Genomic DNA, 57,671 nt, shown 5'->3' with positions numbered 1-57,671 from the left:
GCCCCCTACGAAAACTAAGAAAATATTACTTTTTGCTCGACGTAGCTGGCTTTTGCTTCGATCCCAGATCGCGCATCTGACGCCATTCATCTTCTAGACGCTGTGCAACATCATGGGGAATTGTCGATGTCATTGGCATTCCTCCTATTGGTCATGGCGGGGTGATGAACGTGAGGATTACTGTGATTGTTCCCGGCTTCAAGCAAAAAAATACTCCCGACCAGGCTTTGAGGCATTAAAATCGATTAAGATTTTTTCAAATCGATTAGCATTTGATGAACGGCAATAATTGGCGTGCCGCTGAAAGGTGACGCCCTGTGTCATTGCGGGTCTTTCGAGGCAGGCCGTCCTTTTTCAGGACAGACAATGCATTAAATCCTGAACTAAGAATCTGCCCCCAAATCCGCTGCGAGATTATTTCAGCCGAACCACGCGGATTGAACATACAACGCGCAGGTGATATCGCCGGGGCAGTTCAGAGGAATATAAAGCAAGGTGCAGCCGTGATCCGTCACATCGTTTTTTTCACAGCCACAAAAGCAAATCGCGAAGCGGTCAGGGCAGGTCTGTCGATCCTCACGGCGATCCCGCACGCGTCCAAGCTGGAGATCGGCGAGAATGTGAAAAACGATCAGTGGGACAATGAGGTTGATTTTGTCGTCTACGGTGAGTTCGAAGACGAAGCAGCTCTTGCCGCCTACAAGGCCCACCCGGAATACAATCGCTCGACCTCCACGGTAAAGCCGCTGCGCGAAATCCGCATCGCTGCCGACTATGATAACGCCAAGGCTGTGACCAGCCCGATCGTCGATTGAGCTTTTCGCCCTATAAAAATGACAGGATTTGCAAACCGCCCGATAGAGATTTCAGGGCGGTTTTTTGTACTCGCTGGCCATCATTCTAGGTGGCGGGATCGAAATCATCCATGAGGATGAAGGTACCTTCCTGCCGCCGGTGCTGATTGATCAGCGGCACCAGACGGGTGAAATGTTCGGTCGCACAATGGGCATCGAGTGCTGCTCGGTCTGGCCATTCCTCAATAAAAATGAAGTGGCCGGGATCTTTCTGACCAACAAAAAGATCATAGGCGATGCAGAGTTTTTCCTGTTTGGTTTTCTCAACCAGCTCGCGGTACAGCGGCATAACGATATCGACCGCCTCTGGCCTGATGAAATCCTGCGCAATGACTTTGAGCATAACCAATACCTCACGAAAACAAACCGCTACGACCTTTTGCGGAATCAAATTCCGCCAAAGTTGAATCAGTGTGTGAAGTACCGGACTCATTGTGTGAAGGACAGCGCGCAAGAGATTCAAATGAATCATCAAATCAGGTTTGATAAAGCGCAAAACACGGTCTTTCAGGCCAAGACTGGTGGTCCTGCCAGTAATGCCAATCTTAATTCGAAGAAATGAAATATGTCTGAACTTCCCGATCGAACCCGGCAACTGCAAGGGCGGCATCGATTGGTGGGATAGTAACAGTTTTCATCCGCAAAGGGGCTCGCCAACTCGCTCTTGTAGAATCACACTGTGGATATCCGCAGACAGCGTCTCCATGTACTTGGTAGTACGACTTCGTTTTACGGCAAAGTTTTTGCCATCAAGTCTTTGAAATGACAAAGCAGGGAAGGGCGCTGTAAACCTTGTTTTCTTGAATTATGGCGTCATTCATTTGCCATTCAGACGTATTGCGCTACATATTCTCTACCGTGTTTTGTATTTGGAAGTTTGTGGAATGGCATCACCTCTGATCATAGCGACGCTTGCAGCCGGACTATCCGGCTTCATAGCGCCGGAGGCTGATATGCAGGACCGGGTGATATTGGCCGCTGTAGATTGCAGTGCTGCCGTCTCCCGTGTCATCCGCGAAACCGGCGGCCAGCTTCTTTCCGCCCAGCCGTCGGGGGACGGCCAGAGTTGCGTTGTGACTGTGCTGGTGCAGGGCGGAGGTGAGCGACCAAGAAAAGTCACGATGAGAGTTCCCATGTAACTGGAGTTGCTGGCGGCGGGGGTATATCCTCGCCAGCAACCGGGCGGTGGGTGAATTAGAGGGTTAAGGGCGGACATGCGCATTCTTGTGGTCGAGGACGACACAAATCTCAACCGACAGCTGACAGACGCGTTGAAGGAAGCAGGATACGTGGTCGACCAAGCCTTTGATGGCGAGGAAGGGCACTACCTTGGCGATACCGAGCCCTATGATGCTGTCGTGCTGGATATCGGCCTGCCGCAGATGGATGGCATTACCGTTGTCGAAAAATGGCGTGGAAGTGGCAAGGGCATGCCGGTTTTGATGCTGACGGCGCGCGATCGCTGGAGCGACAAGGTGGCCGGTATTGATGCCGGTGCCGACGACTATGTCACCAAGCCATTCCATGTCGAGGAAGTTCTTGCCCGTGTGCGCGCACTTATTCGCCGCGCCGCTGGCCATGCCTCTTCTGAAATCATCTGTGGTCCGGTTCGCCTCGATACCAAGACCTCTAAGGCGACGGTTAACGGCATCACGCTCAAGCTGACCTCACACGAATTCCGCTTGCTGTCCTACCTCATGCATCACATGGGTGAGGTCGTGTCCCGCACCGAACTGGTCGAACATATGTATGACCAGGACTTCGACCGTGACTCCAACACGATCGAAGTGTTTGTCGGTCGCTTGCGAAAGAAGATCGGCATCGATCTTATCGAGACCATTCGCGGTCTGGGTTACCGCATGCAAGCGCCTGAAAATGCAAAATAGCTCGCTAACTGCCCGCGTTCTGCTGCTAGCCTCTTTATGGTCAGCACTGGCGCTGGTGGTGATTGCTGTGACAATTTCCACATTGTACCGGCAGGGTGCTGAGCGCAGCTTCAGCGACCTTCTGCGCGCCCAGCTTTACAACGTCATCAACTCGGTCTCGATCAGCAATGAAAATACGCTGACCGGCAGCCCGCAGTTGGGCGACCTGCGCTTTGCCCAGCCCGACACCGGTTGGTACTGGGTGGTGGAACCGCTTGGAAACTTTACCGCCGCTCCCTTGGTGTCGTCATCGCTCGGTGTGGCAAGCCTGCCAGTTCCCGGCATTCTCGACGCTCCGTTCGACAGCCGTTATGAGCGGTTTTATCCCGTGGTCGATGAGGCCGGAAATCGTGTGCTGGTTGCGGAAACGGAAGTGGTGCTGGATGGCGAGGGACGTGCAGCGCGGTTTCGCGTGACTGGCAACCTCGATGTCGTCGAAGATGATATCGCCAGCTTCTCCAACAGCCTTTACATCGCACTGGCCATTTTTGGTGTCGGTAGTCTTGCAGTGAATGGCTTTGCCATTCTGTTCGGTCTTCGTCCGCTTGATAGGGCAAAGGTTGCGCTTGGAAAAGTGCGCAGTGGTGATGCCGAGCGTCTGGAAGGAACCTTCCCGCGTGAAATTCAGCCGCTTGCCACGGAAATCAATGCGCTGATCGATAGCAACCGCAGACTTGTCGAGCGTGCACGTATGCAGGTGGGCAATCTGGCCCATTCGCTGAAAACCCCGATTGCCGTTCTGTTGAATGAGGCGCGGCTGCTTGATCATCAGCAAGGCGAACTTGTTCGCACGCAGGCCGAGGCGATGCAGGCGCAGGTTCAATCTTATCTCAGCCGGGCACGTATCGCCGCGCAGCGGGGTTCCATTCTGGCGCGTGTCGAGGCAGAGCCTGCACTGGAGCGGCTGGTACGTGTCATGCGGCGCCTTAACAGCGACAAGAATTTTACGCTGCAAGTGGCGCCAGCCGGTCTGGTTCTGGCTATGGAGCAGCAGGATCTCGAAGAGGTGGTTGGCAACCTGCTGGAAAATGCGGCACGGTTTGCCGCCTCTGACGTTAGTCTGACGCTGGAAGTTTCCACGCAGGCGCCGTCAGATCCCGAAGACGCCCGCCGAACCTGGGTGAACCTTGTTGTCGAGGATGATGGCCCGGGACTGGAGCCTGAGCAGATCAGTGAAGCGATGAAACGTGGCAAACGTCTGGATGAAAGCAAGCCCGGAACGGGGCTTGGGTTGTCCATCGTCAGCGAGGTTGCCTCGGAATATCATGGCACATTCAAGCTGTCGCGCAGTGCGTTGGGAGGCCTCAAAGCTGAGCTGTTGCTGCCGGGACTTTCGAAAGAACACGGATGACAGTGCAGGCTATTCAAAAAACGACACCGGGAAACCGTGCAACTTTCGTGGAGCGTAATGGAACGTCTGACGGCAAAGAGTCACTAAAACGCACCATGTCTTTGTTTTTACGTGTATCCCTAAGGAAAACTGCTTCACTCTTTTTCTGGAAGTGTTCTAGAATAGCGACAAGCGTATTCGTGGCCGGTGAAAACAGAAAAACAAGATTTGGTAAGATGATCAATCTCGCAATGCGTTCGGCAGTCGTATCGGCTGTATCCCTGTCTGTTTTGAGTGCCTGCACAACAACCAACCGTGCAGCGGGTACCGGTGGTTTGCTGTCGCGCAGCTCCGCCACCTCGACACCCTATATCGCCAGCCTGCAGGGGGGCATCATCGCGCGCAGCGGATTGAAGTTTGAACGCAATGACCTGCAGCGCGCATTGGAAGCCGAATACAAGGCACTTGAGGCAGCCCCCGGTGGCCAGCCCGTGACCTGGAGCGGCGACGACGGCAAGGGTCAGGTTGTGGCGGCAGCACCTTATCAGGTCGGCGGACAGAATTGCCGCCAGTATACCCACACCATCACCGCGGATAGCCGCGAGACGAAAGTGCGTGGAACGGCGTGCCGAAATGCGGACGGATCCTGGACGCCTTTGACATAAGTCATGGCAAGAGGGTGTTTTTAGCCCCATGAAAGATGCGCAAGGTTGCGGCACATTGCCTCAAATTTGCGTTATTGCGGGCCTGCTTGTTTCAAAAGGGACCGCCTTCGAGTAATGGGCATTATGTTCTGGATTATCGTCGCCATACTGACGGCAGCCGTGGCTGTTGTCCTCATGTACCCCCTGATGCGCAAGGCCGAAGTGCTGGAGGCAACAGAGAGCGGTGAAGTTGCCGTTTACAAGGACCAGATCGCGGAACTTGAACGCGAGCGTAAAGGCGGCCTGATAAGCGATTCCGAAGCGGAATATGCGCGTGCGGAAATCGGCCGGCGGCTTCTTGCTGCTGATGCAAAAAGTTCCACGAAATTGGACAAGCCTGCCCGCGTGCACAGTAGCCACAAGTTTGCGTCTGCATTTGTCACCGTGCTGCTGCCTGCCTTTGGTCTCTGTCTTTACTTGCTGACCGGCAGTCCGGAAAAACCGGACATGCCGCTAGAGGCGCGTCTTGCAAATCCTGGCAATAACATGTCGCTGCTGATCGCCAAGGCCGAACGTCATCTGGCGGAAAACCCTGAAGATGGCGCAGGTTGGGACATTCTGGCACCGATCTACTTCCGCACCATGCGTTTGGGTGATGCCGAGCTTGCCTACCGCAATGCGATCCGTATCCAGGGGCCAAGTTCTGATCGCCTGATTGGTCTTGGAGAAACGCTGGTGGCGGCAAATGACGGTATCGTCACGGAAGATGCACGCTCAGCCTTTGAAGAAGGCCTTCGCCTTGACGCCACCAATCCTCGCGCCCGTTTTTATGTTGGCCTTGCCTATGAGCAGGCCGGCAGAAAACAGGAGGCACTCGCTGCCTTTGAGGGACTGGTGAAGGATTCCAAATCGGATTCGCCGTGGCTACCACTGGTTAATGAGCATATCGCAGCATTGAAACAGGACAACGGACCGACTGTCGACAGGGCGCAAACCCAGACACAGGGTCAGGCACAATCACAGGACAGCGAGCCGCTTGGCAATCCGAGCGCTGAAGATATCGCCAATGCGCAAAGCATGAACACCGAAGACCGTCAGGCGATGATCCTCGGAATGGTCGAAAGCCTTGATGCACGCCTGCAGGAAAATCCTGACAATTTTGAGGGCTGGATGCGTCTGGTCCGTTCCTATGCCATGCTCAAGAACGAGACCAAGGCACAGGAAGCTCTGAAAACTGGCCTGAAATCATTCCCCGTACAGGGCGAACAGGGAAAACAGCTGGTTGCTTTGGCAAAAGAGCTAGGACTGTCGCTTGAAGGAGTTTCGCAATGACACGCAAGCAGAAACGCCTGACGATCATTGGCGGTGGGGTCAGTTTTATCATTGCCGCAGTTCTGCTGGTCATGTTTGCCTTCGGGCAGGCCGTTGCCTATTTTTACATGCCGTCTGATCTGGCCAAGACCACCGTTGAGCCTGGCACCCGCATTCGCCTCGGCGGGCTGGTGGGTGAAAACTCCGTCAAGCGCGGTGAGGGCACCACGATCAGTTTCAACGTTACCGATGGCTCGGCTACCGTTCCGGTAACCTATACCGGTATTCTGCCGGATCTTTTCCGTGAGGGACAAGGCGTCGTTACCGAAGGCTCATTTGACGCGGCAAGCCATATGTTCGTGGCCGATAGTGTTTTGGCCAAACATGATGAAAACTACATGCCAAAGGAAGTTGCCGACGGTCTGAAAAAACAGGGTCTGTGGCAGCATGGCGAGGAAGAAGCCACAAGTGGAGCAAAGCAATGATTACCGAGGTCGGTCACTATTCGCTGGTGCTAGCATTGGCTGTTGCCTTGATCGTGTCGATCCTGCCGGTGATTGGCGCGCGTCGTAACGACGTGGCACTGATGGATATCGGAAGCCTCGGCTCCATCATGTTGTTCCTGCTGGTTAGCCTTTCCTTTGCAGCGCTCACGAGAGCCTATGCGGTGTCCGACTTCTCGGTCGCCAATGTCTACCAGAACTCGCATTCGATGATGCCAATGCTCTACAAGCTCACTGGCGTTTGGGGCAACCATGAAGGCTCGATGATGTTGTGGTTGCTGATTATCACCTTCTTCAGCGCGCTGGTCGCCATTTACGGCCGCAATCTGCCGGATACGCTCAAGGCCAACGTGCTGGCAGTTCAGGCGTGGATTACTCTCGCTTTCCTGCTGTTCATTCTGCTGACTTCGAACCCGTTCGAACGGCTTGATCCGGCACCAGCCGAGGGACAGGACCTCAATCCGATCCTGCAGGATTTCGGTCTGGCGATCCATCCGCCGCTTCTCTATCTCGGTTATGTCGGCTTTTCCGTCTGTTTCTCCTTTGCTGTAGCTGCCTTGTTGGACGGTCGCATCGACGCCGCCTGGGCGCGCTGGGTGCGTCCATGGACGCTGGCCGCATGGACCTTTCTGACGGCAGGCATTTCCATGGGTTCTTACTGGGCCTATTACGAGCTCGGTTGGGGCGGCTGGTGGTTCTGGGACCCGGTTGAAAACGCGTCCTTCATGCCATGGCTTGCCGGTACGGCACTGCTTCATTCGGCAATCGTCATGGAAAAACGCGAAGCGCTGAAAATCTGGACGGTGCTTCTTGCCATCATGACCTTCTCGCTATCGCTGCTGGGGACATTCCTGGTGCGTTCCGGTGTGTTGACCTCCGTCCACGCCTTCGCGACCGATCCAAGCCGCGGAATCTTCATCTTGGGCATTCTGACCGTGTTTATCGGTGGTGCGTTTGCGCTGTTTGCATGGCGGGCACCGATGCTGAAGGCGGGCGGCATGTTCGCGCCGATTTCGCGTGAAGGTGCACTTGTCCTCAACAACCTTGTCCTGACGGTTGCCACCGCGACGGTTCTGACCGGCACGCTTTATCCGCTGGTTCTGGAAACCTTGACCGGCGAAAAGATTTCAGTCGGTGCGCCGTTCTTCAATCTGACCTTCGGCCTTCTGATGGTGCCGATCCTCATCATCACACCATTTGGGCCGTTGCTGGCCTGGAAACGTGGTGATGCGCTGGGTGCCCTGCAGCGGCTCTATGTTGCAGCCTCACTTGCTTTCTTGGCCGGTCTTGTTCTCTGGTACGTGGAAAATGGCGGCCCGGTCATGGCGGCGCTGGGTATTGCTGCCGGTTTCTTCCTGATCATCGGTGCCTTTACCGACCTCTGGTACCGGGCCAACTTTGGCAAGCTGGCCTTCGGCATTGCTTTCCGCCGTCTGAAAGGTCTGCCACGCTCCGCATTCGGTACGGCTCTTGCCCATATGGGCCTTGGCATCACGGTTCTCGGCATCGTCATCGTGACCACCTACGAAACTGAACATGTGCTGGAAATGAAACCGGGCATGGTCACCGAAGCGGGTGGGTACACGCTGGTATTTGATGGCATGCGCAGTGCTGCGGGCCCGAACTTTACCGAAGATCGTGGCCACTTCAACATTTTGAAGGGCGGTGTGATGGTTGCTGACGTTTGGTCGTCCAAGCGGCTTTACACCGCACGACGTATGCCAACCACTGAAGCGGGCATTCTGACCTTCGGCCTCAGCCAGCTTTACGTCTCGCTTGGTGATCTCACCGAAAATGGTGGCATTGTCGTGCGTGTCTGGTGGAAACCATTCATTCTGTGCATCTGGGGCGGTACGCTGTTCATGATGGCCGGCGGCTTCATGTCTCTGAGTGACCGCAGGCTGCGGGTGGGGGCGCCCACGCGCAAGGTCAAACCGGTCAAGACACCAGCACTGGAGGCGGCTGAATGATCCGCAGTCTTGTCGTCGCCGTGCTTCTGCTGTTTTCGACAGTCCCTGCCATGGCGGTTCTGCCGGATGAGATCTTGAGCGATCCTGTTCTGGAAGAGCGCGCAAGAAATCTTTCGGCGCAACTGCGCTGTATGGTGTGCCAGAATCAGTCCATCGATGATTCGAACGCAGAACTGGCCCGCGATCTGCGCGTGCTGGTGCGGGAACGTCTGGTCAGCGGCGACAGCGATCAGGACGTGATTGCTTATGTTGTGTCCCGTTACGGCGAATTCGTGCTTCTCAAGCCACGTTTCAGCGCTCGTACCGTGTTGTTGTGGGGCGCACCTATCCTGTTGACGCTGGCTGGCGTCACATCGCTGCTGGTTTTTGCCAGACGGCGTAATACACTGCCCACACAGCAGAAATTGTCTTCTGACGAGGAAGCGAAAATCCGCTCACTGCTGGAAAAACAGGACTGACCCTTTTCCTGAAAGACTGGCCAGCACCAACATTACCGATTTTTCATGCAGCAGACACCTGATTGTAAGGTGAGAGCTCCTATATCTTCATCATCCACCGCTTCCCGCTAACGGGCTCCAGTTTGAATGATGAAAGAAGGTACCTCCATGCTGAAGAATTTAACCGGACGCATTTCCGTAAACACCGCGCTCAAGACATCAACTGTTGCGGGTCTGGCTGCCGTCATGCTGGCCACCGGTCTCCCACTCCACGTTGGTCAGTCCTTGGCTGCCCCTGTCGAGGTTAACGCGCCGCAGGTTGCAAGCTTTGCAAACGTAGTTGATGCCGTTTCCCCGGCCGTTGTTTCGGTGCGTGTACAGACCAATGTCCAGCCAGCCTCTGACGACAACAGCAACTTTTCCTTCAACTTTGGCGGTCGTGGTCTCGACCAGCTTCCTGACGACCATCCGTTGAAGCGTTTCTTCCGTGAATTCGGCGGCCCAACACCCGGTGACCGCGATCATGCAGACCGCGCACCGAACCGCCGTGGACCTGGCAAGGGCGCACTTCGTCCAACCTCGCAGGGTTCCGGCTTCTTCATCTCTGAGGATGGTTACATCGTCACCAATAACCACGTTGTCGATGATGGCGCTGCCTTCACCGTCGTAATGAATGATGGCACCGAATATGATGCCAAGCTGGTCGGTAAGGACAGCCGGACCGATCTGGCCGTGCTGAAGGTCGATGTGAACCGCAAGTTCACCTATGTTCAGTTTGCCGACGACAGCAAGGTGCGCGTTGGTGACTGGGTTGTCGCCGTTGGTAACCCGTTCGGCCTCGGCGGTACGGTCACCTCGGGCATCATCTCCGCCCGCGGCCGTGACATCGGTTCTGGCCCATACGACGACTACCTGCAAATCGACGCTGCGGTTAACCGGGGTAACTCCGGTGGTCCTGCCTTTAACCTCAATGGTCAAGTTGTCGGTATCAACACCGCTATCTTTTCGCCATCCGGCGGTAACGTCGGTATTGCCTTCGCTATTCCGGCAGCCGTCGCCAAAGACGTCGTTGCTGACCTGATGAAGGACGGCAAGGTAGAGCGCGGTTGGCTCGGCGTTCAGATCCAGCCGGTCAGCAAGGACATTGCGGAATCGCTTGGTCTGTCCGAAGCAAGTGGTGCTCTGGTCGTTGCACCACAGGCCGGCTCGCCTGGCGACAAGGCTGGCATCAAGCAGGGTGACATCATCACTGCCGTCAATGGCGACACCATCAAGGACGCCCGCGATCTGTCCCGCAAGATTGGTGCATTGGCGCCAAACACCAAGGTTGAAATCTCCCTGTGGCGCGACGGCAAGTCTCAGCCCGTCACCGTAACACTGGGTGACCTTTCCAGCGATGAGGCTTCCCCGACAACGCCAAGCACCTCGCAGGGCAATGAACAGCAGCCATCCAGCGAAAAGGCGCTTGCAAGCCTTGGTGTAACGGTCGCTCCGGCTGAAGATGGCAAGGGACTGAGCATCACGGACGTTGATCCGGATTCCGATGCCGCAACCCGTGGCCTCAAGACCGGTGAAACGATCACCTCCGTCAACAACCAGCAGGTCAGCTCTGCGGCTGATGTGGAAAAAATCCTTGAACAGGCCAAAAAAGACGGCCGCTCCAAGGCTCTGTTCCAGATCCAGACCGAAAACGGCAGCCGTTTCGTCGCTCTCGATATCGATGCTGGCTAAGCCCGTTTGAACATGTGCCGGGGCGTTCATGCCCCGGCATTTCCTTTTCAGGAGGTTTCTTATGGATATCAAGCTTCAGGATGCCACTGCCTCAACTGTTTCCAGTTGTGCGGAAAAGGCGGACGGCGCTAATGTGCCGCACATGAAGATTCTTGTTATTGAAGACGACCTTGAAGCTGCGGCCTACATGACCAAGGCATTCCGAGAAGCCGGGATTGTGGCCGACCATGCCAGTGATGGCGAAAGCGGCCTGTTCATGGGCTGCGAGAATACCTACGACGTTATGGTCATTGACCGTATGTTGCCGCGCCGTGATGGCCTGTCGGTTATCAGCGAGCTGCGCCGTCGGGGCATTGAAACACCGGTTCTAATTCTCTCGGCTCTCGGCCAGGTCGATGACCGTGTCACGGGCCTGCGTGCCGGCGGCGACGATTACTTGCCGAAGCCGTATGCATTCAGCGAATTATTGGCCCGTATCGAAGTGCTTGGGCGCCGCAAGGGCAAGCCTGAACAGGATATGGTCTATCGTGTCGGCGATCTGGAACTGGATCGCCTGTCCCATGATGTACGCCGCAACGGCAAGGAAATCCTGTTGCAGCCCCGTGAATTCCGGTTGCTTGAATATCTGATGAAGAATGCCGGTCAGGTCGTCACCAGAACCATGCTTCTGGAAAACGTCTGGGACTATCATTTCGACCCGCAGACCAATGTGATCGATGTGCACGTATCCCGCCTGCGCTCCAAGATCGAAAAGGACTTCGAGAAGCCTTTGCTGAAAACCATCCGCGGCGCGGGTTACATGATTAAAGACGAAGGGTAAGCCCGCATTATGGCTGGTTTCTGGCTTCTTCAGAGATCGACGGCGGTTCGTCTTTCTGCGCTTTACATTCTTCTTGTTGCGCTCTGCGCGGCATTTCTTGTTTTCTACGTCACAGCCCTGTCCGAGCGTCTGCTGAACCAGCAGACGCGCGATTCACTGGTGCAGGAAGTGCTTGAGGTCCAGCGCGCCTATGAGCGCGGTGGCATAAACCCCATGCTGCGTATGCTGGAACGGCGTGCGCGCCAGCCGGGCGCCAACCTCTACGTGATCGCCGGCCCCAATGGCGAAATCCTCGCAGGCAACGTTGCCTCGGTACAGCCTGGTATCTTTGACAAGGAAGGCTGGACCGGATTTCCGTTCCGCTACCAGCGTTATTCGGAAACTGGCGACAGCGTAAAACATCTGGCCGCTGGCCACGTATTTTTCCTTGATAATAGCATGCGGATCCTGATCGGCCGCGATCTGGGTGAACCCACGAAGCTGCGTCTGTTGGTTCGCAATGCGTTGATGGTGGCACTTGCCATCATGGGTATTGGTGCACTGGTCATCTGGTTTGCCATAGGGCGCAATGCGTTGAAGCGTATCGACCGCATGTCTGCAGCGAGCAAGAAGATCATGGCGGGTGATCTGTCACAGCGTCTGCCGGAGGGTCGCTCCGGTGATGAATTTGACCGGCTGTCCAGTTCGCTCAACGCCATGCTGGGACGTATTGAAAAGCTCAATGAAGGCCTGCGCCAGGTCTCTGACAATATCGCCCATGACCTGAAGACGCCGCTGACGCGCCTGCGCAACAAGGCCGCTGACGCGCTCGGCAGCCCGGATGACGATAGTCGTAAGATCGCGCTTGAAGGCATTATCGGTGAATCCGACCAGTTGATCCGCACCTTCAATGCACTGCTGATGATTTCGCGCGTCGAGGCTGGCTCGATTGCAGCCGAAATGACGGAAGTGGATATTTCCGCCATCGCCGCTGATAGCGCCGAACTCTATGAGCCGGTTGCCGAAGAGGTCGGGCTGACGTTGATTGCAGAGGTAGAGCAGGGCATATCGCTGAATGGCAATCGCGAACTCATCGGGCAGGCTTTGACTAACCTGATAGACAACGCCATCAAATATTCCTCGGAAAGCGATGGCGAAAAACGCATTCGTGTCAGCCTAGCCAGAAAAGACCAGAAGATTGTTCTCTCCGTCAGCGACGACGGGCCCGGTGTTCCCGCCGACAAGCGTGGTGAGGTGAAAAAGCGCTTCGTACGTCTGGATGAAAGCCGTTCCAAGCCCGGCACTGGCCTTGGCCTCTCGCTGGTGGAAGCGGTAATGGAACTGCATGGCGGCACGTTGGAACTGTCCGATACCAATCCTCTCGGTGCGGCATGTCCGGGGCTGACTGTTTCGATGGTCTTTCCCGTTTCAAATTCCTAAACTCCCGCCACTGAACGATACGAAGCCGATTCCATTTGCGTGGGACCGGCCGCAGAAAAGTATCGACAAGGGAGAGAGACATTGCTGCAGGACAAGACAACGCAGAACCGGCTGGATGCTGTTGCGGCGGATATCATCCGTCCCTACACGCTGACGGAGCTGAAATCCGTTTTTTCCATTTTAAAGGACATCGCCAGGAACGAACCGGCCGTTGCCAGCCTTCTGGCAACTGAGGCGCCTTTAAAAGACTTTATTGCCAATGCCTTCACGCTCTCGCCCTACCTGCGCGATATGGCGACCATGGATGACGGATTGCTGACTTTAGCGATCAGTGAGCCGCTGGACGCCACGCTACAAAAGCTTGTCGATGATGCACGCAATTGCTGGCGTGCCGATGCAGAGAGTGCTTTCCCAAGCGAAAGCGACGTGATGACGCGGCTGCGCATTGCCAAGCGTCGATTGTCCTTCATCGTTGCCCTTGCCGATCTCGCCCGTATTTATACCGCCCGTGACACGGTGCGCTGGTTAAGCGACATGGCCGATGCGGCCCTGTCTGCCGCTATCGACTTTCTGCTACTGTCGGCCCATCAGGCGGGCAAGTTGCAACTCAGCAATCCCGAAGCGCCATCGGAAAAATCCGGCCTTGTCGTGCTTGGCATGGGCAAACTCGGTGCGCGAGAGCTTAACTACTCCTCCGATATTGATGCGGTGATCTTCTTTGAACCATCGGCCGGTATCGTGGCGGATCCGCTTGAGGCAACCGAGACCTTCGGGCGTCTGATGCGCCGCCTTATCCGTATCATGCAGGAACGGACCGGTGACGGTTATGTGTTCCGCACAGACCTGCGTCTGCGTCCTGATCCGGGCTCAACGCCGCTTGCCATTCCGGTTGAAGCAGCTCTTCTTTATTACGAGGGCAGGGGACAGAACTGGGAACGTGCAGCCTATATCAAGGCACGACCGGTGGCGGGCGACATCAAGGCAGGTGAGAACTTCCTGCGTGAACTGACACCCTTCGTGTTCCGTAAATATCTCGATTACGCCGCGATCGCCGATATTCACTCCATCAAGCGGCAGATCCATGCCCATAAGGGCCACGGCGCTATCGCCGTCAAAGGCCATAATGTCAAACTTGGTCGCGGTGGTATTCGCGAGATCGAGTTTTTTGCCCAGACCCAGCAATTGATCGCCGGCGGCCGCATGCCGGCCCTTCGCGTTCGTGCCACCGAACCGGCGTTGAATGAGCTGACCACGGCGAAATGGATTGATGCTGATACCCGCGACGAGCTGATCGATGCCTACTGGTTCCTGAGAGAAATCGAACACCGCATCCAGATGGTCCGCGATGAGCAGCTTCATACACTGCCGGACAGCGAGGCTGAACTGAAGCGCATTGCCTTCATGTTTGGTTTTGCCGACACCAAAACATTTTCCAGCCGATTGGAAGAGGTGCTGCGTCGGGTCGAAAAACAGTATTCCGAACTGTTCGAGCAGGAGACTCGTCTTTCCATCGGTTCGGGCAATCTGGTGTTCACCGGCCAAAAGGACGACCCAGACACATTGCAGACCCTCAGCAAACTGGGCTTTGAACGGCCGCAGGACATTTCGCGTGTCATCCGCACATGGCACAATGGCCGCTATCGCTCCACGCAGTCGGTTGAGGCACGCGAGCGATTGACAGAACTGACACCGCAATTGCTGAAAGCCTTTGGCGAAAGCAAACGCGCCGATGAGGCTTTGCTGCGGTTTGACAACTTCCTGTCCGGCCTGCCAGCCGGCATCCAGCTGTTTTCGCTGCTCGGTAACAATCCCGCCCTGTTGTCGCTGTTGGTCACTATCATGTCGTCCGCGCCGCGACTGGCAGATATCATTGCCTCGCGTCCGCATGTATTTGATGGCATGCTCGATCCGGGCCTGATGAATGATATTCCGACCCGTGAATATCTGGCAGGCCGTATGGCTGGCTTCCTGGCGCCTGCGCAGCACTACGAGGACATTCTTGACCGGTTGCGTATCTTTGCCGCCGAGCAGCGTTTCCTGATCGGCGTGCGGCTTCTGACAGGCGCTATTCGTGGAGAGATGGCGGCACGAGCCTTTACACACCTTGCGGACCTCGTGATTGAAGCAGCCCTCAATGCTGTTCTGGAGCAGATAGAGCAGGCGCATGGCCGTTTCGCCGGTGGTCGCGTGGCTGTGCTCGGTATGGGTAAACTCGGTAGCTTCGAGCTGACTGCAGGCTCCGACGTCGACCTGATCCTGCTCTATGACTACGATGACAGTGCAACCGCATCTGACGGCGAAAAACCGCTGGATGCTGTGCGTTACTTCACCCGTATCACCCAGCGGCTTATCGCTGCGCTGTCTGCCCCGACGGCAGAGGGTGTTCTCTATGAAGTTGACATGCGCCTGCGCCCGTCCGGCAACAAGGGGCCGGTGGCAACGCGTCTTTCCGCTTTCGAGAAGTACCAGCGCGAGGAAGCCTGGACCTGGGAACACATGGCGCTGTCACGCGCCCGTCCTCTCTGCGGTGACCCCAGCCTGAGACTGGATGCAGCCACCATCATTCGTTCGATCCTGTCGCAGAAACGCGAAATCAGCAAAACTGCCGCCGATGTAAAGGAAATGCGCACGCTGATCGAGCAGGAAAAGCCACCGGCTGACATTTGGGATCTCAAGCTTATCCCCGGTGGTCAGATCGATCTGGAGTTCATGGCGCAATTCTTGCTGCTCGTCACCGTCACCAAGGGGCAGGAATTGCCGCTGCTTGGCCAAAGCACCTATGACGTGCTGGACGCGCAGGCAGTTGGGGCGATGGAGCCGTCGGCCTTTGACGACTGCCTGAAAGCCATGCGGCTATGGACCGCATTGTCGCAGATCATCCGCCTGTGCATCGATAGCCGTTTTGAACCGAAGGAGGCCCCGGCGGGGCTGATCGATCTGGTTTGCCGTGCAGGCGAATGCCCAGACATTGCAACGCTTGAAGGTGAAGTGAAGCGCCTGTCGAAAACCGTTCGGAAAACCTTCAATGCGCTGGTCAAGAACGGCGGATGACAGTCTGTATCCGGGTCAATGCAGCCTGCATCCACGTGGCTGGACGTGAGGGATAATCAGGGTAACGACAGTGCCCTTGCCCTCGCAGGAGCGGATCTTCATCGTGCCGCCATGCAGGTGGACAAGCGAGCGTGAGATTGCCAGGCCGAGACCTGAGCCGCCCTTGCTTTTGGCGTATTGGCTTTGCACCTGTTCAAACGGCTGGCCGATCTTGTGCAACGACTTGGTGGGAATACCGATGCCCGTATCGGCAATCGTCAGCATCAATGCACCCTGATGGACATGGGTGCGTAGGGCAATTCGGCCACCTTCTTCCGTAAACTTCACCGCATTCGAGAGAAGATTGAGGAAAATCTGCTTCATGGCGCGGCGATCACCCGTCATTGTCAGGCCGGTGCAGATGCGCTGTTCAATTGAGATGCTCTTCTGTTCGGCCTGAATGGAGGTCAGGCGCAGGGCTTCATCAATCAGTGGCGCAAGATCGATATTCTCCGGGTTGATACGCATATGCCCGGCTTCGATCTTCGACATGTCGAGAATGTCGTTGATGACATTCAGCAGATGTTTGCCGCTGTCGTAAATGTCATGCGAATATTCCTGGTATTTCGGCGATCCGACCGGACCGAACATCTCATTCACCAGAATTTCCGAGAAGCCGAGAATAGCATTCAATGGCGTGCGCAACTCATGGCTCATATTGGCAAGGAATTCCGACTTGGCCTTGTTGGCCGCTTCGGCACGGTCTTTTTCCGCCTGGTAGTTGGCGTTTGCCAGAGACAATTCCGACTTCTGTCGTTCAAGCGTGTGGCGTGAGGCTGAGAGGTCGCCAATCGTCGCCATCAACCGCTTTTCAGAATCACGCAACCGTTCCTGATGGCGCTTGAGAAGGGTAATATCGGTACCAACCGAAACGAGGCCACCGTCACGGGTCCGTCGCTCATTGATCTGCAGCCAGCGCTCATCGGCAAGCTGTACTTCTGTTGTACGGGAAAGACCGGACTGGTCGCCATCGGCAATACGTCGTTCGACAACAGGGCGCGCCGCCGCAGCGTTTACAGCGGAACGTTCGGTGCCGGGAATAAGGACGCTGTCCGGCAGACCATAGGCCTGCTGGAAGTGGGCGTTACACATCACCAGGCGGTCATTTTTATCCCAGAGAACAAAGGCTTCAGAGGTACATTCAATCGCATCTGCAAGGCGCTGGTCAGCTTCCGCATAACGTTGCGCCAGACGATGCTGCTCAGTCACATCCATCACAATGCCGATGACATGGGTACGGCCGGTCACGGTGCGAATGACCTGCGCGCGGGCGCGCATCCAAACATAATGACCCTTTGCGTGTTTGATCCGGAAAATCTGGTCGATCTGGTTCAGTTCGTGTCCGGCAACAGCACGGGCAAGTGCGTAGAGATTGCCATCCTGAGGGTGCATCATGCGGGCAACGTCGCTGAACGACAGCGGCTTGTTGCGCGGCGGCAGTCCGAGCATCTCATAAAGCGAACTGGACCAGAACATGCGGCGGTTGGCGAGATCGAAATCCCACAGACCACAGCGGCCGCGCGACAGCGCCGTGTCAACGCGCAGATTGGATTCCAGGAAGATCTCGTCGGCTTCACGCGCCCGTTTGACCTGCATGTAATAGGCATAAAGGATCACAATGAGGATCGAGGAAATGCCGGCGAACAACGTGACGTTCATGGCAATTTCCTGCCGCCAGAACGAGCGGATGGACTCCAGCGACTGCGCTGCAATCACCATGCCGCCCTCGGTGCCGATTGGCATCATCGTGGCGTAATGTGGCGTGCCGTCAATATTGGTCTCAATCGTGCCGGGTGCGCCGGCAAAACGGCGCACAATTGCAATTTCCGGCAGGAGATTTGTCAGGCTGGTGCCGATATAGATCGAAGAGGCCACGCTGGAAGTTGCAAAGACTTTGCCTGAGGCGTCAGACAGCAAAACGAAGGTATCGCCACCCATGCTGCCTTCGGGAAATGCGGCAGAGAGTTTCTGTTCAGCTTGCAGGCGGTTCTGAAATGAAAGCGGGGCGGCATTTTCAGACAATACGGAGCGGGAGGTTATGGCGATTAGAGCCGTGGACTGCCGGGCGGCATCGTCCATTCGGTTATACTCTGCCATGATGCCAAGCGTGCGTGACGCAGCGACCACAACGAGGAAGGCTGTGATGAGTATGGGAATGAGACGCTTGAGCGTCGTCTCCACCTGCGGCAGCTGACGCGGAGATCCGTGAACCAGCCCTATCAAATTGCTTGATAGCTGCTCGCTCCAGACTGAAAAATCAGAAAATTTGGCATACGGTCGCTCATCGCCCGCAGTCGCCCGCCGCACGTTCGTCATTGTCCCGCCTTGATGTCCCTCGATTACAGCGCCGCGCCATTCATGTCGCAAATCAGGACGCTGTCACAATTTGAAAAGCCGCATAGCCCACTCTCAAGATCTGTTCAGATCCCCAAGACCGATGCGCTGATCCAAAGCACCGCCGCTCGAATCTACCCTAATGAATCAAAGGCTTTGTGTGTTGTCCAGAGGCTTTGGTTAAAAGATTATTAACCCCTTGAACCGACTCAAGGTTTTTTACTCTTGTCTGCGGTCGGTTGCGAAATGCTGTTTTAAAACAAAAAAGGCCGGAGAAGCTCCAGCCTTTTTTGCAAAAGAAACTCTCAATCAGCCTTTGAGAGTCCTCTCAACGATGTCACGCACATCAGTGGAAAGCGCTGGTGCGTGCTCAATTTTCATCAGGGCAGAACGTGCCTTGTCAGCCCGGCCGGCCTCGAGAGACCGCCATGAGCGCATGCATGTCAGAATACGCGCAGCAAGCTGCGGGTTTTTCTTATCGATTTCAATGATCTGCTCGGCAATGAAAGCGTAAGCTTCACCATCCGGGCGATTGAAACCGGTGGCGTTTGCAAAGGCAAAGTTGCCGACAAGCGAGCGAACGCGGTTCGGGTTGCCTGCGATGAAGTGCTTCGACTGCATCAACTTCTTTACGCGGTCCAGCGCGTCGTGGCCGGGAATGGTGGCCTGAATGGCAAACCACTTGTCGATAACAAGTGCGTTGTTGGCAAAGCGTGTTTCAAACGATGCCAGCGCTTCTGCGGTCTCGGTCGCCGCAGGAAAGCGGTGCGCAAGGACGGTCAGGGCATGGGCAAGGTCAGTCATGTTGCTGGCAGTGCGGAAGGCTTCTGCTGCCCGTGCCGGATCTTTTTCGGCGTAAGACAGGTAGAGCAACGCACTGTTGCGCAGGGCACGGCGTCCAGCACTGGCTGCATCTGGCGTAAATTCGCCTTCGGTGCGCATGTCTTCCGCCAAGCGGACAAAGGTCTCCTGTCCACCCTGTGCGATGATCGCCAGAACCTCGCCACGTGCTTTGTGGATGGCGTCGGGATCATTGTCCCGGCCAAGTTCACGGGCAATGTCGGATTCACTTGGCAGCGCCAGCGCCTGCGCTCTGAAGGCAGGTTCCAGACTGTCGTCGGATGCGATTTCCAACAGCGCGGTAATCAGGTCCGGTGCAAAGCTGACAGCCTTGCCCTGTTTGACCGATGCCACGGCTTCAATCAGGTTTGGCAGTGCAAGGTCGGTAATCGCCTGCCAGCGCGAGAACAGGTCTGCGTCATTGCGAGCAATATGCACGAGGTCGGCAGGTGTCTGGTCGAAATGCAGGTTGATCGGTGCTGAGAAGCTGCGGTTAAGCGAAACAACCGGGCGAGACGAAATGCCGGAGAACACGAACGTCTGCGAGCGCTCGGTCAGGTGGATCACGCCGTTGGAAAACTCGCCACCCTCGACCTGTGTCGGCTCGGCAATCTGGCCATTGTCCAGCAGCAGCGCGGTGCTGAGCGGAATATGCATCGGCTCTTTGTTCTGCTGACCGGGTGTTGGCGGAATTGTCTGCTCAAGAGACAGGGTAAAGGTATTCGCTGCCGCGTCGTAAGCAGTGGATACGCTGACAAGCGGCGTGCCGGCCTGACGGTACCACAGCGAAAACTGTGTCAGGTCACGACCGCTGGCATCTTCGAAACATTTCACGAAGTCTTCGACGGTGGCGGCATCGCCGTCATGACGTTCGAAATACAGGTCCATACCCTTCTTGAAACCATCCTGACCAAGCAGGGTGGCAATCATCCGGGTAACTTCGGAGCCCTTTTCATACACCGTCGTCGTGTAGAAATTGTTGATTTCGCGGTATTTCTCTGGACGAACGGCGTGTGCGAGCGGTCCGCCATCTTCCGGAAACTGCTCCGCTTTCAGGTGACGCACTTCTGCAATACGCTTCACGGCGCGCGAGCGCATGTCGGCCGAGAACTCATGATCGCGATAAACGGTCAGGCCTTCTTTCAGGCACAGCTGGAACCAGTCGCGGCAGGTAATACGGTTGCCCGTCCAGTTGTGAAAATATTCGTGGGCGATGATCGCTTCGATATTGGCGTAGTCCGCATCGGTGGCGGTCTCAGGATCGGCCAGAACGTATTTGTCGTTGAATACGTTGAGACCCTTGTTCTCCATCGCGCCCATGTTGAAGTCAGACACGGCAACGATCATAAAAATATCGAGATCGTATTCGCGGCCGAAACGGTCTTCATCCCACTTCATCGAGCGCTTCAGCGCATCCATGGCGTAGGTGGCGCGCGGCTCCTTGCCGTGCTCGACGTAGATCTTCAGGGCAACTTCACGGCCAGACATGGTTGTGAATGTATCTTCCACAACGCCGAGATCGCCTGCGACAAGCGCAAACAGATAGCTTGGCTTCGGGTGTGGGTCGAACCAGGCTGCGAAATGACGGCTTTCGTCGTAATTGCCACCACCGAGAAAGTTGCCGTTCGACAGCAGTAGGGGATTGCCCTCTTTCTGCGAGATGATGGTGATCGTGTAAGGTGCCAATACATCCGGACGATCCGGAAAATAGGTGATGCGACGGAAGCCTTCTGCTTCACACTGCGTGCAATAAATGCCGCCAGTGCGGTAAAGGCCCATCAACTGGGTATTGGATGTCGGGTTGATATAGTTGGTGACGCAAATCTCGAACGGTTCGCTTTCCGGCAGATCACGGATTGTCAGGCTTTCCGGAGTTGCGTCATATTGTGCAGCAGGAACATCGATCTGATCCAGAAGCAGACCGGACAGAACAAGCTCGTCACCATCCAGTACCAGCGGCGCTTTTGCATCGACGCCTTCGCGCCGGTGAAAAATCAGACGCGCTTCGACTTTGGTGTTTTCAGGGTCGAGTTCAAAGGTGAGATCCACCCGTTCCAAAACAAAATCTGTTGGGCGGTAATCTGCCAGGTGAACGATCTGGCCCGTGTCTGTTCGCATGACTATTCCTGAATGAACTTATGTCTGCCGCTACCGGACATCATGGAACATGCCGCCCGAATGTAAAATTAATTTTGAGATTCACAATCATGTGAAAGGCGAAAAACATAATGTCCTTCGTAGTAGCTGCCAGACAATCTGTTCACGGAAAACCAGTGAATGTGCCTCGCATTGGCACATATTCACATCAAATGTTGAACGATTACTGAAATTATGTCTATGCCCGAATAATAATTTGGCAAATCTATATGGAAGAGTAAGTCGAAGCAGACTTGACCTCTCAGGTAGCAAGTTCTTCGCGAAGCTTACTTCGTTTTCGCTGTGTTGGCGGAGACAATATCCTGGCCATAGCATCGAACGTATGTCGCGCTGGAAAATGCCTTGAAAGCGACGATCAAAACACGCGCCGCAACAGTTGCCGTAAATTTCCAAGCCTATTCATGGTTCGATAACACGTTTTGATGAAAGTGCGATCAAATATGGGTTATAGGTAAAGTCCATTTCCGTGCGCCGCCGTCTCTGCTTGCTTCGATAGCGCGTTTTTTCCAGATGTCCTGAGTGCAATTCCGATGAGCGTGGCAGCAATAAATCCAATTCGCGGTATCAGTTTCAAGGTGCTGTCGGTGATGCTGTTTTTGATGATGCAGACCTGCATCAAATCGGCAGGCGCGGATATTCCGGCCGGACAGATTACCTTTTTTCGCTCGGCCTTCGCGCTGGTGCCCATTCTTATCTATCTTGCCTGGCTGAAGGATCTGCCAGGTGCCTTTTATACCCGTTATCCCTTCGGTCATTTCAAACGTGGCGTTCTCGGCATCCTGTCAATGGCCTGTGGTTTTTATGGTCTTGTGCATCTGCCCATGCCGGATGCCATCGCGCTTGGTTATGCCTCCCCGCTCATGGCGGTCATTTTTGCCGCCGTGTTGCTGCGTGAACAGGTGAGGGTCTATCGCTGGACGGCCGTTTTCGTCGGCATGATCGGCGTTATTGTTATTCTGTTTCCCAAGCTGACTTTGCTGCGGGAAGGTGGCTTTGGCAGCAGCGAAGGCATGGGCGCTCTCTCGGTCATGGCGGCGGCAGTGCTGGCAGGCATGGCGATGATCCAGGTGCGTCAGTTGGTCGTCAGCGAAAAGACCGCCACCATCGTTGTCTATTTCTCGATAACCGGAGCTGTGCTGTCGCTGTTCACCCTGCCATTCGGTTGGGTGTCACTCAGCGCCACCGATACGACGCTGCTCATCGCCTGTGGTATATTTGGTGGCGTGGCGCAGTTGTTCCTGACTGAGAGCTACCGCCATGCCGAGGTTTCGACCATTGCGCCGTTTGAATACAGCTCCATCATCATCGGGATCGGGATTTCCTATGTGATGTTCGGTGATATCCCGACATTCACCATGCTGGTGGGAACAGCTATCGTTATCTCCGCCGGTATCTTTATTATCTACCGCGAACATCGTCTCGGCCTGAGCCGCAAGGCAAGCAAGAAAGCCTCAACCCCACAGGGCTGATTTTCTTCATATAAATGCGTGGAGTTGTAACATAACTGTCTATTGCACCTGTTACCCGTTGTCCTGGTTGTTAAAATTTAGTTAAAAGATAATTCTAGGGTAATGCAATTTTGCTAATGCTTGTGTTCCAGGCTGGCAAAAGCGGGAAATGGGGTTGAGCGTGGTGAAGTGCACGCCTGCTTTTGCAGGCGGTGTAGTATCCTGTACGCTCATGATTGCGATGCATGCTTCAATCAGTGATTACGGTGAAACTGCCAGGTTCGTTCATGTCGGGAGGATATCTTGAAAAGATATACGCCCGCTGAACTTGTAGAGCATCCGGCATTCGTTAGCGGCTTGAGTGATCTGGCGCAGGTTTTGCGTACCGTCTTCGCGGAAGGTCCACGGATGGCCAAGATGCTGGCCGCCCACCAACGCTGGTTGTTAAGCCAGGCCGGAATGGCGTTGCATCTGGAAAACGGCGAGGCGGGCCTGACGATTGCCTCCCTGCGCGATCTGATCACGCCCCATGGCATTGCCAGCCGTAACACCGTTCAGAACTTTCTCGAGCAGTTGGAAATCTACCGCTTCATCGAAGTCGTCGGTAAAAATGGCCGCTATTATCCGCGTCGTTACCGCGCGACGGAGACCACCGAAGGGGCGATGTTCCGCTGGTACGCCAGCAATCTGATGGTGGTGGATGGCATGGATGGCGGCATGCGTGCGGCGCGGCTGATCAGCCAACCGCAATTGTTCCGGCTTGCTCATCCACGCGCCATTCGCAGTTGCATCGAATCCAAGGAATGGCGCGAACCGCCCGAAAACGTCGCAATGTTCATGTGGACGGAAGGCGGCGGTCTGGTGGTCGATGATTTTATCGCCCGCATCAAGAATGCCGATATAACCCAGAAACGCATCGATATCGGCTACGTCAACATCCCCGAACTGGCGACCGAGTTCATGATGTCGCGCACCCATTTCCAGCGCATGATGCGCAAGGCCATGGATATGGAGCTGATTGGCTGGTCAGACGATGCGCCGCGTTCCGGCATGTGGATATCGAAGCAGTTTCTGCATGACTATGCCGGCTGGCAGGCTGTGAAGATCGCCCATGTCAACAATGCATTCGTGACGGTCGTGGAAAGCTACGGTGATGAGATGACTGTGCCGCAAGTAAATCGCGATTGACGTTGCGGTCTTGCTGGCCGTCGATGGTACCACTGCGCTAATTGCGCTTTATTTCCAAAAAAAGCCCATAAAAACCAAAAGAGCGTCTTTCTGTCGAAAAACGCTCACGGTAACACAATTTTTAAAACATGACGCCTTTGGATCAGCGTGCACGAAAATCCGCAAAAACTTGCGAAGGGCGCGTTACACCATGCTGAACAGCATAGGCACGTGCGGTGATTTGTTCGTTCGTTGCCGAACCGAAACGGTGGTAACCCTGACTGGAGCGGGGACCAACCCCTGCGAGCCTGAGTGTTTCAAAACCGGAGTGAACCGGACGAAAGCGAGTTGTCATAGCCTTGGTTCCTTAAACCTATTTCCTCCCAAGACATGAGGTGCTTATGACAGCGGTCGTCGGATTCGACAATCAGGGTAAATGCGGCGCTGTTATGCGTTAACCGCATGGCTATTTTCATAAAACGTTTACAATGGTCAAAAACCAAGCATTTACATTTGAGCGAGACGGGATTTGAAAGACAATAAATCCTGCCAAGCCAATGCTTTACTGGCTGGAGCATTGAGTAATTCTTGCGGATGCAGGCTGGCAAGTGCCGGAATAATCGCGCCGCCAACGGGCACTTCACGCCACTGACCGCGCATTGTGTGGATGGTGCCGGTGCCGCCAAAGAAGAATCGCGCGGTAACGTTGCCCAAAAGCAACAGCAATTTCGGCTCAAAAAGCGCGATCTGCCGCTCAATGAAGGGGCGGCAAATGTTCATTTCCGGCCCGGAAGGGGCGCGGTTGCCCGGCGGGCGCCATGGCACGGTGTTGGCAAGTGCGATCTGATTGCGGTCGAGATCGATCGCTGCCAGCATACGGTCGAGCAGCATGCCTGCCTTGCCAGAGAAAGGCAGACCATCGCGGTCGTCATCCGCATCCGGCATCGGGCCAATGATCATGACCTTGGAGCCCGGGGTACCCGTCGCAAACACGGTATTGCGCGCCCCGTTTTTAAGATTGCATCCGTTGAAGCTTTCAAGGGCAGTTTTCAACTCTTCCAGGGAACGGGCACTTTCGGCCGCAAATCGGGCCGCAGCCACCGCCTGTTCGTCTGGCACCGCCATATTAGGCATGGAGGGTGCCGCCGCTGCCGGACGTCCACCGGTCGTGGCAGATGGTTTGCCGGCATCGCTCCGTCTTGCCGTTTGGCCGGAGCGTGCGTTGTCCGTCTGCCGTACCTGCTGTTTGGCACGGCTTGCCTCAAACTCCGCAAACCGGTCAATGGCTTTATCCTCCAGCAACCAGTCAACGCCCGCATCTGCATGAAAATGCAGAAGCGCGGCGAGTTCGGCAGGGGATAGGTCATTTGCGGATATCATGAGGTCAACATAATGATCTGGCGGCGTAGATCAAAGTAAAAAGCGTCTTTGGTTACGCCGTCCAACGCTCAATGTCGCCACTCTCGCCAATCATGGCCAGACCGTGCGCAATCGACAGCAATTCTCCGCCGCTTTCAATCTTATCGGCGTCGAAACGCTGCGTGAAGATTTTACGTACCGCAGGAACGAAGGATGTGCCGCCTGTCAGAAAGACCTTGTCGATGCTGGATGCATCGGTGTTGGTCTTGGTCAGGACTTCGTCGAGCGCGTCTTCGATCTTGGCGAGATCGTCGCTGATCCAGGTGTCGAAATCGGCGCGGCGCACGGTCTTGCGGCCGGACTTTCCGAGCGGCGAGAAATTGAACTCCGCCTCTTCATGCTGCGACAGTGCCATCTTGGTGGCCGAAATGGCCTGATAGAGCGGATAACCTTCGTCATGTTCAACGAGATCGATGAACATTTCCAGCTTCTCCGGCTCTAGCGCAGAACGCACCAGTGATTTCAGATCAGTGAATTCTTTTGACGTTTTGAAGATCGACAGCTGGTTCCAGCGGCCGAAATTGACGTAGTAACCGGCCGGTACATCGAGAACCTTGTCAAAGCTCTTGAACTGGCTGCCTTTGCCGATCTCTGGCGAGACCAGATTGTCAATCATGCGAAAATCGAAATGGTCGCCGGCAACACCGACACCGGAGTGACCGATCGGTTTTGCCGAAAGCTGGCCGCCATTGGTTTCAAAACGAATGAGTGAATAGTCGGTGGTGCCGCCGCCGAAGTCGGCGACCAGAACATTCGCATCTTTCTTGAGGCTCTGGGCAAAATAGTAGGCGGCTGCCACCGGCTCGTAAACATAGTGGATGTTTGGGAAACCCATGCGTGTCAAGGCTTCATTATAGCGCTGCAGCGCAAGGTCTTCATTTGGGTTGGAGCCGGCAAACCGCACGGGACGACCAGCTACAACGGTGCCGATATCACCGTTCCAGTTGTCACCCGCATAGGTCTTCAGCTTGCGCAGGAAAACTTCCATCAGATCTTCGAAGGTCTGGCGCTTGGCGTAGATCAACGTGCCCTGGAACAGCGAGGAGGCGGCAAATGTCTTGATCGACTGCAGGAAACGGCAATCACCGGCGTGATCGATGAATTGGCGAATGGCGGCCTGACCGGCTTCCACGTGCAATGCCGCAGCGCCAAGCGACGGATCTTTCATAAAGGAAAGTGCGGTTCGCATGCTGTCTGTGTCACCGGCCATGCTGCTGAATTGCATGGAACGGCTCTGCGTGCCGTTTTCAGAGAGAGCCATGACCGTGTTGGTCGTGCCGAAGTCGAGGCCGAGCGCCCGTGCCATTGCGGTATCCTTTGTCGATAAAATAGCTGGCCGGACTGAACGATGTCAGTCCCGCAAATAAAAAGGCGTCAATTGACACCTGTGATTTTTGAAGAGGGCGGGTGATCGCATAGGAGATTGTGAATGGCAAGCATGGCGCATGCGTTTTCTTAAGTCATGCCGCAATAAAGCCACGGGGGTTGGCGCAATACGAAGATGGGGATGGACATGATTTGATGAAACGCACGGCGCTTGTTGTTTTGAGTAAAGCGCATCAGGAGGGCGACGTATGACGCAAACACTTTATCGTTCGGCATTGTTTTTTGGTTTGGTATCAGGCGTTTGTCTGAGTTTTGGTGCGGCCGGTGCAGCAGAACCGGTTCACTGCACGGTCATTCTGGATGTGGCGAGCCGGCAGGCTCTGCACCGTGAGGGGGATTGCGATAAAGCCTTTGCACCTCAATCGACTTTCAAATTTCCTCTGGCGATCATGGGTTATGATGCCGGCATTCTGAAGGACGCCACAACGCCGCGATGGGACTACAAGGCCGAATGGAAAAGGCCGAAGCGCGAACAGCAATCGGTCGATCCGACGATTTGGGAAAAGGATTCCATCGTCTGGTATTCGCAGGAAATCACCCGAAAGCTCGGCAAGCAGAAATTCGCCGAATACGTCAAGGAATTCGAGTATGGCAATGCCGATGTCAAAGGCGTACCCGGTCATACGGATGGGCTGACGGAATCCTGGCTAATGTCATCGCTGAGGATTTCTCCTGATCAGCAGGTCGATTTCATGCGCCGCTTCGTGAGTGGAAAAATACCGGCCTCCAAACAAGCCTATGACAATACAAAGGCGATCATCCCGCAATTTACCGCCGCTGATGGCTGGTTGATCCACGGTAAAACCGGTTCCGGTCGTATTCGCAACAAGGTCGGCAAGGCGGATGGTAATAACTGGCTTGGCTGGTTTGTCGGCTGGGCAGAAAAGGGCGATCAGCGGGTGGTCTTTGCCACGCTGAATGTCCGGGAATGGACAACCAAGGAACCGATCAGCTTTGCGACCCGTGACGCGCTGATTGCCGATCTGCCAAAGCTGGTGAAATAATTTAGCGGATAAAGCGCCGTGCCACGAAGATCATGGCCAGCCCGGCAATCGCCAAAAGTGCGCCGCGTAACATCCATGGGCTTTGATTGATCATGAAGCTGGAGGCGGGGTAGGGGAAATAACCGCTACCCTGCCCAATCCAGATTGCGCCGATAAGCGTTAGAAGAACCCCAAGGACGGTCAGCGAAATTCGAAGCACCTGCATGATAAACCCCGAAAGAGACAAGGTCTCTATCATAACCTGAAGCGGTCGATCGCGCCATGGTCACAATCTCCCGTCGTTTACGCTTCAGCGTAATAACGAACGATCAGATTTGTTTCGTTTTCAGTGTCGGTATCCTGCGAAGCCTTTGACGCCGTTCCTTCAAACGTGCTTTTTTCGATCGCGTCCAAAACACCACGAATGATCTGGTCTTTCTGGGCGGCGATTGCACGATTGCGCAAGGCTGTGAATGCGGCGTCATTAACCGCTCTGAAACTGCGCTCCAGCGCGGCGTCATTTTTCAAAACCAGTGTGTGAGAGGTGGGCGCTGACACAGACGAAACGGCTGTTGGTCTTGACTGAACCGGCGCGGCTTGCTGTTGCGGATTAGGGCCCGCTGCGGCAGGTGCCGTGGTGGCACTGTCAGCCTTGCTATCATTCTGCGCGCTATCGGTCTCGACAGTCGACGAGGGCGCTGCGTTGACCTGTTCACTGGGCTGAGATGCATCGGTCGGTTCCGGCGCTGAGCCGGCGCTATCACCGTTTTCCGATATGTCGTTATCATCGACGGCGGAAGGCGGTTCCCCAGCCGCAGCTCCAGCGTCTGCCTCTGTGTCGCCATCGGGCTGAGTAGGCGCCGCAGAATAGGTGCCATCATCATCTTGTGCTGCGGTCTCTAGTGCCGTGTTTTCACCGGTTTGTGCATGTGTGACCGGCGGCGTTTGCGAAGCCTGATTGCCGGAAGAAGAATTTGTGTTGCCGCTGTTGCCAAGAGACGTTTGCCCACTTGAAGAGGTGGGCGGCAGAAGTGTTTCGAGCATGAAAGGGGTACCAGAACTATCAATGCCCCCCGTCTAACCTTCCACCCCCCAAAATTTAGTGGAATTGGGTAGCGTGATTTTATTAAAATACTGAGGTAATTGCGTTTTCCACAGCACAAAACAAAAGCGCGCCACAACCATGCCGTGGCGCGCTCCAAAGGACTTTGAACGAATTGATCGTTAGATGGAGCTTGCCGCACCGCCATCGACCCGCAACATGGTGCCGGTGATGTAGCTTGCTCCCTGCGAGCACAGAAACGCACCTGCTGCACCAAATTCATCGACAGTGCCGAGACGTGCAGCCGGAATGGTCTTGACGGACGATGAGCGGATTTCCTCGATGCTCTTGCCGGTGCGCTTGGCATTGGCGCCATCCAGTTCATCGATACGATCGGTGTGAATACGGCCGGGCAGCAGCATATTGGATGTGATGCCGAAACCTGCCACTTCGCTCGACAATGTCTTGCTCCAGCCAACCAGCGCGCCGCGCAATGTATTGGACAGCGCCAGATTGGGGATCGGTTCAAAAACGCCTGACGAGGCGACGGTGACAATACGGCCCCAGCGTTGTTCCTTCATCTGCGGCAGGAAAGCGCCGGTCAGTGTGATGACGCGCAGCACCATCGACTGGAAGAAGGTTTCGAGCTTTTCGGCTGTGATTTCTTCGGCAGTGCCGGGTGTCGGGCCGCCGGTATTGTTGATCAGGATGTCGATGCCGCCGAGTTTCTGTTTAACGGCATCAACCATCTCCGCCACAAAATTTGCCTCGGAAATGTCACCACGAACCCAATCGGCTTTGCCTTTGCCAAGCGCGTTGAGAGCTTGGCAATTTGCTTCCAGCTTTTCGCTGGTGCGACCAACCAGCAATACATTAACGCCTTCCTTGAGCAGCGCAGTGGCAATGCCAAGGCCAAGACCGCGTGAAGAGGCGAGAACCAGTGCGCGTTTGCCGGAAATACCGAAATCCATGTGTCATTCCTTATGAAATCGAGACGTCATTGTTTGTATAGGCTGCGCAGGTCACGATTTGAAGGTCGAGACCTGCTTTGGTGCATTTAGGCAAATGGCACTTTGCCGGGATTGAACAAACCATCGGGATCGAGAGCCCGCTTGATCTGTTTTGCCAGACTGCGTTTTACCGGGTCGGCATAATTTTCGTAACCATACCGTTTCTCAAAACCCACGCCATGTTCGGCCGAGAAGCTGCCGCCAATTTCGCGCACATCGGTATAGATCGCATCCTGAATGCGAATGAGTTCCGCTTCGTCTGGCTCATCACATTTGACCGTCAGATGCAGGTTGCCATCGGCAATATGGCCATAGACATAAAGTTGGTAATCCGGATTCAGCACCTGAAACCGAGCATGTAGATCCGCGACATAGGCATCCAGCAGGGCAGGCGGTAAGGATACGTCGAAGGAGGGTGGATTGTTGTAGAACTGGTAATAGAAACCAGACTCCTCGCGCAGTACCCAGATTAGTTTGGCCTGGGTGCTGGACTGCGCGACAATGCCATCGAGAATACCGATTTCCTCCCAGATGTCGGCAAGGGCCGCTTCCAGATTGCCGCGAGCCGTTTCTTCATCTGTGGACGAAATCTCAACGATAAAGGCGCAGGCGCTCTCCGGCAGCCAGGAAAGGTCAAAATTGCGCAAGGCGGCATGGTCACGGATAAACAGCGGCCACATCATTTCTGCCGCTTCCAGCTTGAGGCCGGTCATGTCAGTGAGACGTTCGGCAATGGCCAGCGCGCTTTTGGCATTATTGACTGCCAGCATGGCGGTGGCGCGGTATGGCCGCAAAATCTCAAGTTTCAGCACGAGGCGTGTGATGATACCGAACGCGCCTTCGCTTCCGATCAGTAACTGCTTGATGTCAGGCCCGGCACTGACTTTGACTACGCGGGTCAGGTCACTGAATATCGTACCATCAGGCATGACGGCCTCGATACCGAGTATCTGATGGCGCATGACGCCGTTGCGAAATGCCAGCAGTCCGCCTGCATTGGTGGCCGCCATGCCGCCAATTGTTGCCGTTCCGCGCGAAGGAAGGTCAATGCCGGTGGTAAGGCCGTATGCCGCTACCGCTTCTTGAAGGGCCTGCAACGTCATGCCCGCCTGCACTGTGACGGTCTTTTCTTCGATATTGATGCTATCAACGGCGTTCAGCCGTGATGTCGAGATGGCGATCTGCCCTTCATGGCTGACGCAACCACCAGCAAGACTGGTGCGCCCGCCATGAGGCACAATGTTGACGCCCTGTTCGCGACACCATGTCACCAGCGCAGCGAGGTCCACTGCACTAGAGGGAGACACCAGAATGCCAGCGCCAAAATTGTCTGGGTGTTCTCCGGGGTCGCGTCCTTGCAAGTCGGTATGTGTGGCTATGTGCATATCGGGGAACGCAAATTTCAGCTTCGCTGCAAGGGTGAGGGCGGACGTGTCTGACATGAGCGGTTCGCTTCGCGGCGTGAATTCAGTTGGCAAATCAATAGCAGCCTGCGGTCAGGCGTCCAATGCAGTTTGAAGAATCCACTGATTTTGATGGCGACTTGCGTTGAAGGTCAAGCGTGATCATTTGCTTAAACGCGCCTTGACCGACGCTAAAACCGACCTTATTTGTATATTACGTGAACGTAAAAGTAATTTAATCGTCAGGTTGTCTGACAATAATGTGTGAATCGACATGACTTGCCGCATTCAGCGCTCGACAAGTGCTGTTTGCTTTGCCAAGAAAGAACGAAAGACAGGGACGGGGTGGTCAACCCGGCGGGATTGAGAGGCTGATATGACAGAGCAACATGAACTTCCTGAACGCGAGTCGATGGAATTCGACGTTGTGATTGTGGGTGCAGGTCCTGCGGGTCTGTCGGCAGCAATTCGTTTGAAGCAGGTTAATCCGGACCTGTCAGTGGTTGTTCTGGAAAAGGGTGCCGAAGTTGGAGCCCATATCCTGTCCGGCGCGGTGGTTGATCCTATTGGTATCGACCGCCTGTTGCCCGGCTGGCGTGAGGAAGAGGGCCATCCGTTCAAGACCGAGGTGAAGGACGACCAGTTCCTGTTCTTGGGGCCTGCTGGTTCAATTCGTCTGCCAAACTTCATGATGCCACCGCTGATGAGCAACCACGGCAATTACATCGTGTCGCTTGGTCTGGTCTGTCGTTGGCTGGCGGAAAAGGCGGAAGTTCTCGGCGTCGAGATCTATCCCGGTTTTGCTGCCAGCGAGGTTATTTACGGTGACGACGGCGCTGTCATTGGCGTTGCAACCGGTGACATGGGCGTTGAAAGAAACGGCGAACCTGGCCCCAACTTCACGCGCGGCATGGCCCTGATGGGTAAATATGTGCTGATCGGTGAGGGTGTGCGTGGTTCTCTGGCCAAGCAGCTTATCTCGAAATTCGACCTGCAAAAGGATCGTGATGTCCAGAAGTTCGGTATTGGCATCAAGGAACTGTGGCAGGTAAAGCCTGAAAAGCACAAACAGGGTCTGGTACAGCACTCGTTCGGCTGGCCACTGGGCTTTAAAACCGGTGGCGGATCTTTCCTGTATCATCTGGAAGACAATCTGGTGGCCGTTGGTTTCGTGGTACACCTCAACTACAAGAACCCGTATCTCTATCCGTTTGAAGAGTTCCAGCGGTTCAAGACCCATCCGGCAATCAGCGAAACCTTCGAGGGCGGTAAGCGCCTGTCCTATGGCGCCCGCGCCATCACCGAAGGCGGCTACCAGTCGGTGCCAAAACTTTCCTTCCCCGGTGGCGCACTGATCGGTTGCTCAGCCGGTCTGGTCAACGTGCCGCGCATCAAGGGCAGCCACAATGCCGTGCTGTCTGGCATGCTGGCGGCAGAAAAGATCGCCGACGCGATTGCCGCAGGCCGCGCCAATGATGAAGTTGTCGAGATCGAAAATGAATGGCGCCTGGGCGATATTGGCAAGGACCTGAAGCGGGTTCGCAACGTCAAACCACTGTGGTCCAGGTTCGGCACGTTGCTGGGCATTGGCCTGGGTGGTCTCGATATGTGGATCAACCAGATTTTCGGCTTGTCAATCTTCGGCACCCTGAAGCACGGAAAGACCGATGCGGAAAGCCTTGAGCCTGCTGCGAAACACAAGCCGATTGCCTATCCGCGACCAGATGGCGTGTTGACCTTCGATCGCCTGTCATCGGTGTTCCTGTCTTCCACCAATCATGAGGAAGACCAACCGGTGCATCTGCATGTCAAGGACATGGATTTGCAGAAGCGCTCCGAGCATGATGTCTATGCAGGGCCTTCGACACGTTACTGTCCGGCAGGCGTCTACGAATGGGTCGAGAAGGATGGCGAAGAAGTCTACGTGATCAACGCGCAGAACTGCGTGCACTGCAAGACCTGTGACATCAAGGACCCTAACCAGAATATCAACTGGGTTCCGCCACAAGGCGGCGAAGGGCCGGTCTACGCCAATATGTAAAGATGGCCCGGCCTGCACGGACCGCCGCTCAAATGAATATAAGGTCAGGTTGTGAAAATGGATGATCTTGTCTCGTTTTCCATCCGGCCTGCGCGACGCGATGAAATAGAGGCATTGAGACAGATTGAGCTGGATGCCTTTTTTGCGCTTCGCGATGCTGGCGGTATTCCGGGTGAACCAAGCGCCACATCGGCTGACAGTCTTTTCGTCATGCTTGAAAATGGTCTTCTTGTCGTGGCCGCAAACAGTGAAGATCGCCCCTTGGGTTTTCTTGGTGCAACGCAGATCGGTGATGAACTCTACATCAATGAAATCGATGTCTTGAGGGCAGTGCAAGGCAAGGGGCTGGGCAAGGCTCTGATTGTCTGGGCTATCGAAGAGATGGAGCGACGCCGACTGCGACGTGCAACGCTGACCACCGACCGGCTTGTGCCGTTCAACGCACCGTTTTATGCCCGAAAGGGTTTCCGTGTGCTGGCAGATGATGAACTGTCGTCTCATCTGCGGCAAACACTGGATCACCAGATTAAATGTGGTCTTGATCCTGCCCGCCGCGTCGCCATGGCTTGGGATAAGCACTAAATCCACAACCGCGTGCAACGGCCTGTTGAATTCCCTGCGTTTAACCATGACATGTGGGGAGGTGCTGATATAATGCTGTGGCGCATATCGCGTCCTGGGGTGGTGTTATGGACTTTGGTGTTAAATGCGGCGTTATCTCCTCTGGCCTTAAAAGCAGATGGCTATGGTCTGCTGTTGCGGCATGCGGTTTTCTATCGGTTATGACCTCAGCGCATTTCACTGCCGCAGCCGATTGCCGGTCTGATCCGGCCCCTGGCGTGGACTGGAGCCAGTGCAACAAGCGACTGCTGATGCTCGGTGGAAGCAATTTCGAAGGTGCCAACCTGCAGGGCACTGATTTCACCTATACAGACCTGCGTGAGTCGATTGTGAAATCGGTGAACTTCACCAAGGCGAAGCTGGTCAGAACTTCACTCGCAAATACCGATCTTGCAGGCGCAACCCTCAACAAGATTGAAGCCTACCGCAGCGATTTCACCAATGTGAAGGCCGACAAGGTGCCATTCGTGAACGCGGAAATGCAAAGAGCCGATTTTACCGGCGCACATCTCGCTGGCGCGGATTTTTCGAAGGCCGAACTCGGCCGGGCAAATTTTGAGAACGCGGTGCTGGATGACGTGCATTTCAGCATGGCAAACTTGTCTCGCGCGCGCTTCATCGGTGCAAAGCTTGGCGGCGCGGTGGATTTGCAGAACGCTTTTCTTTTCTTGGCACGTTTTGAAGGCGTCGACCTGTCGAAGGTCTCTGGATTATCTCAAGGCCAGCTTGATCTCGCCTGTGGTGATGCAAACACCAAGCTACCTGAAGGCCTTACGGCATCTAAAGAGTGGCCCTGCCATCCAGACGAAGACCCTTCATGATGTAAAAAATCCCCCTGACCAAAGGCTAGGGGGATTCAAGATCATCAGAAGCCGGACAGGACGATCTTGCCCTTTGCCGTACCGCTTTCAATCAGCGCATGGGCTTTTTTCATGTTGGCGGCATTGATGCTGCCATAGGTTTCCGTCAGCGTTGTTTTGATTTTCCCTGCATCGACAAGTTCTGCGACATGGCTCAACAGCTTGTGCTGCTCGATCATGTCAGGTGTCTGGAAGACGGCGCGTGCGAACATCATTTCCCAGTGCACCGACAGGCATTTACGCTTGAACGGCATGACGTCGAACCCGCCTTTGGGATCATCAATCAACGCAAAACGGCCCTGTGGTGCCAGCAAGGTCACGCTTTCGCCGCCATGAAGATCGCTCTGTGTGGTGGAAAACACGAAGGAAGGCGCGCCTATTCCAAGTGCCTCGACCTGCTTGGCTATCGGCTGGCTATGGTCGATGACATGGTGAGCGCCAAGTTCTTTTGCCCATTCTTTCGTTTCCGGACGTGACGCCGTTGCGATAACCGTCAGATCGGTCAACTGCCGCACCAGTTGGATGGCAATCGAGCCAACACCGCCGGCGCCACCAATGATGACGATGGCGTTAGCGCCACCGGAAACCGGCTCATTGATATCAAGGCGATCAAACAGGGTTTCATAGGCGGTGATGGCTGTCAGGGGCAGGGCAGCCGCCTCTTCAAAGCTCAGGCTTTTAGGCTTTGCGCCGACAATGCGCTCATCCACCAACTGAAATTCACTGTTGGAGCCCGGCCGGTTAATGACGCCAGCGTAATAGACCTCGTCTCCGGGCTTGAACAGGCTGACCTTGTCGCCGACCGCCTTGACCACACCCGCCGCATCGAAGCCGAGCACGCGGTGCTGGCCATCTTCAGGAACAGCACTTTTGCGTACCTTGGTATCAACGGGGTTCACCGATACCGCCTTGATCTCGACAAGCAGGTCGTGATCGGTGGCGACAGGATCTGGCAATTCAATGTCCAGAAGGGACGTTTCGGCAGTGATGGGTTGAGGGTTCAGATAACCGACGGCACGCATGTAAAGCCTCCTTGCTTGTTTGCATGCATGGTAATTGATACATATGAAATGAAACCGCAAGAATGCACAAATTCTGTATATACGCACAAAAAGGATACTGTGATGTCTCGTCCTCGTGCAAAATTGACTGGCAACTTTCCCGGCTGTCCCGTTGAATCCACGCTGAGTTTTCTCGATGGCAAGTGGAAGGGCGTCATCCTCTATCACCTGCTGAATGGCGGTACGCTTCGCTTCAACGAACTGCGTCGCCACATTCCAAGCGTCACCCAGCGCATGCTGACCAAGCAGTTGCGTGAGCTGGAAGAAGCAGGTCTGATTTCTCGCAAGGTTTTTCCCGTCGTGCCGCCTCGGGTGGACTATACGCTGACGCCACTGGGCCTCAGCATGCAGCCGGTTATCGCCGCCCTGAAAACCTGGGGTGATAGCCACGTCGTTTGCGAGAATGGCACGAAATACGTCCGCACACCGGATGGCAGGAAGGAACTGGCAGCCTGAGCTGCCAGTCTTTTGATCAGAGCACGGTGCCGCTGAGGATCAGCAGCGCGACACTGAAGTAGATGACCAGACCCGTGACATCGACAAGGGTTGCCACGAAGGGTGCCGAGGCGCTTGCTGGATCCAGACGCAGTTTCTGCAGGATGAATGGCAGCATGGAACCACAGATCGAACCGAAGCTGACGATGCCTACCAGCGCGGAAAATACCGTGAAGCCAACCAGCAGCCAGTGTTCGCCGTAATCGTAAAAACCTGCCTTCTGCCATACGGTCAGCCGCAGGAAACCGATTGCTCCGAGTATGGTGCCCAGCATCAGGCCGGTTGGCAGTTCACGCAGCAGAACACGCCACCAGTCGGAAAGCTTTAGCTCTCCCAGCGCCAATGCACGAATGATCAGTGACGTTGCCTGCGAACCGGAATTGCCGCCGGAGCTCATGATCAGCGGAATGAACAGTGTCAGCACGACAGCCTTTTCCAACTCACCTTCAAAATGCTGCATGGCGCTTGCCGTCAGCATTTCACCGATAAACAGCGCAGCCAGCCATCCGGCACGTTTGCGGATCATCTCTGGAAAGCCGATTTTCATATAGGGCTTTCCAAGCGCCTCCATGCCACCGAATTTCTGGGCATCTTCGGTCGTATCGGCAATCATCGTGTCGATCACATCATCGACGGTCACAATGCCAAGAACATGTCCGTGCTCATCAACGACGGGCAGGGCCAGCAGGTTGTGCTTGCGGATCAGCTTGGCGACCACTTCCTGCGAGGCCAAGGGATCGATGAAAACAACACTTTCTGCCTGGGCGACCGACAGGATCGAGGCTTCTGGCTGACCGGTCAGCAGGCGGCGCAGTGTCACGACATTTGTCAAAACGCCGTCATGGCTCAGCACATAGATGGCGTAGACCGTTTCGCGCGAACGACCGACTGTGCGGATATGATCAAGCGTCTGCTCAACGGTCCAGTCATCAGGGACGCTGACAAACTCCGTGGTCATGATGCTGCCCGCAGTGCGGGGCGGATAGTTCATCAGATGCTGTATGGCGAGTGCCGTTGTGCGGTCCAGCCGTGAAGACAGCCGGGCGCGCTCACCGTCTTGCATTTCCTGCAAAAGGTCTGCGACACGATCGTTTGCCATGGTGTTCAGCAGGCGAACGGCAACGTCGACCGGCATCGCGTTGATGATGGCGGCGGCGTGATGCAGTTCTGGCCGAGCCAGAATGGCCACGGCTTTTGGCTGTGCCATGGTGGAAAGGGCAGATGCAGCCTGTGCCACGTCAAGCGTGTTCAGCTGGTCTACACGTTCTGCAATGGTGAGGCCTGTTGCATGGGTGCCGCGAAAGAGGCGTGCAGCCTTGCTGGCTCTCTGGGAGAGGGTGTGAAAGTTCATGATTGCTCACCTTTCTATCGATCCGCCGATTGCGGCAGATCGTGGTGAGCCGACAGGAGTCAGATCAGTGCACGAACGCCGTTCTCGGCAAAGGCAATCGACTACTACTGTCGCTAGACATCTAATGATGCTCCGGTTGAAATCCGCGCGATGAAAAACCATGCGCGTAAGGCATGTGTTGCGCCTGAAAAGGCCAATAGTCAAGAAGAGAATAATTACGTTTTTGAAAGGCTGCTTTGCTTTGGCAGGCGTTTCGAAAAACGGTGCCAAAGCAATGCGCTAAGGGGTCAGTTCAGGCCGCTTTTGCGCGTTTGTCGATGGAGACGGAAATCGCAAAAACCACAAGGCCAGCGGCTGAGAGTGCAGCGCCGACATAACCGGTTGCAGCGTAGCCGTAGCCCCACGCAATCACCAGACCGCCGAGCCACGCGCCAAGCGCATTGGCGATGTTGAAGGCGGAGTGGTTGGAGGCGGCGGCCAGCGTCTGTGCATCCGCTGCAACGTCCATCAGGCGGGTCTGAGCAGCCGGGCCAGCTGCAAAGCTACAGCCAACAAGGAACACGCAAAGGCAAAGCATGAACCAGTTATCAGCTGTCAGCGAGAACAGTGTCATGACCAGAATGTTGAACACCAGCATGCCACCAATCGTGCCGGTCAGCGAAATATCGGCAAGGCGTGAACCGATGATGTTACCGACATTCATGCCGATGCCGAACAGCACCAGAACGATGGAAACCGAAGCAAGAGGCATCATCGCAACATCCGTCGTTGTTTTGGAGATGTAGCTGAAAATCGAGAACATGCCGCCGAACCCGACCGAAACGATCAGCAGAGTCAGCCAGACCTGAACGCGTTTGAATGCACCAAGCTCACGCGCAATGCTGGCGCCTTCGGCAACCGTGTCGCGGGGCTGGAACAACCACACCAGGCCAACCGTCAAAAGCCCTATACCACCCACCAGCATGAAGGCTGCGCGCCAGCTCATCAACTGGCCGATAAATGTCGCCAGAGGTGTGCCAAGCAGTGTTGCAATGGTCAATCCCAGCATTACACGCCCGACAGCTCGGGTTCGTTTGTGAACGGGTGCCATGGAGGCGGCGACCAGAGCGGCAACACCGAAATAGGCGCCATGTGGCAAACCGGTTATGAATCGCAGTACGGTGAAGGAGGCAAAGTCCGGAGCTACGGCACTCAGGATGTTGCCGATGGTAAATAGTCCCATCAGACACAGCAGCAACGTACGACGGCTGAGGCGTGCCGACAGAACCGCAATGATCGGAGCACCGACCACAACACCCAGTGCATAAGCGGTAATCACATATCCGGCCTGCGGAATGCTGACCCCATAGGTGCTGGCCACTTCCGGCAGCAGACCCATAATTGCGAATTCACCGGTACCGATACCAAAGCCGCCGGCAGCCAACGCAATTTCGATAAGCGCGATTGCAAGGGGCGATAACTTGGCCGCGTCACTCGCGGAACCGGATGATTGCGCACGTGTATCGTGCATGACGGACTCGGTCATGAGGAAACCTGATATGTGAACTGTATTCGGTGCGGGAGCTGCAACGATGCGCAGGGACTGGAAACTGGTCACCAAAATGACCTGATCTGACGTTTATCATTTGATTGTGCGGTGCGGTAGAGGTTTCGCATCAAAAATGGCATCAGACGATTTTTATCTGGAACAGAATTTCAAATTGGGTGTTTTCTCGCCGCGGCAACGGGCGGCCCGTCTGTGGGGAACAGAGATGAAGTTGATTGCTATATTCAACCGCGACGGCGGTACGTTCAAAACAACTGACATGACTGAATATTGCTCTCTGGTACAGACAACGTTCCGTGGGGCAGGGCATGATATTGAATGCCGCCTTGTCGAAGGCCCCAATATTGTCGAGGAAATGGAAAAGGCAGCGGCAACACCAGGGCTCGATGGCCTGATTGCCGGTGGCGGCGATGGCACCATCTCGGCTGCTGCCGGTATTGCATGGAAAAATGGCCTTGCACTCGGTGTCGTTCCCGCCGGTACCATGAACCTGTTTGCCCGTTCGCTAAAGCTCCCGCTTGATATAAGAGCGGTCGTTGACGTGCTGGCGGAAGGTAATGTGCGTGACGTGGACATTGCCAGCGTCAACGGACGCCCTTTTGTACACCAGTTTTCCGCTGGTCTGCATGCCCGCATGGTGCGTTATCGCAACAACATGGCCTTTGCCTCAAGGCTCGGCAAAATACAGGCGAGTGCCCGTGCGGCACTGGGTGTCGTGCTCAATCCACCGGTCTTCGATGTCGAATATATGGTCGATGGCGTGACGCGCCACCGGGAGGTCTGCGCCATTTCTGTCTCCAACAATGAGTTTGGCGAACATCCCTTTCTGGTACCGGATGATGTTGCCGGTGGTCATCTGGGTTTTTATCTGGCCGACGTCATGACGCCACCGGGCGTCGTACGGCTGGCCTTTGATATCTTGCGAGGCAAGCTGAAGGAAAATGCTGCGGTCACCTCAATGACCACGCCGGAACTGGAGCTGCATTTTCCCAAACGCCGCCGCGATGTGCGCTGCGTTATCGATGGCGAGTTGCTGCCGATGGAACGGGATGTGCTGATCAAGCTGCATCCCGGGGAATTGAAGGTGTTCACGTCCCCGGTTATCCAGCAGGCTGCTGCCTGACGATCATAGTCTCGGCAGGTAAGTCCGGTAATCGAAGTCCGATACCGTCTGAAGATAGGTGATGGCTTCCTTGCGTTTGGTATCGGCAAACAGCTTTTGATAGGCCGCGCCAAACGTATCGGCGATAAAAGCCGATGCCGCAAAATCCTCGACGGCTGTCAGAAAATCGTGGGTCAGCTTGCTCTGGGATTGTGCTACGCCGCCGGGTTCGGTTGCCGGACCGGGATCAAGATCATTTTCGATGCCGCGTAACATTCCCCCTAGAATGGCCGTCAGTAGCAGATGCGGATTGGCGTCTGCACCGGCAACCCGGTGTTCAATGCGCGCTGCCGGACCGTGCGTATCGGGGATACGAACAGAGGTACCACGATGGGCAAAGCCCCAGTCAATATCGACCGGTGCGAATGAGCCGGGCTGGAAACGCCGGTAGGAATTGGCAAAAGGTGCAAAGATCAGTTGCGCATCCCGCATGGTTTCCAACATACCGGCACAGACGGATTTCAGCCGTGTTGGCTCACCGCCTTTCGCGTCGAGTATGTTGTTTCCTTCTCCATCAAGAATGCTGATGTGGACATGCAGCCCTGATCCGGCCTGATCCGAATAGGGCTTGGCCATACATGTCGACTTCAGGCCATGATGTTTGGCAGCCTGTTCGGCAATCCGCTTCAGATAAATGCAGTCGTCGGCGGCCGCCAATGCATCCGGCCTGTGCAGCAGGTTTACTTCAAACTGGCCAGGGCCGAATTCTGCTGTTGTTGCATCAGCGGGCAGTCCTTGTATCTTGGCCCAGGCATTCAGCGTTTGCAGATAATCGTCCATAATGTCTGTGGCGCCCATATCGTAGAGCTGCGCACCGGTCGCTTCGCCCTTGTAGGCAAGCCGGGCAGGCGGGCGCGGTTTGCCGGTTGCACGCCAGTCATCCTCAACAAGATAAAATTCAAGCTCGGTCGCGACAACCGGTGTGAGGTCAAGCTGCGCGTAACGTTCCAGCATGCGTGACAGGATGGCGCGCGGGTCCATGAAGCTTGGTCCACCATCCATGTCGTGCATGGTGGCCAACACCTGCGCTGAACCCTCTGGTGCCCAAGGCATCGGCGCCAAGCTGCGCTTGTCTGGCACACACACGCCATCAGGATCACCCAGCGTTAGCGACAGGCCAGTAAATTCGTCATTGTCATCACCCCAGATATCCAGCGACTGCGTGGAGGCGGGAAGTCGGACGGAGCCTTCCCATATTTTTTTCTCGGCTTTGAGCGGAATGCGTTTGCCTCTGAGATCACCATTCATGCCAACAAGCAGCAGCTCTATGCGTGGCTGCATTTCAACAAAATGGCTAGGGAGTACGGTTTCTCTGCGGGTCATTTTGGTATTTCGGCTTTCTCGTCTGATCGTAGAACGTGCAACGATAAGCTTAAACACACCGCCTTGCCAAACGCATTTCATAACGCCATGCTCGCTCCAGCAACATGACTGGGAAAATCGGTGGTAACTGGCATGAATGAAATGAGTAAAACCCTTTCCAACCTCGCAGCTATCGATGCTGCTCACCATCTTCATCCTTTTTCAGACATGGGTAAGCTCAACGAGGCCGGAACTCGGATTATCGAGCGTGCCGAGGGCGTCTACATCTTTGACAGCAACGGCAAGAAATATCTCGATGCCTTTGCTGGCCTGTGGTGCGTGAACATCGGTTACGGCCGCAAGGAAATGGCGGAGGCGGTTTCTCGCCAGATGAACGAGCTACCCTATTACAACAGCTTTTTCGGTACCACGACCCCGCCAACCACCTTGCTGGCGCAGAAGATCGCCTCCCACACCGGCGGTCATATGAACCATGTGTTCTTCACCAATTCCGGCTCGGAAGCCACCGATACCTGGTTCCGCATGGCACGTGTTTACTGGAAGGCACTGGGCCATCCACAAAAGACCAAGATCATCGCGCGCCGCAATGGTTATCACGGTTCCACCGTGGCCGGTGCCTCGCTTGGCGGCATGAAGTGGATGCACGAGCAGGGCAACCTTCCGATTGAGGGCATCGCCCATATCGGCCAACCCTACTGGTATGCTGAAGGCGGTGATCTATCTCCCGCCGAGTTTGGCTTGAAAATGGCCAGCGAACTTGAAGCGAAGATCGATGAGCTGGGCGAAGACAATGTCGCAGCTTTCGTTGCTGAACCCATTCAGGGCGCGGGCGGTGTTATTGTGCCGCCTGATACCTATTGGCCGGAAATTGCCCGCATCTGCAAGGCGCGCAACATTCTGCTGGTATCCGACGAGGTCATCTGCGGTTTCGGCCGGCTCGGTTCATGGTTCGGTTTCCAGCATTTCGGTTACCAACCGGACCTCGCGCCGGTCGCCAAGGGACTGTCTTCTGGCTACCTGCCGATTGGCGGTGTGTTGGTGTCGGACCGTGTGGCGGAAGTGATGATCAAAGAAGTCGGTGACTTCAATCACGGCTTTACCTATTCCGGTCATCCGACATGCGCGGCGGCTGCGTTGGAAAATATCCGCATTCTGGAAGATGAGGGTCTGGTTGAGCGCGTCAGAGACGACATTGGGCCTTATTTTACTAAGGCATGGCAGAGCCTGGCCGATCATGAAATCGTCGGTGAGGCGGTCAATGTCGGTTTGATGGGCGGTTTACAGCTTGCTGTCGATAAAACCACGCGCCAGCGTTTTGCCAAACCGGACGATGTCGGCATTGTCGTGCGCAATCACTGCCTTGAAAACGGGTTGGTCATGCGTGCCACCGGCGACCGCATGCTGGCCTCACCAGCATTGACAATCAGCCATTCGGAAGTGGACCGCATTATCGAAACACTGCGCAAGGGGCTGGACCACCTTCGCGATACCGTCAAGGAATAAGACATTCCTTCTGGCGCTTAAGGAAAACCCCGCTTCATTGAAGCGGGGTTTTGTCTTTCTGGAATTATTGGAAGGCCGTTTCATAGAAACTGCGCAGCTTGCGGGAGTGCAGTTTTTCCGGCGGCATGGCCGCCAGCTTCTGCACCGCACGAATGCCGATCTGAAGATGTTGGGCAACCTGCGTTTTATAAAATGCGGTTGCCATGCCCGGCAGTTTCAACTCGCCATGCAGCGGTTTGTCTGAAACGCACAGCAAGGTGCCGTAGGGCACACGGAAACGGAAACCATTGGCGGCAATGGTTGCCGATTCCATATCCAGTGCGATGGCGCGCGATTGCGAAAGCCGTTTGACTGGACCAGCCTGATCGCGCAGTTCCCAGTTACGGTTGTCAATCGTGGCAACGGTGCCGGTCCGCATGATGCGCTTCAGCTCAAAACCTTCGTAACCGGTAACTTCGGCCACAGCTGCCTCGAGTGCAACCTGCACTTCCGCCAATGCCGGAATTGGCACCCACACTGGGATATCATCATCCAGAACATGGTCTTCGCGCACATAGGCATGGGCCAGCACATAGTCGCCGAGGCGCTGGCTGTTGCGCAGGCCAGCGCAGTGACCAACCATCAGCCATGCATGCGGACGAAGGACGGCAATATGGTCGGTAATCGTCTTGGCGTTGGATGGTCCAACCCCAATATTGACCAGCGTGATACCAGCATGCCCCTTCTTTTTCAGATGGTAGGCAGGCATCTGTGGCAACCGCGACAGGGTCATGTCGGTTTCCGGGCGGTCTGAACCGGCATGGGTGATGATGTTGCCGGGTTCGACGAACTCCGTATAACCTTCACCGCCCTTGGCCATCAGGTCGCGCGCCCAGTTGGCAAACTCATCAATGTAGAATTGGTAGTTGGTGAACAGAACGAAGTTCTGGAAATGGTTTGCGCTCGTGGCCGTATAATGACTCAGACGCGCCAGCGAATAATCGACACGCTGTGCGGTGAACGGCGCCAGCGGCGCAGGCTCGCCGGATACCTGATCATATTCACCATTGGCGATCAGGTCGTCTGTATTGTTGAGATCCGGCGTATCGAACAGATCGCGCAGCGGCACATCGGAAAGAGACGATGTGGCGGAGGCCTCGACATGGGCGCCTTCGCCAAATGCGAAATGCAGCGGAATGGGCGTGGCCGATTCCGATACTGTAATCGGAACATTGTGGTTGCGCATCAACAGCTCAAGCTGCTCTTTCAGATAATGCCTGAACAGATGCGGACGGGTGATTGTTGTGGTGTAAATGCCGGGCGAAGTGACATGGCCGTAGGACAGGCGGGAATCCGCATGGCCAAAGCTGGTCGTTTCCATGCTGACCTGCGGATAGCAGGCGCGGTAACGGCCGGTTATCGGCGCACCCGCCGCAAGTGCGGTAAACGCATCAATCAAAAATTTGGTGTTGCGTTCGTAAAGCGCGGTCAGGGCCTCGACCGCCTCTTTGTGATCTGTAAAGACCTGCGGCGCATAGGGCTCAGGGCTTATGAAAGTAAGGGCTGATATAGAAGGGATTCGTGTGCTCATGAGGCATTATAGATACGCTATTGAGACACGCAAGCGACAGCACGCAGCAATGAAGTACAACGAGACTGTTATTTTTTATCTGTGAGTCCGGCGATCTCCACGGCCTGCAAACCCTGATGTTTTAGCCGAGTGCGCCGCGCTGCAGGCTCATCAAAAGAACAAAGCCAGCGCCTTTGTTCATCGCGCTACGTTCATTTTCTTTCATGGCGGCAAGCCCGGCAATGGGGCCGAGCAACATGGTGGCGATGAGAGCCAGACGAACACTGCTGTAAACCGCGCCGGAGAAGGTCTTGGTCATGGTATTTCGTCCTTCTTACAGAATGGTCGTGCAGTTGGTCTGGATGGATTGGGTGCAGGGCGTAATGGTGCCAATTTGCATACGCTGGAAATTACGGTGCGGATTGATGGCAAGTGCCGCAAACGACATCGCAAAAATGGCCATCAGCAAGGTAATGATCGTTAAACGCCGTATCAGAATTGCCATTGTCCGCTCCCCTTTGCGAATGTGATGCTATGGTTTTGCCACATTCGGTCTGAACCATTGCTGAGAGCCAAATTCATCTCGCGTTCAGAAGCATTAACAGGGCTGATAAGTGCAGATGTGCGCTTAACCATAAGGATTGCGCGGGCAATTTTCGGGGACTTTAAGCAACGTGAGCCAGAATGGCAGGCGGTGCCATCCTGGCTCTTTCCCGTTATTGAACAGAAAACGTTCTAAAGCCTTGTCCAGGTCTGCGACTTGCACAGAACCTTTAGAACGCATCCTTTCATTTTCAGGGAATTGCCGGAAACACTGCCTGAACCACTATAGGTCTTGTCATTTGCAGGATCGGTGATTTCGCCGGAATACTCATTGCCGCTGCCGCTCATACGGCCAATCTGCTTGCCCGCATGTTTTCCAGTTTTCAGCGTTACGCAGAAAGCAGAGCCGCAAGAAGCGATCGTTGCCGTTTCACCGCTTTGGGTTTTCCAGTTTCCTTCGATATTTTCAGCCGCTAATGCCTGACCCGAAATCAGCAGTGCAGCAAGAAGTGCAATCCGTTTCATAAATCCTCCTCCGGTGTTTGACGGCCAAGCGCGCGCACGTGCCATCAACATCGTGTTCCTCCACACGAGTGGGCAATTTATAGTTTACGTTCACGTAAAAGGAAAGAAGGTTTGCTGCCGCTGACAGTGGTTTTCCACCCAGATAAACGCGGTGATTTATGCAAACGGAAAAATGGATGCTGTTTTTAAAGTTAGCAAAGGGTTGAAATCGGCCGGTAAAATTTTCGTAAAATTTTCGCGAAATCCCTTAATTCTCAGGCATAGCCATATTTAACAAAAACTCAAATTTACCAACTGTTTGGACTTTGTTTGTCTCAAATTAATCATGCATTTTAAGCGTCCGTTGAAGCGGCTTTGGCATAGTAAGCCCATCAAACGAGCAGGGAATAACCCGCCAAACCGGAAGGATACGCAAAGCCGCAGAAGACGGCGCGATCCTTTCGGAAGCCCGGATAAGGGGCAGCACAACGACTGAACCAAAACAGGCTTTAACAGGGATAGAAAAACAATGGCACGCTTTGAAATTCGCGATATCGAAACAGCAGCAATGGGCGGTGAAGCCCGCGCCGATGTGTTTTGCAATCTGGGTCTTATCTATGCCACAGGGCGCGGATGTGACGTTGATGTGGTTGCAGCCCACAAGTGGCTGAACATTGCAGCAATCAAAGGATCCGAGCGCGCAGCAAGCCTGCGTGCCGACCTGGCCCGCAATATGAGCAAGGCCGACCTGGCTGCGGCACTGCGTGCTGCACGTGAATGGATGACCATTCATTAATTGATCAGACCAGAAAGGCCAAAACGAGATACCCAAGGGAGGGTAGAACGAAGATAACTCGCAAGAGGAACGCGGCGGGGAATTTGGGACGGACTGACAACACGCAAATGCTGAAGGGCAAATCCATTTGCGAAAATGTTGCAGAAAACCGAAGCTTGCGCTGACACATCAAACCGCGACTGGCAGGAACAAGGCCAGCGCGGTTTTTTCTTGTTCGATGTTGCGTATGGAGCTGGCCGTATCAGGCCAGCTTTTTCAGCACTTTCGGCAGTGCTTCTTCGAAGAGATCAAGCGACGATTGAATGCCAGCGCTGACGCGAATGCAGCGGTTAAGCGGTGCAACTCCCGGCATGCGGATGAACACGCCGTGTTCCATCAGGCCATCAACGATAGCCTTGGCATAAACGCCGTCGCGACCACAATCGATGGTGACAAAATTGGTGGCGGAGGCCAGCGGCGACAGGGCATTGGCCTTGGCAATTGCCGAGATACGCGTGCGAGCCCCATCAATTTTCTGCACGACCTCATGCAGATAGGCCTGGTCATTCAGCGCGACCAGTGCTGCGGCGACGGAAACCCGTGCCATGCCGAAGTGGTTGCGAATCTTGTCAAATGCCTGCACGTTTCCAAGTGTGCCGATCGCATAACCGACCCGGGCACCTGCCAGGCCATATGCCTTTGAGAACGTGCGCATTCTCAAGATATTCGGCAGGCCGATAAGTGCTTTAACGTCAGGCGTTGCACCCTTGGGTGCGGTTTCACAATAGGCTTCATCCAGAATGAGAAGACAATTGTCCGGCAAGGACTTCGCGAAATTTTCGACTTCGTTTGCGTTCCACCAGCTGCCCATCGGGTTGTCTGGGTTGGCGAAGTAGACCAGCGGTGCGTTTTCACGCCTCACGGTATCAAGCAGACCATTCAGATCTTCGCGGTCATTCACATAAGGTGTTGTGACCAGGCGTCCGCCAAAACCATTGATGTGGTAATTGAAGGTTGGGTACCCGCCAAATGACGTGACGACAGGGGTGCCGGGCTCAACGATAAGCCGGGCAATTTCACCCAACATACCATCCACGCCGCTGCCGACCGCAATATTGTCTCGCGATACGCCATGGTGGATGGCCAGTGCTTCCTTCAGTTCGAAATTTTCCGGGTCGGCATACATCCACGTTTCGGTTGCCGCATTGCGCATGGCGTCAAGAACAGACGGCGCCGGGCCGAAGCTGCTTTCATTGGCTCCGATACGGGCTTTGACGGCCAAATGGCGATTACGCTCTATGGCTTCAGGTCCAACGAAGGGAACGGTTGATGGCAGGCTGGCGGCGAGGGGCGTAAAGCGGGAAAATGCGGACATTACAGACTATTCCGGTATCGATTTGAAATCGACGACACAATAGGTTGAAAACCATCCCGTGCAAGCCAAGTTTTTGCTGAAACTGTACGGACGCCAATGACTTTTGCGTCATACGACACCGCACAAATTTGCCCAAAATACAAAAAGCGAAGGTCATCAGGAATGACCTCCGCCTTGATCTTTTCAATGTGTCTGCACTTACAGGCTGGCGTCGAAACTCAGTCTCTGCACGTGGTGCAGGAATTCAGGATCGATCAGCATATTGAAGCCGATCACCGCTTTTTCTTCTTCGCGGCGGATCAAAGTGCAGCCAATTTCATCACGAATTCCGAGCAATTCGAGGAAGAAGTTATTGGGAATTTCCACCTCGGGGCTGACTTCGAGTTCGGCGCCGTAGAGTGAAATCGTCCTGACCAGGCAACGTACGCTGTCCTTGGTGCTCAGATGGCGGCCGAGTACCACGATCTTGCCGGGGCGGTCGATCGTGAACTTCTCGTACATCTCATCCTGAGGAACCGACTGCCGTGGATCAATTGTTACGTTCAATGGCATGACAACCTCCCATGATTGCCCATTATTTATATATGAAGGTACGCCTCAAGCATTGCTCCAAGCTTAATTGAATTTCTAAAATACAAAACAATGTGCATGATTTTGCCACACAACGACGCTCAGAATTGCTTCTGCGCAGTTGTTCTGTGTGGTTGGCTCCACAGGAGTTGACGCAAGGCGTACGCAGCGTTACGCCTTTATCATGTAAACAAGCATGCGATTGTGTTGAGGCGAATCGTGATGTGGGGGAGTTGGTGTTGTGAGTGGCAGATTGGTCATTGTGGGGGCAGGGCAGGCGGCCTTCGCACTTGCTTCTAAACTGAGAGGGTTAAAGGATGATCGGCCCATCACAATCCTCGGCTCAGAAGATGTCCTGCCTTACCAACGTCCACCCTTATCCAAGAAATATCTTCTCGGTGACATGACCTTCGATCGGCTGCTATTTCGCCCTGAGCATTGGTACGCCGACCATAATGTTGAAATCAGAACGTCGGCGTGGGTTGAGGAAATCGACCGCACTGCAAAGACCGTTCGTCTGCAGGATGGCAGCACCGTAGTTTATGAAACACTGGTTTTGGCAACCGGGGCCGAACCGCGCAGTCTGCCACCTGGCATCGGTGGTGATTTGCAAGGCATTTTTACGGTTCGCGACAAGCGCGACGCGGATCGCCTGATGAAAGAGATGCGTCCCGGCCGCCGCCTGCTGATTGTTGGAGGCGGTTACATCGGACTTGAGGCTGCGGCTGTTGCCCGTCATCTCGGCCTTGACGTCACATTGATTGAAATGGCGGATCGTATCCTTCAACGCGTTGCGGCGCGTGAAACTGCCGATGCCATCAGGGGAATCCACGTCTCGCATGGTGTTTCCATCAGGGAAAAAACCGGTTTGGTTCGTCTGAATGGCGACAACGGTCACGTGAAAACCGCGGAACTGTCAGACGGTTCTGTCATTGATGTGGATTTTGTGATTGCCGGTATCGGCGTGACGCCCAATGACCGCCTGGCGCGCGAAGCCGGGCTGGATGTCGCCAATGGCGTGGTTGTGGATGCCTTTACCCGCACATCGGACAGTTCAATTCATGCATTGGGCGATTGCGCAGTCTTGCCTTGGCAGGGCACGCAGATCCGGCTTGAATCCGTACAGAACGCAGTCGAGCAGGCGGAAGCCGCTGCTATCGTCTTGACCGGTGAGGATCGTCCCTATGATCCTAAACCGTGGTTCTGGTCCGATCAGTATGATGTAAAGCTTCAGATCGCCGGATTTAATGCTGGTTATGACGAAACTCTGGTGCGTGCCGGCACACGCGAGGGAAGTCTTTCCATTTGGTATTTCCGCCAGGGTCTGTTCGTCGCCGTCGATGCGATCAATGATGCCAAAGCCTATGTCACCGGTAAAAAGATGCTCGAAAGCGGCATCAATCCGGACCGTATGATTCTTGCCGATACCTCAGCTGATCTCAAGCAGCTTCTTGTTTAAAGGAAAGTGCATGCCCGTCTCTGAAAATCGTTTCAAAACAGCCATTAAATCCGGAAAACCACAGATCGGTCTGTGGCTGGACATGGGTGAGGCAATCGCTGCCGAGATTGCCGGAACCTCAGGATTTGACTGGCTTGTCATTGATGGTGAGCACGGTCCGAATGACCTGCGCAGCATTATCGAACAGTTAAGGGCGCTCTCCAGTTCTCCAGCAGAGCCCGTCGTACGTGTTCCCGTCGGTGACACCTGGATCATCAAGCAGATGCTTGATGCTGGCGCGCGCACCCTTCTGGTTCCGATGGTGGATTCTGCAGAGCAGGCGAGAGAACTGGTGCGTGCAATTCATTACCCGCCCCACGGCATTCGTGGAGTAGGGGCAGCAGTTGCGCGTGCGTCAGCTTTCAACACGATTGATGACTATGCTGAAACGGCCGCTGAAGGTCTGTGTCTGCTGGTGCAGGTTGAAACCCGTGCAGCGATTGCCGATCTCGATAATATCCTCGCTGTTGAAGGTGTCGACGGTGTGTTCATCGGCCCGGCTGACCTTGCGGCTGATCTTGGATATCTTGGTCGGATGGACGCACCGGAAGTGCAGGAGGTGATTGAAAATGCCATCACCAGGATTGTTTCAGCAGGTAAGGCCGCCGGCATCTTGACCTTCAACGAGACCTTCAACCGTCGTTACCTTGAACTAGGCGCGACTTTCGTTGCTGTTGGCGCGGATGTGTTCGAGTTTGCTACTGCGCTTAGAAACCTGTCTGCTCGCTATAAGGCGGGCTCTTCAGCGAGAAAAAGCCCGGCTAAGGGATATTAAAGGACGAGACGGAGTATAAAATGACTCCGTCATCTGCCCCCCGATAGTGGTTTCCGCTTCAGTCATCATTGCTGGCGTTCAGTTTTTCCGGTGGAATGCCCTGATCGCCAGAATGCAAATAGCCCTCATTTAACAGCCAGTTGCGCAGGATCTGCCGTATAGCGTCATCTCGCTGCATCTGCCTCGATGTCGCAAAGGACATCAATGCTTCCTCTAGTTCTGGCTCGAATACTTTCGTTCCGTCCATTTGCATGGTTACTATTCCTCCCCGCTTTCAAAATGCCAACGACAAAAAGGGGCGGTAAACGCCCCTTTGAGATAGTGTCTTGCTGTCTTACGGCAGACGCCAGCGCGATGGAGGCTGGTTCGAGCTGCTGTTGGCGATAAAATAGCCAAGCGCAAATCCGATCACGCCAACCGTCGTCAAAAGCGACGTCGCAGTGCCAGGGTTTTCCTTGACGGCTTCGACGACATTGTAGCCTTGTTCACGTACGTTATGGGCTGCTTTGCGCACCCGGCTGCTGGCATCGTCAACGACTTCAGCAGCGCTTTCCGAAAAACTTCCGGCTCTTGCCGACACTGACTTAGTCAGTGAATCAATCTGCGACCGCAGTTCTGCAATCTGCGTTTCAATCGTGTCTTCCACGACATTGAGTTTGGTTTGTGCCATTACCAATCACCTCATATGGTTACGGGTAAAGAACGGCCTGAACTATCATTTGGTTCCAATGTCGGGTCGTATTTTGGTATGAAATGAAAGCATTCGACCTGCCGCGCACCAACGAGGGCAGGGCAGGTCGAATATACCTGGCGCATACAGCCTCGAAACTACGAGGCATGATTTATTTGACGTGCCGTTCCAACACGGGCAGGCACATATCGAGATCGTGTGACGCCAGATGTGCGTAACGCATTGTCATCTGTAGTGTCTGATGACCGAGCCACATTTGCACACGCCTGATATCAATGCCGCCCTGAACAAGCCGCGACGCGCATGTATGTCGCAAGATGTGCGGAACAACATCGTCATCACTTCCAAGCCCGACCGTGTGGCGAGCCGCGTGCCAGCTTGTCCGGAACCGTTGCTGATCAATGCCAGCAAACGGACCTTTTCCGCGCTTCTCAGATGCAAAAACCGCATCATAGGCACGTGCGGTCAACGGTACTGATCGGCTACGGCCGGATTTGGTCACCCAGAATGTTGCACGTCTTTCGACGATATCACCCCATTGCAGCCCAAGACCTTCTCCAAGACGTGCGCCGGTATCGACGAGAAAAATACAAAGTCGTTGATAGACGTCTGATTCTTTACCTATGGCCTCAAAAAGGCGCCGCTCTTCTCCATGATCAAGAAAGCGAATACGTCCGGCCTTTTCCTTCTCTCGCCGGAATTCCGGCAAGCTGTGGATATCCCCCATTTTATGCGCCTTGCGCAGCAACTTTCGCAGCGCAGCCATCTTTCTGTTGATGGTGGCATTGCTGTTGCCGCGATTACGCAGCTTGCCAATCAGACCATCCAGCATATCCTGAGAGAATACAGTAAATAACGGATTTTCTAAAATTTCATGCAATTCGCCAATGAAATTATTGACGTTGTATTTATGACTTCCGGGCTGCCACAGAGCGCCTTCTTCGGTTTCGAGGTCGTATACGCCGCGCAGAACGAGGTTCGATGCGCCGAAGTCAGCCTGCGCGTAAGCTTCGAGACCAAGTTCGTTGCCTGGGTTCAGAGGCAGATCCGAGTCAGCATCTACGCCGTTGTAGGCGCCAGACAGGTCGTCTACACCGAGACCAATGCGGAACGAATCAGCGTCGTAGAGGTAGCTGATCGTGTTGAAGTTGGAAGCATCAGCAAAATCGTCGAGTTCGCAGTTGATGCCGGTGTCATCCCACCACGTCAGAGCCTTACTAGCCTTCAGGCCGCCTACAGTGATGTAAGCCTGCTCTAGCGAAACTGCGGAAGAAGGCATGCCTGCAAAGCTGTGGTTACCCTGCGGACGGATGTAGGTGCCGATGGTGCCGAGCTCAGAGTCGGTCTTCGTGTCGAAGAATACGCGACCAAAAGTAGCGGATTACCAGTCGCTCGTGCTGTTTGCACCAACGTCTTAACCGAAACCAACGGTGAAACGAACTTCACCACCGATGCGCAGGCAAGTTCAGTGCCTGGGATGTAGAAGTAGCCAGCACCGAAAGCGTCGCAAACGCGAACGTATTCCAGGGGCTCTGGCTTAGCAGCGACGATAGCGTCAGCGGCCTGCGCGCCAGAAACTGCTGCGAGAGCTGAAGCGGAGCCGATGAGAAGGCTCTTGATCTTTCATATTGACCTCCAGTCAAGTTTGACGAAAGGCTTCAAAAAAAACACCAAAAAATGCAGCAAAATGCCGATTTTCGCAGAGTTGTTTGCTTTGGAGATTTCAGCGAGAGAAAGATGTGCCCGAAGAAAAACAGGAGATAAATGCAAAGTAATATCGCATTTAATGAGGGCAATTATTATGGGAAATCAAAATGATGGCGGAGAGGATGGGATTCGAACCCACGATACGCTTTTGACGTATACTCCCTTAGCAGGGGAGCGCCTTCGACCACTCGGCCACCTCTCCGGTGCGGCCTGATTATTGCGTAACTTTTTTGAATGCAAGGCCTTTTATCATTATCAACGAAAAACACTGCGCTTTCTTCGCAGGGAACGGCCTCATGCACGCGCTATATATAGAATGGCGAGTTTACGGGACGGATTTTGAAAAGAATCACTCAACACTCCACCAACAGAATCGTGGATGATTCTCCAAATTTTGTGGTGAGACAGCGGTTAGGACTTGTGAACCAGCTGCGTGTGATGACCTGCCCGTGACCGCTCGGCCATCGAAAACATCAGGCTTTTAGCCCTGAAAACCCCTGAAAATGTGCTGAAAGAATACGATAACTCGAAATATAGTCTCGTTAAGTGACGGATTCAAAAGGCTTTTATTAAGAAGTCGTAAACCTTTTCCACTGCCAGCACCATGTTTTGTGTCCTTTGCGCAACAGCGTGGGATGAAGCAACACAGGAAAGTGCGTTTCCGTGAAGATGGTGATTGCATGCGCGGGTTCGTTTTGTATTTTCAACATCAGGAAGCGCGGCGGTGGATCGTCCGTTTCTTAAATCGACGGGAATGGGGCAGGGAATGCTGTCCTTCAGCTAAGAACCCAGACCCTTGTGAAACTTGACTGGAGGTCAATATGAACATCAAGAGCCTTCTCATCGGCTCCGCTGCAGCTCTCGCAGCAGTTTCTGGCGCACAGGCCGCTGACGCTATCGTCGCTGCTGAACCAGAGCCCCTGGAATACGTTCGCGTTTGCGACGCTTTCGGCGCTGGCTACTTCTACATCCCAGGCACTGAAACCTGCCTCAAGATCGGCGGCGAAGTTCGTGCAACTCTCGCTTTCGGTGAAGACATCGGCGGCGAAGCTGCTGGCGGTCGTTCTTCCGATTGGAACTCTGCAGTTCGTGCACGCGTTTCCTTCGACACGAAGACTGACTCCGAGCTCGGCACAATCGGCACATACATTCGTCTGCAGGGTAACTACAACCCACGCGACGGAGGTGCTGAAGGCGCTATCGTTGAACAGGCTTACATCACCATCGGTGGCCTGAAGGTTGGTAAGGCTCTCACATTCTGGGACGATATCGGCATTAACGGCGAACTCGACGCATTTGACGGCGCTACCAACTTCAACACCATCAGCTACACATACGACGCTGGTTCGTTCGTATTCGGCGTTGGCGTTGACGACCTCTCCAGCGGTTACGATTACGACGCTCTGAACGACCTTTACGGTGGTAACGAGATCGGCGTTCAGGCTTACGGCCAGGTTAACTTCGGTTCCGCTAACCTCGCTCTGCGTGGCGTTTACGACACCGAAGCTGAAGAAGGCGCACTGTACGCAACTCTCGTTGCTCCAATCGGCCCAGGCGAACTGAACATCGGCGCAGGCTGGTCTTCTGACCCTAACGCCTACGTTGGTTCTTACCGTGACCTCGCTGGCTACGACTTCGAGTGGACTGTTTCTGCTTCCTACGCTGTTAAGGCAACTGAGAAGCTCACAATCACTCCAGGCCTTTCCTACTGGGAAACCCACAACAACGACGACATCTGGGGCGTTGGCATTCTTGCTGAATACCAGCTCGCAACTGGCCTGAAGCTCGGCGCGACTGTTAACTACACAGACTCCGACGCGCTTGACGACAACACGTCTGGCTTCCTGCGTCTGACACGTTCGTTCTAATCTGACCACAAGTCGATTAGTGAAAGCCCGGCAGCAATGCCGGGCTTTTATTATTTTGGAAGATATTTTGTTCGTAAACAGACGTTCATCGGCTCGTCCATCGACATGCCTATGGCAGCAAAACGCACTTGGCGTCGTTGGCTTAATGTAAAGACAGCTACACCTGTGTCATCGTACCAAAACATCTCTCGGATGTTCGTTGAACTTTAAGGCGAAGGAGCTCTATAGCTCATCAAATTAGAACGCAGGCATCACAGGCGCAAACAATTGGCATGTCAGCGAGTTTAGCAACGTTTTGATTCGTTGTAAGATAACTGTGCTTAACGACCGTTTCTCAGATCGTAGACAATGTCGGACTTCTGCCCCAGCCGTGTTTTGTAGACCTGATAATTCTCCATCACCCGCTGCACGTAATTGCGGGTTTCAGGGAAGGGGATACGTTCAATCCAGTCAACAACCTCATCGATCGGCTTGCCGCGCGGGTCGCCGTAGCGGGTAATCCATTCAGGCACGCGTTTTGGACCTGCATTGTAGGCGATGAAGGTCAGGATGTAGGATCCGCCAAACGCATCGATTTGTTCGCCCAGGTAATGAGCGCCGAGCGTCGCATTATATCCAGCATCACTTGTCAGCTTCGCTGGAGTGAAGGTCAGGCCATGGCGGTTTGCAACGCCTTTGGCTGTTCCGGGCAGAAGCTGCAGCAGGCCACGGGCGTCGGCGGGCGATATGGCGCTTGGATTAAACGCGCTTTCCTGTCTGGCAATCGCATAGGCCAAAGCCTTGCCGGAGCCGGCAATATTGGCGCTGTCAGGAATGACACCAAGCGGATAGGCCAGCGCTGCAGCGTTGATACCGCGCGAAAAGGCGGTTTTGCCAATCTGCAGCGATACCTGATGGTTACCGTTACGCTCGGCACGTGCCGCCAGAATTGCAAGTTCGCCGGCACTATCCAATTGTTGAGAAAGCACCCTGTAGAGGCTGTCAGCTCTCCAGCTGTATCCGGCGGCCTCGAGACGGTCTATTGCCCGCACCGCTTCGCGAGAGGCAAAAACCTGTCTGTCTGTATTGCTAGGGGTCGGGTAGGTGACATTGAGCGTCTTCACGCCGATTCGTGCCGCCGCCAATTGACCATAAAACGTGCCGGGATGGTTCGCCGCCTTGGCAAAATAGTCACGTGCATTTCCTGGCGCGCCAGCTTCTGCGGCACGACCAAGCCAGTAATAGGCGCGGGATGCGGAGAGAGGGCGATTGGACGTATCAAGCAGTTGCTGGAAATGTTTTTCGGCGGTCTTAGGATCATTCAGCGCACGCAGCGCGTACCAACCGGCATGAAACTCTGCGTCCGCAACATCGGTTGGAGATGTGGCGGCGTGGTTTGAAACGATACGATAGGCCTGCTTGAAATCCCCAAGATCAGTCAGGCCGCGAGCGATGATACGTTGCTCGTTCCACCATTCGCCGGGATTGACGAGTTTTGACTTGTCCAGCGGCATTTGCTCGAGCAGCTTGGCAGCTTCAGGATATTTCTGCTGGCTGCGCAAATATTCGACACGGGCAAACAGATGGACCGGATCGCTCGTCCATGACTTGTCGACGGCGCTGAGCAGTGACGGCGCATTGCTGGAGCGCTGCAAAACGGCAGCCCAAGCCTTGTAAAGCGACTGCGCCCTGCCAAGATCTCCGAATCGCTTAGCCTGACTAATCCGGCTGCGATACATCAGATAATCCATGCGGGCCTTGTGATCAGCGCTGGTCAGCAGAGATGAAAACTCGCTTAAGACCTGATCCTCAAGATCCTTGTCCATACCCTCGCGCAGCCAGATACGGCGAATATTGGCCGCGGCTTCACTTGCCTTGCCGGTCGCCATCAAGGCGCGCGAAAGAACAATGGCGCCTTCGGCTGTCTCAGGCTGGCTTGTGCCGAATGATGCCAGAACCTGAGCTGCCGGTGGATTTTCGCGCAGCAGCGCCCGTTCTGAGTTGGATCGGAATGCTGCAACGCCTGGCCAGCCCTTAAGCTCGCGTTGTGCCGTGGCAATTTCAGAAGACGGCACCTCTTTCATCCCGGAAACGGCAATCGCCCAAGTCAGAATGTGCCGGTCCAGACTGTCTGCTGCCAAACCGTTGCGAATCGCGATGGCGCGAGCCGCATCACGAGACGATAGGGCATCTAGTCCGCTTTTCAGGTCGGACACATCACCGGGTCGGCTGGTGCGGGGAATAGCACCGGTAATAATTTCAGGATTGGGGGCTGCAAACGGGGCAGGGGCATTGGGACGAACGTAAGGCAGTGGCGCCGATGTCGGCAGGGTAGCGGCTTCCGGCACGGGTGATGCAAAGGCATGCCACACACCTGCGCTCAAACTCGCCGCCAGAAAGGTTATCGCCGTCTTCTTCATCCCGTCACTCGCAACTTTGGAAATTCACCTTCCATTAACCGCCTGCTGCATTAACGAAACCTTACTCCACTGCTTCAAATTCGATCAAATATCTTTGAGCGAACCGTGCAGGCGTAATCAGACCAGTTTGAGAAATAAAACTGTCACATGATTTTGTTTTTAGCAGAAAATAGCGCCCTTGCATGCTTGTCGGTTGATAAGACCGGAACTAATGTGTGGCGGTTTTAACCA

51 protein-coding genes, 1 tRNA gene and 1 pseudogene are annotated in these 57,671 nt (G+C 54.8%); 26 read left to right on the top strand and 27 right to left on the bottom strand.

The annotated features are described in order from the left end of the window. Positions 1 to 503 precede the first annotated feature (503 nt). The gene (locus M2418_RS06490; protein WP_250983035.1) at positions 504 to 815 is read left to right on the top strand and encodes a Dabb family protein; all 312 of its coding nucleotides are present in this window, start codon (positions 504 to 506) and stop codon (positions 813 to 815) included. An 85-nt stretch (positions 816 to 900) separates the two neighbouring features. On the opposite strand, the gene M2418_RS06485 is transcribed toward M2418_RS06490, so the two are convergent. Next, positions 901 to 1,143 (bottom strand): putative quinol monooxygenase, encoded by a 243-nt coding sequence (locus M2418_RS06485; RefSeq protein WP_259145910.1) that lies wholly within the window; start codon positions 1,141 to 1,143, stop codon positions 901 to 903. A gap of 595 nt (positions 1,144 to 1,738) precedes the next feature. On the opposite strand from M2418_RS06485, the gene M2418_RS06480 reads away from it, so the two are divergent. From M2418_RS06480 to M2418_RS06425, 12 genes are all read left to right on the top strand, one after another. Beyond that, positions 1,739 to 1,993, top strand: coding sequence for a hypothetical protein (locus M2418_RS06480; protein ID WP_192487330.1), 255 nt, complete (start codon positions 1,739 to 1,741; stop codon positions 1,991 to 1,993). Positions 1,994 to 2,068: 75 nt separating this feature from the next. Further along, on the top strand, positions 2,069 to 2,740 hold the full coding sequence (locus M2418_RS06475; RefSeq protein WP_192487331.1) for a response regulator transcription factor: 672 nt from the start codon (positions 2,069 to 2,071) through the stop codon (positions 2,738 to 2,740). Then, the gene (locus tag M2418_RS06470) at positions 2,730 to 4,130 is read left to right on the top strand and encodes a HAMP domain-containing sensor histidine kinase (protein WP_259145527.1); all 1,401 of its coding nucleotides are present in this window, start codon (positions 2,730 to 2,732) and stop codon (positions 4,128 to 4,130) included. The genes M2418_RS06475 and M2418_RS06470 overlap by 11 nt, the downstream gene beginning before the upstream one ends. Before the next feature lie 215 nt (positions 4,131 to 4,345). Continuing rightward, the gene (locus tag M2418_RS06465) at positions 4,346 to 4,774 is read left to right on the top strand and encodes a hypothetical protein (RefSeq protein ID WP_192487333.1); all 429 of its coding nucleotides are present in this window, start codon (positions 4,346 to 4,348) and stop codon (positions 4,772 to 4,774) included. A gap of 123 nt (positions 4,775 to 4,897) precedes the next feature. After that, the gene (gene ccmI / locus M2418_RS06460; protein WP_259145524.1) at positions 4,898 to 6,085 is read left to right on the top strand and encodes a c-type cytochrome biogenesis protein CcmI; all 1,188 of its coding nucleotides are present in this window, start codon (positions 4,898 to 4,900) and stop codon (positions 6,083 to 6,085) included. After that, positions 6,082 to 6,549, top strand: coding sequence for a cytochrome c maturation protein CcmE (ccmE, locus tag M2418_RS06455; RefSeq protein ID WP_259145522.1), 468 nt, complete (start codon positions 6,082 to 6,084; stop codon positions 6,547 to 6,549). Before ccmI ends, ccmE begins: the two co-directional genes overlap by 4 nt. Further along, positions 6,546 to 8,537: a heme lyase CcmF/NrfE family subunit gene (locus M2418_RS06450; RefSeq protein WP_250983031.1), complete on the top strand. Its 1,992-nt coding sequence runs from the start codon at positions 6,546 to 6,548 to the stop codon at positions 8,535 to 8,537. Before ccmE ends, M2418_RS06450 begins: the two co-directional genes overlap by 4 nt. Next, positions 8,534 to 8,995 (top strand): cytochrome c-type biogenesis protein, encoded by a 462-nt coding sequence (locus M2418_RS06445; protein ID WP_250983030.1) that lies wholly within the window; start codon positions 8,534 to 8,536, stop codon positions 8,993 to 8,995. The genes M2418_RS06450 and M2418_RS06445 overlap by 4 nt, the downstream gene beginning before the upstream one ends. A gap of 147 nt (positions 8,996 to 9,142) precedes the next feature. Then, entirely contained in the window at positions 9,143 to 10,705 is a 1,563-nt protein-coding gene (locus tag M2418_RS06440) for a Do family serine endopeptidase (protein WP_192487337.1), read from the top strand. A gap of 61 nt (positions 10,706 to 10,766) precedes the next feature. Then, positions 10,767 to 11,525, top strand: coding sequence for a response regulator transcription factor (locus M2418_RS06435; protein ID WP_285200493.1), 759 nt, complete (start codon positions 10,767 to 10,769; stop codon positions 11,523 to 11,525). 9 nt (positions 11,526 to 11,534) lie between these two features. Then, on the top strand, positions 11,535 to 12,944 hold the full coding sequence (locus tag M2418_RS06430) for a HAMP domain-containing sensor histidine kinase (protein WP_259145519.1): 1,410 nt from the start codon (positions 11,535 to 11,537) through the stop codon (positions 12,942 to 12,944). 111 nt (positions 12,945 to 13,055) lie between these two features. After that, a complete protein-coding gene (locus M2418_RS06425; protein WP_405049394.1) occupies positions 13,056 to 15,995 on the top strand; it encodes a bifunctional [glutamine synthetase] adenylyltransferase/[glutamine synthetase]-adenylyl-L-tyrosine phosphorylase in 2,940 nt (979 codons plus the stop codon). A gap of 15 nt (positions 15,996 to 16,010) precedes the next feature. Here M2418_RS06425 and M2418_RS06420 read toward each other — a convergent pair whose 3' ends face one another. Next, positions 16,011 to 18,350 carry a PAS domain-containing sensor histidine kinase gene (locus M2418_RS06420; RefSeq protein WP_250983027.1) on the bottom strand — a complete coding sequence of 780 codons (2,340 nt, stop codon included), beginning with the start codon at positions 18,348 to 18,350 and terminating at the stop codon, positions 16,011 to 16,013. Between the two features lie 327 nt (positions 18,351 to 18,677). Continuing rightward, positions 18,678 to 21,326 (bottom strand): aminopeptidase N, encoded by a 2,649-nt coding sequence (gene pepN, locus M2418_RS06415; RefSeq protein ID WP_250983026.1) that lies wholly within the window; start codon positions 21,324 to 21,326, stop codon positions 18,678 to 18,680. Positions 21,327 to 21,895: 569 nt separating this feature from the next. Between pepN and M2418_RS06410 the strand changes: the two genes are divergently transcribed. Then, positions 21,896 to 22,834, top strand: coding sequence for a DMT family transporter (locus M2418_RS06410; RefSeq protein WP_259145516.1), 939 nt, complete (start codon positions 21,896 to 21,898; stop codon positions 22,832 to 22,834). 282 nt (positions 22,835 to 23,116) lie between these two features. Next, complete coding sequence (locus tag M2418_RS06405) at positions 23,117 to 24,001, top strand: hypothetical protein (RefSeq protein WP_259145514.1); 885 nt, start codon at positions 23,117 to 23,119, stop codon at positions 23,999 to 24,001. 142 nt (positions 24,002 to 24,143) lie between these two features. On the opposite strand, the gene M2418_RS06400 is transcribed toward M2418_RS06405, so the two are convergent. From M2418_RS06400 to M2418_RS06390, 3 genes are all read right to left on the bottom strand, one after another. After that, complete coding sequence (locus M2418_RS06400; RefSeq protein ID WP_192487344.1) at positions 24,144 to 24,335, bottom strand: hypothetical protein; 192 nt, start codon at positions 24,333 to 24,335, stop codon at positions 24,144 to 24,146. Between the two features lie 152 nt (positions 24,336 to 24,487). Continuing rightward, positions 24,488 to 25,360 (bottom strand): uracil-DNA glycosylase, encoded by an 873-nt coding sequence (locus M2418_RS06395; RefSeq protein WP_259145513.1) that lies wholly within the window; start codon positions 25,358 to 25,360, stop codon positions 24,488 to 24,490. Positions 25,361 to 25,412: 52 nt separating this feature from the next. Continuing rightward, positions 25,413 to 26,705 (bottom strand): Hsp70 family protein, encoded by a 1,293-nt coding sequence (locus M2418_RS06390; RefSeq protein ID WP_259145512.1) that lies wholly within the window; start codon positions 26,703 to 26,705, stop codon positions 25,413 to 25,415. A gap of 268 nt (positions 26,706 to 26,973) precedes the next feature. On the opposite strand from M2418_RS06390, the gene blaOXA reads away from it, so the two are divergent. Beyond that, positions 26,974 to 27,789, top strand: coding sequence for a class D beta-lactamase (blaOXA, locus tag M2418_RS06385; RefSeq protein WP_259145511.1), 816 nt, complete (start codon positions 26,974 to 26,976; stop codon positions 27,787 to 27,789). Between the two features lies 1 nt (position 27,790). Here blaOXA and M2418_RS06380 read toward each other — a convergent pair whose 3' ends face one another. The 4 genes from M2418_RS06380 to M2418_RS06365 all read right to left on the bottom strand — a co-directional run bounded on the left by M2418_RS06380 (position 27,791) and on the right by M2418_RS06365 (position 31,262). Beyond that, a complete protein-coding gene (locus tag M2418_RS06380) occupies positions 27,791 to 27,994 on the bottom strand; it encodes a hypothetical protein (protein WP_250983020.1) in 204 nt (67 codons plus the stop codon). Between the two features lie 77 nt (positions 27,995 to 28,071). Then, positions 28,072 to 28,812 (bottom strand): hypothetical protein, encoded by a 741-nt coding sequence (locus M2418_RS06375; protein ID WP_259145510.1) that lies wholly within the window; start codon positions 28,810 to 28,812, stop codon positions 28,072 to 28,074. 180 nt (positions 28,813 to 28,992) lie between these two features. Further along, entirely contained in the window at positions 28,993 to 29,781 is a 789-nt protein-coding gene (locus M2418_RS06370) for an SDR family oxidoreductase (RefSeq protein ID WP_259145508.1), read from the bottom strand. 86 nt (positions 29,782 to 29,867) lie between these two features. Next, the gene (locus M2418_RS06365) at positions 29,868 to 31,262 is read right to left on the bottom strand and encodes an FAD-binding oxidoreductase (RefSeq protein ID WP_259145507.1); all 1,395 of its coding nucleotides are present in this window, start codon (positions 31,260 to 31,262) and stop codon (positions 29,868 to 29,870) included. 337 nt (positions 31,263 to 31,599) lie between these two features. Between M2418_RS06365 and M2418_RS06360 the strand changes: the two genes are divergently transcribed. The 3 genes from M2418_RS06360 (at position 31,600) to M2418_RS06350 (ending at position 34,706) form a co-directional block, all read left to right on the top strand. Next, entirely contained in the window at positions 31,600 to 33,264 is a 1,665-nt protein-coding gene (locus M2418_RS06360) for an electron transfer flavoprotein-ubiquinone oxidoreductase (protein WP_259145505.1), read from the top strand. Between the two features lie 57 nt (positions 33,265 to 33,321). Beyond that, positions 33,322 to 33,846: a GNAT family N-acetyltransferase gene (locus M2418_RS06355; protein ID WP_259145504.1), complete on the top strand. Its 525-nt coding sequence runs from the start codon at positions 33,322 to 33,324 to the stop codon at positions 33,844 to 33,846. Positions 33,847 to 33,953: 107 nt separating this feature from the next. After that, the gene (locus tag M2418_RS06350; protein ID WP_250983014.1) at positions 33,954 to 34,706 is read left to right on the top strand and encodes a pentapeptide repeat-containing protein; all 753 of its coding nucleotides are present in this window, start codon (positions 33,954 to 33,956) and stop codon (positions 34,704 to 34,706) included. A 44-nt stretch (positions 34,707 to 34,750) separates the two neighbouring features. On the opposite strand, the gene M2418_RS06345 is transcribed toward M2418_RS06350, so the two are convergent. Beyond that, a complete protein-coding gene (locus tag M2418_RS06345; RefSeq protein ID WP_259145503.1) occupies positions 34,751 to 35,767 on the bottom strand; it encodes a zinc-binding alcohol dehydrogenase family protein in 1,017 nt (338 codons plus the stop codon). Positions 35,768 to 35,869: 102 nt separating this feature from the next. Here M2418_RS06345 and M2418_RS06340 point away from each other — a divergent pair, with 102 nt between their 5' ends. Beyond that, entirely contained in the window at positions 35,870 to 36,262 is a 393-nt protein-coding gene (locus M2418_RS06340; protein WP_259145502.1) for a helix-turn-helix domain-containing protein, read from the top strand. A gap of 16 nt (positions 36,263 to 36,278) precedes the next feature. On the opposite strand, the gene mgtE is transcribed toward M2418_RS06340, so the two are convergent. Further along, the gene (mgtE, locus tag M2418_RS06335) at positions 36,279 to 37,652 is read right to left on the bottom strand and encodes a magnesium transporter (protein ID WP_259145501.1); all 1,374 of its coding nucleotides are present in this window, start codon (positions 37,650 to 37,652) and stop codon (positions 36,279 to 36,281) included. A 292-nt stretch (positions 37,653 to 37,944) separates the two neighbouring features. Continuing rightward, complete coding sequence (locus tag M2418_RS06330) at positions 37,945 to 39,177, bottom strand: MFS transporter (protein ID WP_405049381.1); 1,233 nt, start codon at positions 39,175 to 39,177, stop codon at positions 37,945 to 37,947. A gap of 226 nt (positions 39,178 to 39,403) precedes the next feature. Here M2418_RS06330 and M2418_RS06325 point away from each other — a divergent pair, with 226 nt between their 5' ends. Beyond that, entirely contained in the window at positions 39,404 to 40,321 is a 918-nt protein-coding gene (locus tag M2418_RS06325) for a diacylglycerol kinase family protein (protein WP_259145500.1), read from the top strand. Between the two features lie 3 nt (positions 40,322 to 40,324). Here the strand turns inward: M2418_RS06325 and M2418_RS06320 are convergent, their stop codons facing one another. Further along, positions 40,325 to 41,683: a glutamine synthetase family protein gene (locus M2418_RS06320; protein ID WP_259145499.1), complete on the bottom strand. Its 1,359-nt coding sequence runs from the start codon at positions 41,681 to 41,683 to the stop codon at positions 40,325 to 40,327. 132 nt (positions 41,684 to 41,815) lie between these two features. Between M2418_RS06320 and M2418_RS06315 the strand changes: the two genes are divergently transcribed. Beyond that, positions 41,816 to 43,186, top strand: coding sequence for an aspartate aminotransferase family protein (locus tag M2418_RS06315; protein ID WP_259145498.1), 1,371 nt, complete (start codon positions 41,816 to 41,818; stop codon positions 43,184 to 43,186). Between the two features lie 64 nt (positions 43,187 to 43,250). On the opposite strand, the gene amn is transcribed toward M2418_RS06315, so the two are convergent. From amn to M2418_RS06295, 4 genes are all read right to left on the bottom strand, one after another. Further along, the gene (gene amn / locus M2418_RS06310) at positions 43,251 to 44,756 is read right to left on the bottom strand and encodes an AMP nucleosidase (protein WP_192487360.1); all 1,506 of its coding nucleotides are present in this window, start codon (positions 44,754 to 44,756) and stop codon (positions 43,251 to 43,253) included. 121 nt (positions 44,757 to 44,877) lie between these two features. Beyond that, complete coding sequence (locus M2418_RS06305) at positions 44,878 to 45,054, bottom strand: hypothetical protein (protein ID WP_259145497.1); 177 nt, start codon at positions 45,052 to 45,054, stop codon at positions 44,878 to 44,880. A gap of 15 nt (positions 45,055 to 45,069) precedes the next feature. Then, on the bottom strand, positions 45,070 to 45,240 hold the full coding sequence (locus tag M2418_RS06300; protein ID WP_259145496.1) for a hypothetical protein: 171 nt from the start codon (positions 45,238 to 45,240) through the stop codon (positions 45,070 to 45,072). A gap of 230 nt (positions 45,241 to 45,470) precedes the next feature. Continuing rightward, complete coding sequence (locus M2418_RS06295) at positions 45,471 to 45,803, bottom strand: DUF2147 domain-containing protein (protein WP_250983005.1); 333 nt, start codon at positions 45,801 to 45,803, stop codon at positions 45,471 to 45,473. Between the two features lie 508 nt (positions 45,804 to 46,311). Between M2418_RS06295 and M2418_RS06290 the strand changes: the two genes are divergently transcribed. Next, positions 46,312 to 46,578: a sel1 repeat family protein gene (locus M2418_RS06290; RefSeq protein ID WP_192487364.1), complete on the top strand. Its 267-nt coding sequence runs from the start codon at positions 46,312 to 46,314 to the stop codon at positions 46,576 to 46,578. 241 nt (positions 46,579 to 46,819) lie between these two features. Here the strand turns inward: M2418_RS06290 and M2418_RS06285 are convergent, their stop codons facing one another. Beyond that, on the bottom strand, positions 46,820 to 47,932 hold the full coding sequence (locus M2418_RS06285) for a pyridoxal phosphate-dependent aminotransferase (RefSeq protein WP_259145495.1): 1,113 nt from the start codon (positions 47,930 to 47,932) through the stop codon (positions 46,820 to 46,822). Between the two features lie 198 nt (positions 47,933 to 48,130). Then, complete coding sequence (locus tag M2418_RS06280; protein ID WP_246787643.1) at positions 48,131 to 48,484, bottom strand: hypothetical protein; 354 nt, start codon at positions 48,482 to 48,484, stop codon at positions 48,131 to 48,133. Positions 48,485 to 48,743: 259 nt separating this feature from the next. Here M2418_RS06280 and M2418_RS06275 point away from each other — a divergent pair, with 259 nt between their 5' ends. Both M2418_RS06275 and M2418_RS06270 read left to right on the top strand, forming a co-directional pair. Next, a complete protein-coding gene (locus M2418_RS06275; RefSeq protein WP_250983002.1) occupies positions 48,744 to 49,961 on the top strand; it encodes an NAD(P)/FAD-dependent oxidoreductase in 1,218 nt (405 codons plus the stop codon). A gap of 10 nt (positions 49,962 to 49,971) precedes the next feature. After that, on the top strand, positions 49,972 to 50,775 hold the full coding sequence (locus M2418_RS06270; protein WP_259145494.1) for an HpcH/HpaI aldolase/citrate lyase family protein: 804 nt from the start codon (positions 49,972 to 49,974) through the stop codon (positions 50,773 to 50,775). Positions 50,776 to 50,833: 58 nt separating this feature from the next. On the opposite strand, the gene M2418_RS06265 is transcribed toward M2418_RS06270, so the two are convergent. From M2418_RS06265 to M2418_RS06245, 6 genes and pseudogenes are all read right to left on the bottom strand, one after another. Then, on the bottom strand, positions 50,834 to 51,028 hold the full coding sequence (locus tag M2418_RS06265) for a hypothetical protein (RefSeq protein ID WP_310503181.1): 195 nt from the start codon (positions 51,026 to 51,028) through the stop codon (positions 50,834 to 50,836). Positions 51,029 to 51,109: 81 nt separating this feature from the next. Further along, complete coding sequence (locus tag M2418_RS06260; protein WP_192487368.1) at positions 51,110 to 51,445, bottom strand: hypothetical protein; 336 nt, start codon at positions 51,443 to 51,445, stop codon at positions 51,110 to 51,112. A 172-nt stretch (positions 51,446 to 51,617) separates the two neighbouring features. Then, positions 51,618 to 52,397 carry a tyrosine-type recombinase/integrase gene (locus M2418_RS06255; RefSeq protein WP_259145903.1) on the bottom strand — a complete coding sequence of 260 codons (780 nt, stop codon included), beginning with the start codon at positions 52,395 to 52,397 and terminating at the stop codon, positions 51,618 to 51,620. Between the two features lie 9 nt (positions 52,398 to 52,406). After that, a pseudogene (locus tag M2418_RS06250) lies at positions 52,407 to 52,811 on the bottom strand (porin); the annotation flags it as partial. Continuing rightward, entirely contained in the window at positions 52,721 to 53,017 is a 297-nt protein-coding gene (locus tag M2418_RS25745) for a porin (RefSeq protein WP_405049393.1), read from the bottom strand. The pseudogene M2418_RS06250 and the gene M2418_RS25745, both read right to left, overlap by 91 nt. 267 nt (positions 53,018 to 53,284) lie before the next feature. Then, positions 53,285 to 53,375, bottom strand: a tRNA-Ser gene (locus M2418_RS06245). A gap of 619 nt (positions 53,376 to 53,994) precedes the next feature. Between M2418_RS06245 and M2418_RS06240 the strand changes: the two genes are divergently transcribed. Continuing rightward, on the top strand, positions 53,995 to 55,041 hold the full coding sequence (locus M2418_RS06240) for a porin (protein ID WP_259145493.1): 1,047 nt from the start codon (positions 53,995 to 53,997) through the stop codon (positions 55,039 to 55,041). A gap of 320 nt (positions 55,042 to 55,361) precedes the next feature. On the opposite strand, the gene M2418_RS06235 is transcribed toward M2418_RS06240, so the two are convergent. Continuing rightward, entirely contained in the window at positions 55,362 to 57,440 is a 2,079-nt protein-coding gene (locus tag M2418_RS06235; protein WP_259145492.1) for a lytic transglycosylase domain-containing protein, read from the bottom strand. Positions 57,441 to 57,671 lie beyond the last annotated feature (231 nt).

This window comes from Rhizobium sp. BIGb0125 (assembly GCF_024810055.1).
Classification (GTDB): Bacteria; Pseudomonadota; Alphaproteobacteria; order Rhizobiales; family Rhizobiaceae; genus Agrobacterium.
The sequence above is the reverse complement of the archived record's forward strand: the minus strand, read 5'-3'. Positions and strand labels throughout refer to the sequence as shown.

What these genes read in the sequence shown, in the direction of transcription:
- M2418_RS06315 (WP_259145498.1), top strand. Translation starts at nt 41,816, where the DNA reads ATGAATGAAATGAGTAAAACCCTTTCCAACCTCGCAGCTATCGATGCT.
- M2418_RS06345 (WP_259145503.1), bottom strand. Translation starts at nt 35,767, where the DNA reads ATGCGTGCCGTCGGTTATCTGAACCCTCAACCCATCACTGCCGAAACG.
- M2418_RS06370 (WP_259145508.1), bottom strand. Translation starts at nt 29,781, where the DNA reads ATGGATTTCGGTATTTCCGGCAAACGCGCACTGGTTCTCGCCTCTTCA.
- M2418_RS06305 (WP_259145497.1), bottom strand. Translation starts at nt 45,054, where the DNA reads ATGACCAAGACCTTCTCCGGCGCGGTTTACAGCAGTGTTCGTCTGGCT.
- M2418_RS06485 (WP_259145910.1), bottom strand. Translation starts at nt 1,143, where the DNA reads ATGCCGCTGTACCGCGAGCTGGTTGAGAAAACCAAACAGGAAAAACTC.
- M2418_RS06290 (WP_192487364.1), top strand. Translation starts at nt 46,312, where the DNA reads ATGGCACGCTTTGAAATTCGCGATATCGAAACAGCAGCAATGGGCGGT.
- M2418_RS06410 (WP_259145516.1), top strand. Translation starts at nt 21,896, where the DNA reads ATGAGCGTGGCAGCAATAAATCCAATTCGCGGTATCAGTTTCAAGGTG.
- M2418_RS06280 (WP_246787643.1), bottom strand. Translation starts at nt 48,484, where the DNA reads ATGCCATTGAACGTAACAATTGATCCACGGCAGTCGGTTCCTCAGGAT.
- M2418_RS06235 (WP_259145492.1), bottom strand. Translation starts at nt 57,440, where the DNA reads ATGAAGAAGACGGCGATAACCTTTCTGGCGGCGAGTTTGAGCGCAGGT.
- M2418_RS06285 (WP_259145495.1), bottom strand. Translation starts at nt 47,932, where the DNA reads ATGTCCGCATTTTCCCGCTTTACGCCCCTCGCCGCCAGCCTGCCATCA.
- M2418_RS06300 (WP_259145496.1), bottom strand. Translation starts at nt 45,240, where the DNA reads ATGGCAATTCTGATACGGCGTTTAACGATCATTACCTTGCTGATGGCC.
- M2418_RS06395 (WP_259145513.1), bottom strand. Translation starts at nt 25,360, where the DNA reads ATGATATCCGCAAATGACCTATCCCCTGCCGAACTCGCCGCGCTTCTG.
- M2418_RS06330 (WP_405049381.1), bottom strand. Translation starts at nt 39,177, where the DNA reads ATGACCGAGTCCGTCATGCACGATACACGTGCGCAATCATCCGGTTCC.
- M2418_RS06260 (WP_192487368.1), bottom strand. Translation starts at nt 51,445, where the DNA reads ATGGCACAAACCAAACTCAATGTCGTGGAAGACACGATTGAAACGCAG.
- M2418_RS06295 (WP_250983005.1), bottom strand. Translation starts at nt 45,803, where the DNA reads ATGAAACGGATTGCACTTCTTGCTGCACTGCTGATTTCGGGTCAGGCA.
- amn (WP_192487360.1), bottom strand. Translation starts at nt 44,756, where the DNA reads ATGAGCACACGAATCCCTTCTATATCAGCCCTTACTTTCATAAGCCCT.
- M2418_RS06445 (WP_250983030.1), top strand. Translation starts at nt 8,534, where the DNA reads ATGATCCGCAGTCTTGTCGTCGCCGTGCTTCTGCTGTTTTCGACAGTC.
- M2418_RS06325 (WP_259145500.1), top strand. Translation starts at nt 39,404, where the DNA reads ATGAAGTTGATTGCTATATTCAACCGCGACGGCGGTACGTTCAAAACA.
- M2418_RS06265 (WP_310503181.1), bottom strand. Translation starts at nt 51,028, where the DNA reads ATGCAAATGGACGGAACGAAAGTATTCGAGCCAGAACTAGAGGAAGCA.
- ccmE (WP_259145522.1), top strand. Translation starts at nt 6,082, where the DNA reads ATGACACGCAAGCAGAAACGCCTGACGATCATTGGCGGTGGGGTCAGT.
- M2418_RS06390 (WP_259145512.1), bottom strand. Translation starts at nt 26,705, where the DNA reads ATGGCACGGGCGCTCGGCCTCGACTTCGGCACGACCAACACGGTCATG.
- M2418_RS06355 (WP_259145504.1), top strand. Translation starts at nt 33,322, where the DNA reads ATGGATGATCTTGTCTCGTTTTCCATCCGGCCTGCGCGACGCGATGAA.
- M2418_RS06450 (WP_250983031.1), top strand. Translation starts at nt 6,546, where the DNA reads ATGATTACCGAGGTCGGTCACTATTCGCTGGTGCTAGCATTGGCTGTT.
- M2418_RS06465 (WP_192487333.1), top strand. Translation starts at nt 4,346, where the DNA reads ATGATCAATCTCGCAATGCGTTCGGCAGTCGTATCGGCTGTATCCCTG.
- M2418_RS06430 (WP_259145519.1), top strand. Translation starts at nt 11,535, where the DNA reads ATGGCTGGTTTCTGGCTTCTTCAGAGATCGACGGCGGTTCGTCTTTCT.
- M2418_RS06270 (WP_259145494.1), top strand. Translation starts at nt 49,972, where the DNA reads ATGCCCGTCTCTGAAAATCGTTTCAAAACAGCCATTAAATCCGGAAAA.
- blaOXA (WP_259145511.1), top strand. Translation starts at nt 26,974, where the DNA reads ATGACGCAAACACTTTATCGTTCGGCATTGTTTTTTGGTTTGGTATCA.
- M2418_RS06360 (WP_259145505.1), top strand. Translation starts at nt 31,600, where the DNA reads ATGACAGAGCAACATGAACTTCCTGAACGCGAGTCGATGGAATTCGAC.
- M2418_RS06480 (WP_192487330.1), top strand. Translation starts at nt 1,739, where the DNA reads ATGGCATCACCTCTGATCATAGCGACGCTTGCAGCCGGACTATCCGGC.
- M2418_RS06365 (WP_259145507.1), bottom strand. Translation starts at nt 31,262, where the DNA reads ATGTCAGACACGTCCGCCCTCACCCTTGCAGCGAAGCTGAAATTTGCG.
- M2418_RS06435 (WP_285200493.1), top strand. Translation starts at nt 10,767, where the DNA reads ATGGATATCAAGCTTCAGGATGCCACTGCCTCAACTGTTTCCAGTTGT.
- M2418_RS06380 (WP_250983020.1), bottom strand. Translation starts at nt 27,994, where the DNA reads ATGCAGGTGCTTCGAATTTCGCTGACCGTCCTTGGGGTTCTTCTAACG.
- M2418_RS06470 (WP_259145527.1), top strand. Translation starts at nt 2,730, where the DNA reads ATGCAAAATAGCTCGCTAACTGCCCGCGTTCTGCTGCTAGCCTCTTTA.
- pepN (WP_250983026.1), bottom strand. Translation starts at nt 21,326, where the DNA reads ATGCGAACAGACACGGGCCAGATCGTTCACCTGGCAGATTACCGCCCA.
- M2418_RS06340 (WP_259145502.1), top strand. Translation starts at nt 35,870, where the DNA reads ATGTCTCGTCCTCGTGCAAAATTGACTGGCAACTTTCCCGGCTGTCCC.
- M2418_RS06320 (WP_259145499.1), bottom strand. Translation starts at nt 41,683, where the DNA reads ATGACCCGCAGAGAAACCGTACTCCCTAGCCATTTTGTTGAAATGCAG.
- M2418_RS06420 (WP_250983027.1), bottom strand. Translation starts at nt 18,350, where the DNA reads ATGACGAACGTGCGGCGGGCGACTGCGGGCGATGAGCGACCGTATGCC.
- M2418_RS06375 (WP_259145510.1), bottom strand. Translation starts at nt 28,812, where the DNA reads ATGCTCGAAACACTTCTGCCGCCCACCTCTTCAAGTGGGCAAACGTCT.
- M2418_RS06400 (WP_192487344.1), bottom strand. Translation starts at nt 24,335, where the DNA reads ATGACAACTCGCTTTCGTCCGGTTCACTCCGGTTTTGAAACACTCAGG.
- M2418_RS06240 (WP_259145493.1), top strand. Translation starts at nt 53,995, where the DNA reads ATGAACATCAAGAGCCTTCTCATCGGCTCCGCTGCAGCTCTCGCAGCA.
- ccmI (WP_259145524.1), top strand. Translation starts at nt 4,898, where the DNA reads ATGTTCTGGATTATCGTCGCCATACTGACGGCAGCCGTGGCTGTTGTC.
- M2418_RS06475 (WP_192487331.1), top strand. Translation starts at nt 2,069, where the DNA reads ATGCGCATTCTTGTGGTCGAGGACGACACAAATCTCAACCGACAGCTG.
- mgtE (WP_259145501.1), bottom strand. Translation starts at nt 37,652, where the DNA reads ATGAACTTTCACACCCTCTCCCAGAGAGCCAGCAAGGCTGCACGCCTC.
- M2418_RS06440 (WP_192487337.1), top strand. Translation starts at nt 9,143, where the DNA reads ATGCTGAAGAATTTAACCGGACGCATTTCCGTAAACACCGCGCTCAAG.
- M2418_RS06350 (WP_250983014.1), top strand. Translation starts at nt 33,954, where the DNA reads ATGGACTTTGGTGTTAAATGCGGCGTTATCTCCTCTGGCCTTAAAAGC.